This is a genomic window from Planococcus koreensis, assembly GCF_004761975.1.
Classification (GTDB): domain Bacteria; phylum Bacillota; class Bacilli; order Bacillales_A; family Planococcaceae; genus Planococcus; species Planococcus koreensis.
This window is the reverse complement of record NZ_RQII01000037.1, coordinates 1-54,887: the sequence shown is the minus strand read 5'-3', so window position 1 is coordinate 54,887 and position 54,887 is coordinate 1. Positions and strand designations below refer to the sequence as shown.

At 46.4% G+C, this 54,887-nt stretch carries 55 protein-coding genes and 1 pseudogene; 10 read left to right on the top strand and 46 right to left on the bottom strand.

Features of this window, described 5'->3' with window-relative positions; translation table 11 throughout:
* The 13 genes from mtlA to EGV91_RS08925 form a co-directional block, all read right to left on the bottom strand.
* On the bottom strand, nt 1–956 hold a 956-nt coding region (gene mtlA, locus EGV91_RS08980), incomplete at its 3' end, for a mannitol-specific PTS transporter subunit IIC (protein ID WP_158290596.1).
* A 264-nt stretch (nt 957–1,220) separates the two neighbouring features.
* Nucleotides 1,221–1,886, bottom strand: coding sequence for a haloacid dehalogenase type II (locus EGV91_RS08975; protein WP_135502805.1), 666 nt, complete (start codon nt 1,884–1,886; stop codon nt 1,221–1,223).
* A gap of 252 nt (nt 1,887–2,138) precedes the next feature.
* Entirely contained in the window at nt 2,139–2,657 is a 519-nt protein-coding gene (locus tag EGV91_RS08970) for a YcxB family protein (protein ID WP_135502803.1), read from the bottom strand.
* 13 nt (nt 2,658–2,670) lie between these two features.
* Nucleotides 2,671–2,796 carry a hypothetical protein gene (locus EGV91_RS17480; RefSeq protein WP_277751542.1) on the bottom strand — a complete coding sequence of 42 codons (126 nt, stop codon included), beginning with the start codon at nt 2,794–2,796 and terminating at the stop codon, nt 2,671–2,673.
* Between the two features lie 12 nt (nt 2,797–2,808).
* Nucleotides 2,809–3,072 carry a hypothetical protein gene (locus EGV91_RS08965; RefSeq protein ID WP_135502801.1) on the bottom strand — a complete coding sequence of 88 codons (264 nt, stop codon included), beginning with the start codon at nt 3,070–3,072 and terminating at the stop codon, nt 2,809–2,811.
* A gap of 48 nt (nt 3,073–3,120) precedes the next feature.
* Nucleotides 3,121–3,636 carry a hypothetical protein gene (locus EGV91_RS08960; protein WP_135502799.1) on the bottom strand — a complete coding sequence of 172 codons (516 nt, stop codon included), beginning with the start codon at nt 3,634–3,636 and terminating at the stop codon, nt 3,121–3,123.
* 36 nt (nt 3,637–3,672) lie between these two features.
* The gene (locus EGV91_RS08955) at nt 3,673–4,341 is read right to left on the bottom strand and encodes a vWA domain-containing protein (RefSeq protein ID WP_135502797.1); all 669 of its coding nucleotides are present in this window, start codon (nt 4,339–4,341) and stop codon (nt 3,673–3,675) included.
* Between the two features lie 276 nt (nt 4,342–4,617).
* Complete coding sequence (locus EGV91_RS08950; RefSeq protein ID WP_241666153.1) at nt 4,618–8,814, bottom strand: tetratricopeptide repeat protein; 4,197 nt, start codon at nt 8,812–8,814, stop codon at nt 4,618–4,620.
* Nucleotides 8,815–9,037: 223 nt separating this feature from the next.
* Complete coding sequence (locus EGV91_RS08945; protein ID WP_135502795.1) at nt 9,038–9,418, bottom strand: hypothetical protein; 381 nt, start codon at nt 9,416–9,418, stop codon at nt 9,038–9,040.
* 127 nt (nt 9,419–9,545) lie between these two features.
* A complete protein-coding gene (locus EGV91_RS08940) occupies nt 9,546–9,899 on the bottom strand; it encodes a helix-turn-helix domain-containing protein (protein ID WP_135502793.1) in 354 nt (117 codons plus the stop codon).
* A gap of 211 nt (nt 9,900–10,110) precedes the next feature.
* Complete coding sequence (locus EGV91_RS08935) at nt 10,111–10,863, bottom strand: hypothetical protein (protein WP_135502791.1); 753 nt, start codon at nt 10,861–10,863, stop codon at nt 10,111–10,113.
* A 4-nt stretch (nt 10,864–10,867) separates the two neighbouring features.
* A complete protein-coding gene (locus tag EGV91_RS08930; RefSeq protein WP_135502789.1) occupies nt 10,868–14,641 on the bottom strand; it encodes an AAA domain-containing protein in 3,774 nt (1,257 codons plus the stop codon).
* Between the two features lie 267 nt (nt 14,642–14,908).
* Complete coding sequence (locus EGV91_RS08925) at nt 14,909–16,894, bottom strand: acyltransferase family protein (protein ID WP_135502787.1); 1,986 nt, start codon at nt 16,892–16,894, stop codon at nt 14,909–14,911.
* Nucleotides 16,895–17,201: 307 nt separating this feature from the next.
* Here EGV91_RS08925 and EGV91_RS08920 point away from each other — a divergent pair, with 307 nt between their 5' ends.
* Nucleotides 17,202–17,543: a hypothetical protein gene (locus EGV91_RS08920; RefSeq protein ID WP_135502785.1), complete on the top strand. Its 342-nt coding sequence runs from the start codon at nt 17,202–17,204 to the stop codon at nt 17,541–17,543.
* A 194-nt stretch (nt 17,544–17,737) separates the two neighbouring features.
* Nucleotides 17,738–18,079 (top strand): hypothetical protein, encoded by a 342-nt coding sequence (locus tag EGV91_RS08915; RefSeq protein WP_135502783.1) that lies wholly within the window; start codon nt 17,738–17,740, stop codon nt 18,077–18,079.
* 71 nt (nt 18,080–18,150) lie between these two features.
* Here EGV91_RS08915 and EGV91_RS08910 read toward each other — a convergent pair whose 3' ends face one another.
* The 18 genes from EGV91_RS08910 to EGV91_RS08825 all read right to left on the bottom strand — a co-directional run bounded on the left by EGV91_RS08910 (nt 18,151) and on the right by EGV91_RS08825 (nt 34,614).
* Entirely contained in the window at nt 18,151–19,050 is a 900-nt protein-coding gene (locus tag EGV91_RS08910) for a hypothetical protein (RefSeq protein ID WP_135502781.1), read from the bottom strand.
* 277 nt (nt 19,051–19,327) lie between these two features.
* Nucleotides 19,328–20,110: an aquaporin gene (locus EGV91_RS08905; RefSeq protein ID WP_338325031.1), complete on the bottom strand. Its 783-nt coding sequence runs from the start codon at nt 20,108–20,110 to the stop codon at nt 19,328–19,330.
* A gap of 226 nt (nt 20,111–20,336) precedes the next feature.
* Nucleotides 20,337–20,693, bottom strand: a complete 357-nt coding sequence (locus EGV91_RS08900) for a hypothetical protein (protein ID WP_135502777.1) — start codon at nt 20,691–20,693, stop codon at nt 20,337–20,339.
* Between the two features lie 40 nt (nt 20,694–20,733).
* Entirely contained in the window at nt 20,734–21,003 is a 270-nt protein-coding gene (gene rpsN / locus EGV91_RS08895) for a 30S ribosomal protein S14 (protein ID WP_135502775.1), read from the bottom strand.
* A 53-nt stretch (nt 21,004–21,056) separates the two neighbouring features.
* Nucleotides 21,057–21,206: a 50S ribosomal protein L33 gene (rpmG, locus tag EGV91_RS08890; protein WP_135502773.1), complete on the bottom strand. Its 150-nt coding sequence runs from the start codon at nt 21,204–21,206 to the stop codon at nt 21,057–21,059.
* Entirely contained in the window at nt 21,196–22,347 is a 1,152-nt protein-coding gene (locus EGV91_RS08885; RefSeq protein ID WP_135502771.1) for a GTP-binding protein, read from the bottom strand. Before EGV91_RS08885 ends, rpmG begins: the two co-directional genes overlap by 11 nt.
* A 302-nt stretch (nt 22,348–22,649) precedes the next feature.
* Nucleotides 22,650–23,588, bottom strand: a complete 939-nt coding sequence (locus EGV91_RS08880) for a sugar-binding transcriptional regulator (RefSeq protein ID WP_135502769.1) — start codon at nt 23,586–23,588, stop codon at nt 22,650–22,652.
* Between the two features lie 167 nt (nt 23,589–23,755).
* Nucleotides 23,756–25,144, bottom strand: a complete 1,389-nt coding sequence (gene lpdA, locus EGV91_RS08875) for a dihydrolipoyl dehydrogenase (protein ID WP_135502767.1) — start codon at nt 25,142–25,144, stop codon at nt 23,756–23,758.
* Between the two features lie 7 nt (nt 25,145–25,151).
* On the bottom strand, nt 25,152–26,528 hold the full coding sequence (locus tag EGV91_RS08870; RefSeq protein WP_135502765.1) for a dihydrolipoamide acetyltransferase family protein: 1,377 nt from the start codon (nt 26,526–26,528) through the stop codon (nt 25,152–25,154).
* 17 nt (nt 26,529–26,545) lie between these two features.
* Entirely contained in the window at nt 26,546–27,529 is a 984-nt protein-coding gene (locus tag EGV91_RS08865; RefSeq protein ID WP_135502763.1) for an alpha-ketoacid dehydrogenase subunit beta, read from the bottom strand.
* 24 nt (nt 27,530–27,553) lie between these two features.
* Nucleotides 27,554–28,537, bottom strand: coding sequence for a thiamine pyrophosphate-dependent dehydrogenase E1 component subunit alpha (locus EGV91_RS08860; protein WP_135502761.1), 984 nt, complete (start codon nt 28,535–28,537; stop codon nt 27,554–27,556).
* 141 nt (nt 28,538–28,678) lie between these two features.
* Nucleotides 28,679–29,023, bottom strand: a complete 345-nt coding sequence (locus tag EGV91_RS08855) for a bh protein (RefSeq protein WP_135502759.1) — start codon at nt 29,021–29,023, stop codon at nt 28,679–28,681.
* An 89-nt stretch (nt 29,024–29,112) separates the two neighbouring features.
* Nucleotides 29,113–30,438 carry an NAD(P)H-dependent oxidoreductase gene (locus EGV91_RS08850; RefSeq protein WP_135502757.1) on the bottom strand — a complete coding sequence of 442 codons (1,326 nt, stop codon included), beginning with the start codon at nt 30,436–30,438 and terminating at the stop codon, nt 29,113–29,115.
* A gap of 18 nt (nt 30,439–30,456) precedes the next feature.
* Nucleotides 30,457–30,825, bottom strand: coding sequence for a PTS glucitol/sorbitol transporter subunit IIA (locus EGV91_RS08845; RefSeq protein WP_135502755.1), 369 nt, complete (start codon nt 30,823–30,825; stop codon nt 30,457–30,459).
* Nucleotides 30,826–30,852: 27 nt separating this feature from the next.
* The gene (gene srlE, locus EGV91_RS08840; protein ID WP_135502753.1) at nt 30,853–31,902 is read right to left on the bottom strand and encodes a PTS glucitol/sorbitol transporter subunit IIB; all 1,050 of its coding nucleotides are present in this window, start codon (nt 31,900–31,902) and stop codon (nt 30,853–30,855) included.
* A gap of 40 nt (nt 31,903–31,942) precedes the next feature.
* Complete coding sequence (gene srlA, locus EGV91_RS08835; protein ID WP_135502751.1) at nt 31,943–32,470, bottom strand: PTS glucitol/sorbitol transporter subunit IIC; 528 nt, start codon at nt 32,468–32,470, stop codon at nt 31,943–31,945.
* Between the two features lie 12 nt (nt 32,471–32,482).
* A complete protein-coding gene (locus EGV91_RS08830; RefSeq protein ID WP_135502749.1) occupies nt 32,483–32,869 on the bottom strand; it encodes a transcriptional regulator GutM in 387 nt (128 codons plus the stop codon).
* Nucleotides 32,870–33,105: 236 nt separating this feature from the next.
* Nucleotides 33,106–34,614 (bottom strand): phytoene desaturase family protein, encoded by a 1,509-nt coding sequence (locus EGV91_RS08825; RefSeq protein WP_135502747.1) that lies wholly within the window; start codon nt 34,612–34,614, stop codon nt 33,106–33,108.
* Between the two features lie 310 nt (nt 34,615–34,924).
* On the opposite strand from EGV91_RS08825, the gene EGV91_RS08820 reads away from it, so the two are divergent.
* Nucleotides 34,925–35,401 carry an SRPBCC domain-containing protein gene (locus EGV91_RS08820; RefSeq protein ID WP_135502745.1) on the top strand — a complete coding sequence of 159 codons (477 nt, stop codon included), beginning with the start codon at nt 34,925–34,927 and terminating at the stop codon, nt 35,399–35,401.
* Nucleotides 35,402–35,419: 18 nt separating this feature from the next.
* On the opposite strand, the gene EGV91_RS17215 is transcribed toward EGV91_RS08820, so the two are convergent.
* The 7 genes from EGV91_RS17215 to EGV91_RS08795 all read right to left on the bottom strand — a co-directional run bounded on the left by EGV91_RS17215 (nt 35,420) and on the right by EGV91_RS08795 (nt 40,398).
* Nucleotides 35,420–35,569, bottom strand: coding sequence for a hypothetical protein (locus tag EGV91_RS17215; RefSeq protein ID WP_175580289.1), 150 nt, complete (start codon nt 35,567–35,569; stop codon nt 35,420–35,422).
* 50 nt (nt 35,570–35,619) lie between these two features.
* The gene (locus tag EGV91_RS08815; RefSeq protein WP_158290594.1) at nt 35,620–37,269 is read right to left on the bottom strand and encodes an SWIM zinc finger family protein; all 1,650 of its coding nucleotides are present in this window, start codon (nt 37,267–37,269) and stop codon (nt 35,620–35,622) included.
* 88 nt (nt 37,270–37,357) lie between these two features.
* A complete protein-coding gene (locus EGV91_RS17210; protein WP_175580288.1) occupies nt 37,358–37,531 on the bottom strand; it encodes a hypothetical protein in 174 nt (57 codons plus the stop codon).
* A gap of 136 nt (nt 37,532–37,667) precedes the next feature.
* Nucleotides 37,668–37,925 (bottom strand): Txe/YoeB family addiction module toxin, encoded by a 258-nt coding sequence (locus EGV91_RS08810; protein ID WP_135502741.1) that lies wholly within the window; start codon nt 37,923–37,925, stop codon nt 37,668–37,670.
* Nucleotides 37,925–38,182 carry a type II toxin-antitoxin system Phd/YefM family antitoxin gene (locus EGV91_RS08805; protein WP_135502738.1) on the bottom strand — a complete coding sequence of 86 codons (258 nt, stop codon included), beginning with the start codon at nt 38,180–38,182 and terminating at the stop codon, nt 37,925–37,927. The genes EGV91_RS08810 and EGV91_RS08805 overlap by 1 nt, the downstream gene beginning before the upstream one ends.
* A 229-nt stretch (nt 38,183–38,411) precedes the next feature.
* Nucleotides 38,412–38,819, bottom strand: a complete 408-nt coding sequence (locus EGV91_RS08800; RefSeq protein WP_135502736.1) for a UPF0158 family protein — start codon at nt 38,817–38,819, stop codon at nt 38,412–38,414.
* Nucleotides 38,820–38,841: 22 nt separating this feature from the next.
* Nucleotides 38,842–40,398, bottom strand: coding sequence for a plasmid pRiA4b ORF-3 family protein (locus EGV91_RS08795; RefSeq protein WP_158290593.1), 1,557 nt, complete (start codon nt 40,396–40,398; stop codon nt 38,842–38,844).
* 215 nt (nt 40,399–40,613) lie between these two features.
* Between EGV91_RS08795 and hxlA the strand changes: the two genes are divergently transcribed.
* The 4 genes from hxlA (at nt 40,614) to EGV91_RS08775 (ending at nt 43,140) form a co-directional block, all read left to right on the top strand.
* Nucleotides 40,614–41,255 (top strand): 3-hexulose-6-phosphate synthase, encoded by a 642-nt coding sequence (gene hxlA / locus EGV91_RS08790; protein ID WP_135502732.1) that lies wholly within the window; start codon nt 40,614–40,616, stop codon nt 41,253–41,255.
* Nucleotide 41,256: 1 nt separating this feature from the next.
* The gene (gene hxlB / locus EGV91_RS08785; RefSeq protein WP_135502730.1) at nt 41,257–41,811 is read left to right on the top strand and encodes a 6-phospho-3-hexuloisomerase; all 555 of its coding nucleotides are present in this window, start codon (nt 41,257–41,259) and stop codon (nt 41,809–41,811) included.
* A 152-nt stretch (nt 41,812–41,963) separates the two neighbouring features.
* Nucleotides 41,964–42,806, top strand: coding sequence for a Cof-type HAD-IIB family hydrolase (locus tag EGV91_RS08780; protein ID WP_135502728.1), 843 nt, complete (start codon nt 41,964–41,966; stop codon nt 42,804–42,806).
* Nucleotides 42,778–43,140, top strand: a complete 363-nt coding sequence (locus tag EGV91_RS08775; protein ID WP_135502726.1) for a winged helix-turn-helix transcriptional regulator — start codon at nt 42,778–42,780, stop codon at nt 43,138–43,140. Before EGV91_RS08780 ends, EGV91_RS08775 begins: the two co-directional genes overlap by 29 nt.
* Before the next feature lie 214 nt (nt 43,141–43,354).
* On the opposite strand, the gene EGV91_RS08770 is transcribed toward EGV91_RS08775, so the two are convergent.
* Complete coding sequence (locus tag EGV91_RS08770) at nt 43,355–44,551, bottom strand: M14 family zinc carboxypeptidase (RefSeq protein ID WP_241666152.1); 1,197 nt, start codon at nt 44,549–44,551, stop codon at nt 43,355–43,357.
* A 269-nt stretch (nt 44,552–44,820) separates the two neighbouring features.
* Here EGV91_RS08770 and EGV91_RS08765 point away from each other — a divergent pair, with 269 nt between their 5' ends.
* On the top strand, nt 44,821–46,122 hold the full coding sequence (locus EGV91_RS08765; protein ID WP_135502724.1) for an acetamidase/formamidase family protein: 1,302 nt from the start codon (nt 44,821–44,823) through the stop codon (nt 46,120–46,122).
* A 51-nt stretch (nt 46,123–46,173) separates the two neighbouring features.
* On the opposite strand, the gene nadX is transcribed toward EGV91_RS08765, so the two are convergent.
* The 3 genes from nadX to EGV91_RS08750 all read right to left on the bottom strand — a co-directional run bounded on the left by nadX (nt 46,174) and on the right by EGV91_RS08750 (nt 48,293).
* Nucleotides 46,174–46,953 (bottom strand): aspartate dehydrogenase, encoded by a 780-nt coding sequence (gene nadX, locus EGV91_RS08760; RefSeq protein WP_135502722.1) that lies wholly within the window; start codon nt 46,951–46,953, stop codon nt 46,174–46,176.
* A 40-nt stretch (nt 46,954–46,993) separates the two neighbouring features.
* Nucleotides 46,994–47,632 (bottom strand): hypothetical protein, encoded by a 639-nt coding sequence (locus EGV91_RS08755; RefSeq protein WP_135502720.1) that lies wholly within the window; start codon nt 47,630–47,632, stop codon nt 46,994–46,996.
* A gap of 481 nt (nt 47,633–48,113) precedes the next feature.
* Nucleotides 48,114–48,293, bottom strand: coding sequence for a hypothetical protein (locus EGV91_RS08750; RefSeq protein WP_135502718.1), 180 nt, complete (start codon nt 48,291–48,293; stop codon nt 48,114–48,116).
* Between the two features lie 459 nt (nt 48,294–48,752).
* Here EGV91_RS08750 and EGV91_RS08745 point away from each other — a divergent pair, with 459 nt between their 5' ends.
* Both EGV91_RS08745 and EGV91_RS08740 read left to right on the top strand, forming a co-directional pair.
* The gene (locus EGV91_RS08745) at nt 48,753–49,499 is read left to right on the top strand and encodes an SDR family NAD(P)-dependent oxidoreductase (RefSeq protein ID WP_135502716.1); all 747 of its coding nucleotides are present in this window, start codon (nt 48,753–48,755) and stop codon (nt 49,497–49,499) included.
* Nucleotides 49,500–49,624: 125 nt separating this feature from the next.
* Nucleotides 49,625–50,212, top strand: coding sequence for a DUF998 domain-containing protein (locus EGV91_RS08740; protein WP_135502714.1), 588 nt, complete (start codon nt 49,625–49,627; stop codon nt 50,210–50,212).
* A 227-nt stretch (nt 50,213–50,439) separates the two neighbouring features.
* Here EGV91_RS08740 and EGV91_RS08735 read toward each other — a convergent pair whose 3' ends face one another.
* The 4 genes and pseudogenes from EGV91_RS08735 to EGV91_RS17255 form a co-directional block, all read right to left on the bottom strand.
* Nucleotides 50,440–52,395 (bottom strand): phospholipase D-like domain-containing protein, encoded by a 1,956-nt coding sequence (locus EGV91_RS08735; RefSeq protein ID WP_135502712.1) that lies wholly within the window; start codon nt 52,393–52,395, stop codon nt 50,440–50,442.
* A 282-nt stretch (nt 52,396–52,677) separates the two neighbouring features.
* Nucleotides 52,678–53,412: a plasmid pRiA4b ORF-3 family protein gene (locus EGV91_RS08730; protein ID WP_135502710.1), complete on the bottom strand. Its 735-nt coding sequence runs from the start codon at nt 53,410–53,412 to the stop codon at nt 52,678–52,680.
* 149 nt (nt 53,413–53,561) lie between these two features.
* Nucleotides 53,562–54,548 (bottom strand): aldo/keto reductase, encoded by a 987-nt coding sequence (locus tag EGV91_RS08725; protein ID WP_135502708.1) that lies wholly within the window; start codon nt 54,546–54,548, stop codon nt 53,562–53,564.
* A 66-nt stretch (nt 54,549–54,614) separates the two neighbouring features.
* Nucleotides 54,615–54,887 (bottom strand): annotated as a pseudogene (locus EGV91_RS17255) (hypothetical protein); the annotation flags it as partial.

Genomic DNA, 54,887 nt, shown 5'->3' with positions numbered 1-54,887 from the left:
TTGGCAACATAGGCCATGCCTTCAGGCGGTGTTACAGCCGCAATCGCTAAGATGCTTCCGGGTGATGCTGGCGCAACCAAGCCGCCGCCCATCAATACAAGAGTAAAGACGCCGCTCATTCCGCCGAAAATAACTGCCAGCAGCAAGAGTGGTTTCATTAAGACATACGGGAAGTAAATTTCGTGGATCCCTCCAAGGAAGTGGATGATCGCGGCTCCCGGAGCCGATTGTTTGGCAATCCCTTTGCCGAATATCATGAACGCAAGCAGGACACCAAGACCTGGTCCTGGGTTTGCTTCCAATAGGAATAAAAGTGATTTCCCGGTTTGCTGGACTTGCTCCAAGCCAATCGGCGACAAGATGCCGTGGTTGATGGCATTATTCAAGAACAGGATTTTCGCCGGTTCAATCAAAATGCTCGTCAGCGGCAATAAGCCCGCTTCAAGCAGCCAGTCAACGCCGGATACAAGAACATCTGTTAACGCCTTGACTGCTGGCCCGATTCCGTAGAATGCCAGGATGGCAACCGCTCCGCCCAAAATACCGGCAGAAAAGTTATTGACCAGCATTTCAAAACCAGTCTTGATCTTGCCTTCGATCAATTGGTCGAATTTCTTGATGACGAATGCGCCAAGCGGACCTACGATCATCGCGCCTAAAAACATCGGTGTATCTGGTGCGCCAACGATAACCCCCATCGTCGCAATCGCTGCAACAACGCCGCCTCGCTGTTCATAAATCAACCGGCCGCCTGTATAGCCGATCAATAGTGGCAGCAAGTAGGTGATCATCGGACCGACCATTGTGCCAAGCCGTTCATTCGGGAAAAAGCCCGTCGGTATGAATAATGCCGTGATTAATCCCCAAGCAATAAATGCGCCGATGTTTGGAAGCACCATCGAGCTTAAAAAGTTACCGAATTTTTGAACGCGGACCTTCATTGAAGCTTGATTCATCTCATTCATCCTTTCTGTTATCAGAGCTGCTGCTCTTTTTCTTCTTAGTCGAAGTATAGAGGATAAATGGAAGCGCATTCAATAAGAAAGAAAGTCATCTTTGTCGCCGCCTTTCGGACAACGCTGATGTTTCTATTTTCTAATAGAAGGAAAGCAACTAAAGATGGCGTTCAAGAGGCCATAAAAAGCCTATTCTATGAAAGCCGCTGAGTTCGAAGCAATACTTCCAACGCAATGCCGATTGCCGCTCATTTCTGCTGTGTTTCATTGCCATTTCAACAGGCCGTTCAAGTCTTTGAAAATATAATCCGGCGGCAAATCCAGTTCTTCTACCGGCAAGTTTTTGCGGTTGATCCAAGCCGTTTGGAACCCGAAATTTTTGGCTCCTGACACATCCCAGCCGTTTGATGACATGAATAGCACTTCATGGCTTTCAATCCCCAGCTTTTCCAAAGCGTATTCATAAGAAGTTGGTGCCGGCTTAAACTGTTTGACGTCATCAATGCTAAGTACTTCCGCAAACAGCGTTTGCAGCTCTGCATGCTCGATCAAGGGGTCCAGCATGTCGTGTGATCCGTTTGAAAACACCACTAGCTTTTTATCCTTCAACTGGCTGAGTACATCTGCCACTTCTGGATAAAGCGGCAACCGGAGATAGGCTTCAAGCAATTGCTGCTCGTTTTTCTCATCCGGCTCAAGCCCTTGTTCTTTTAAGACGTATTTCAACGCCTGACGGGTAATGGACTGAAGCGTTGCATAATTCCCCATAAGCTGGCGCAGCAGGAAGTATTCAACTTGCTTAGCTCTCCAAGATTGGCTGATTTTCTCGCCGTATCCCGGATAAAGCTCCTCGCATTCTTTTTTAATTGCTGTCACATCAAATAATGTTCCATAGACATCGAAAACAAAAGCTTTAATTTGGCTGCCCATTGAGAATCCTCCTTCAACGATTTCGTATTCCAGACTTTCACAAACCCTGCTGAAACCCTGAATCTTGACTCGCTTTTTTATATCCTTTACCCTAAATCAGCCAGCACAGTCGGAATTTGCGATAATTGTACCCGTGTATAGAAAACCAAACAACCGTACAGTTAAATGATTAAGTACAAAAAAACCGCCGCTCCCCGGAAAGTTGCCTGGGGAGAGCAGCGGTTTTATGCGCATGTAATTTTACGTTTTAAATTAGCGATGTGTGCTGATTTTGTCTTGCAGCAGGCTCCTGATGCTGTCCACATTCATCAAATCTTTTTTCGGGACAATAAAGCCTGTAATCCCAGTATGGTATAGATAAAAGTTTGACTCGTCTTCTTTCAGATCTTGAATCCAAACCCACGCAACTTTCGTTTCCCCTGTGGCATTGGTTTCCTTCAAGCCTTCATCTGTAAAAACCATTGAATGCTTGCCTAAAACTCCCTCGTTCTTTCCTTCTCGAATCATTTTCCTCGCCGTCCGCTTGATTTGGCGATTGAAATGCACGGGGAAGAACAGCATCCATAAAAACCCGAAGATCAGAAAGGGGATTCCCATAATCGATAAGTGCATGTCCAAGATATAAGATACGATAACGGCTCCCACCAAATACAGGAGAGGTGTTAAAAACCGTTGAGTCATCATTGATTTTCTGATCGCTTTGGAATTTTTAGCCTGGAACAGATAAAATTCCATATAAGTCTCTTCCGTTATATTGTAATTTATTTCCATATTTCGACTCCTTTTAATCTTCCGATTTTACTCCTGCATGGAAATGATAGGAATTTGTGAACTGCTTGTACATCATCACTACGTACTCAAGTCCGCGTTCTTCCGCTTGTCCCACCAACAAACTAATGTCGTCAGACAAATCATCCTACTCTTATCTTAAACTAATTGGAAAATAAATGAAGGCAGCACAAGCAAATACTTTCCAGCAAATCGGGTAGAATCCTGAAATTTTTCTTCTTTGCAAAAAATAATCCCCCTGCCAAGTGGCAGGAGGATTCATGGAAGGAATGATAAACTTGAAGTGGCCTTCAGCCGCCATTTGCTTTTGGTTGGTTATCGGTAACAGGTAAAATGATAATGGGTAATGGGTCATTGGTTTGCCATTCGCCATCAGAGCAATTGCACCGTGGTGCAAAGGAGGTTTCCTTCCATGCCTTGAAGCGGAGTCTCACCGCTCCAAGGATCAGAAATATTTCTCGCTGTCGAATTCCAGAAAGATTGAATAGTTTTTCGTGTTGATGGCATTCGATAGCCGGTTGGCCTGCCGTTCCAGCTCAACCGCTTTGACGCGGTATTCCTCCGGGTCGAACATCGCCCGTTTGATGAGCGGCAGCCCTTCCCCATAGCCGAATTGATGCTCTTCTTTTGCAGCAGCACCGAACTCCTTGAACTTCCGTGCTTTCGCACGCAGCTGAGTTGCCAGTTCAATCGCTTCCACGATTACCAGCTCTTCCCCGTTGAAATTCACTACGTTTTCAAAATTGGCGCGGTACATCAATTTGTCCAATAGCCGGAAATCTTTGCGGATCTCATCGATCTCCACTTCGACCTTTGACAGCGAGCGGACCTGTTTCGGCACTTTGCTGCCTTTTTCAACTTCCACAAATGCCACGCGGTCCATCTCTTCTTCCAATTCGTGAATTCGTTTGGCTAATACACTTTTCAGTTTCACCGCTTCCGCGAGCGATAGGTTCGACATTTCCCGCTCTCCTTCAATTCATTTTGGACTTACCAGTCAGCGCAAAATCCGTTTCTCTTTCGCTTCTTTCAGCCATTGTGGAAACTCGTCCAGCATCTGATCGTACAGCTCTTCGTCCGACACTTTGCTGACGTCCTCCAAATGAAAGAAATTGGCGTTATCGATAAGTCGCCCTTCCATCGTATCCAGTTTTCTCAGCACATCAAAATTGGAATCGCCGATGCCGATAAACTGCCAAAAAATCGGCTGGAAAGATGATTCAACGATGAATTTCTTGATTCCCGGCTTGCAGCCGCCGTCGTTGATGAAGACCAAAAAGACCGGATCGTCGCTGGGCTCTTCTTTCGTATACTTGCGGATCACGTCTTCCATCACTTTCGGCTCATCGTTCCTGCCGAATTTATGTACCTTGTCATTCGATAAAATATTCTTTTCGACATAGCCCATAAAAACGGCTTCCGTCGCAGCAGGCAATCGGGAAAATTCGTTGTCGTAAATCCAGACATCCAAAGCGCCGTCATCGTCAAATTGGCTTGCTACTGCCAGCACCCGCTCTACGACTTCCTGGACGACGCCTTCCCGGTACAAACTACGCATCGAGCCTGAAATATCCAACACGATGCCGACCTTTGCCACGACACCCGTCAACTTCTTCTTCTCCAATACAATCGTCGCGGCTTTCTTTTTCAATGAAATCGTCGTCATTTTTCAACCTCCTAATTTATTCCTTTCTTTAGTATAACAAGAGAATTTCATTTTGAAACCATTAATTTCTAATTATTTATAATGTTCTAAATACCATTTCGATTCATGTTTCGCCTGTCCATGTTTTCTATCGAAAACTGAGTTGCACGCAATTCGATTCCATTTATAAAAGTGAATAAACTAAAAAGCCCCTCCCCCAAGATGTTAATCCAAGGAGAGCGGCTTTGCAGATAATAGAAATCGTTGTTTTAATATATTGCGGTATAAAATTTCAGGTTACAGCAATTCCTCAATCAATTCATCAATTTCATCATGGATGCCCTTAAACAGCGGCTCTCCTGAAATGACCAGGACGTACATTTCCGAACCTTCTTTGCGGAACAATTTACGCAAGGTTTTAACCGCTGCCCCTTTATTGCCAAGCTTCATTTCGCAGCGCGCCAGCTCGTAAATGGCCGGCTGAAACTCTTTTTCCCGCTGCGTCAGCGGTACCAAAATGGCATGAGCGGCCGATGCATTGCCTAAGGCCAACTGGCTTTGTGCGCAGGCAAGCTCGATCCATTCCGGAATTTCCACTTCTTCCGGAATGCCCGCGATAAACGCTTCCACTTCCCCGGGCTTTTGTTCAGCTAATGTCTGCATGACAAGTGTATACGTTTCAGGGTTGAACGGTTCTAAGAGTAATGCCTGTTCGTACTTCTCCAATTCCTCTTTGTCCCTTTCCAGGTTCCCCAACAGTTCGGCCCATACCGTCAACACCGCCGCATCGGCAGGCTGCCGTGCGTGAAGCTCTTGAGCCAGGCTGAGGGCTTCTTGGATAATCTTGAGTGAATCCTCTTCGATTGCTAATTGCGCCATGGCTTGCAGCTGCATGACAGCGGCTTCGTAATGGCCAGTGCGTTTGACGAAAGGCTTTAATTCGTCGACCGCTTCTTTCGCCATTCCACGGCTTAAGCAAAACGCGCCATGCCGCATGACCGGCAACTCGTTTTCCGGAATCTGCCTGGCGGCTTCATCGTATAACGCAAAAACGTGCGAAATCATTCGCAGCCGCTGTGCTTTGTGGAAGAACCTGCCGACGATGCCTTTTCTCGGCTGCACTTCCGCCTCTTCCATTTCTTCGGTTTCGGTGAACCACTGGGCCAGTTCATCGGCGCAAAACGTTTGGGCCAAGCCCAATTGTTCACCGCGAAGCCGTTTTTTCAGACGCTTATTGATTTCATGCGTTTTGCCCAGATGTGCAAGAATCCGGATATATTCCCCGTACAGCCTTTCGTCTTCCGGCCGTTCGGCGATCAACACTTCCAATAAAGCCACAGCACGTTTGAACTCGCCTCTTCGTGCACAGAATTGCACATGCTGGTAGCGGGAAGGGAATGCCCCATTGACCGCTTTCGCCTGTCCAAACAGCGTTTCCGCTTCCGCGAAATTGCCTTCTTTTTCCGCACACAACGCTTTACCGGCAAAGAGCCATTCCTCAGGCACCTGCCCGGCCACCCTTTCAAGCGTTTTCGAAATCGCGTGCACCGATTGTTCTGTCACCGCCAGTTCAAACAAGTCATCGAATTCAAGCTCCAGCGGATCATTTTGCAGAATGAACAGCGCCACCGCAAACGCACGCGGGATGTCGTCAATCTCGATATAAGCATGCATCAATGCTTCCCGCACCGCGGTATTGCCTGGGTCCAGCTCTGTGCTGGAAAGAAGCTCACGGATGCCTGTTTTGTGCCGGCCCGCTTCCATTGCCATTAAGCCCAGCTGGAAATGCGCTTGCGCACTCGGTGCTTTTTCAAGCGCCTGCCCATAAAGCTTGCGGGCAAACGCGCTGTTCCCAGCCTGCTCATGCAATTGCCCTTCCAAACATAGCAGCTTCTCATCCCTTTCAACGTGCCGCATTTCTTTAAATTGTTTGAGCACCCGGTTGCGGAACAATGGATGCTCCCCGAATTCCATGTATTGCTGCGCGATGTCCGCAAACCCTTCCAATTCTTTCTTTTTGAGCCCTTTTTCCAATAACGCAATCGCTTGCTGCTGGCCGGCATATTCCGGCCATTCTTCCCACAGCATCGTCGACGACCGGATGAAAAATCCGGTGTCCCCTTGTTCCGCGTAGCTTGCCAAAAAGGCCACCGCTTCATCAAAACGCTGCTGTTTCACCAAGCTATGCGTAATATACGTCACCGCAAATAAATCATCCGGGTCGAGTTCGAGCGCTTTCCGGTAATCCGCTTCTGCCGCTGCGAATTGTTCTTGTTCCATTGCGACATGGCCGCGGTAAACGTGAAGCACGTCTTTCTCTTCGGCCCCTTCGATGCCTTTATTGACAATGGCCATCGCCTGCTCCCAATTTTCAGCTTCCATATGGATTTCAGCGATTCGCAGATACGCATAAGGCCGCTCGGGAGCCATTTTGATATAACGTTCAAAATGTTCGATCGCTTCCGCTTCTTCACCGAGCGCAAGCAGGCAGCGCCCGATTTCGTAGACGAAATAGCCGTCCTCCGGCATTTCCGCACTCAGTTTTCGGAAACGCTCCAAGGCTTTTCCGTAAGCGCCCGACTCATACTGGATCAGGCTATGCGTAATCTGCGCGTAAATATCCGATGGCAATTGGGCAAGCGCGATTGCCGACCATTTATGCGCTTGGAATAGTTTTCCGACTTCCATATAGCAGCGCGCCAAATGGCTGTAAGCGGCCGGCTGGTAATGATCCAGCTCAATCGATTGCTTTAAATAAGGGATGGCGCGTTCCTGGCTGTCCTGGCTCATCAAAATGACACCTCTTAAAAACAGCGCATACGGGCTGTTTTTTTCATTCACCGCTGCAAGACTCGCGAGCGCCTTCGGCATTTCGTCTTTCTGGTAATGCAGATGCGCCGTCAGCAAAGCCAATTCCGCGTCGTCTACCCCAAGTTCCTGGCGCAGCTGCCCAATCCATGTATCGTGCAGCGCTTTCGCGCGATCTGAAAACAAAATCGAAATCCCGACCACAGCCGCGTAGCGTTCTCCCTTGTGTTCTTGCAGAAAATCGATGAATGCCTCGCTCTCGCCTTCGCCTTCTTCATCGAGAAATTCATACAAGCGCTTGAAGAAATGGTGCTCCCTTTCATCCAGCTGCGCCAATAAATGCGCTTGTGCTTCGTTCACAAACACCATGCTGAGCGAATCGGTCAGCTTATACGCGTCTTTCATCTCAGCATAAGGCACTAGAAACGGCGCCTGGTCATTCGGGTCCTGTATCAGGAGCGCCTGCAGCCGGTCATCATAGCCGACGACGACTTGGACATGCGCATTGTTCTCGACCATCATGCTCAGCAGCACCGGAACGCCGGCATCAATCATCTTTTTATAGATGTCCACAGTGCCTTTGAAATATTGTGAACGCAAACCGAGTGATTCCATATACTCCATCGTCGTGCGCAGTTTGGAACCCGTCACGTCGAAGACGTGCTCAGCGATTTCGTCCTGGCCGATGTCCATGCCGAATGCTTCCAGCATGATTGACAACGAAGCCGGCACACAATAATCCAGCTTCTGGACTTTCGGCGTCAGCTCCAGCTGCTTGCGGATCGCGCCGCGCTGAATCTCTTTCTTGCCGTAAATCGTTTTTTCCAGCACTGCCTTGTGGTCCCGGATCCACTCATCAAGCGTGTCCCATTGCTCTAATTTATAGAGGCATTCTGCTGTCAAATAGGCATAATACTCCTTATTGATGTGATACGGATTTTGCGCATTGACTGCTTCTGTAAGCTGAATCGTTTCCTCGTAGCGGCCGAGCAAAAACAGCCGCCTCACCTGCTCCATCCAAAATGACCAATTGCCCGGATACAAGGCCTGCCCTTTTCGCAGCATCTCCAAAGATTCCGCTTGTCGGCCCGCCATTGATAGATGGTCCGCCAGTAGCAGGCGCACATACTCATCACGCTCTTTTGATTGCCCCGCCAACGCGTCCGTTAAAATGCCCTCCGCTTTGTCCCATTCACCGCCGTGCAAAAAATAGAACGCTTCCAAATCCGGCCACAGCACCCCTTGTACTTCGCTGATTTTGTCCAACTGCTCTTTCGCTTCCGGCAAACGGTTCAGCTGGCAAAATACCCGAAACAGCAGGGTGTATGCCGAAACCCATTCTTCCACCGTATAGGCGGAATCCGCAAGCCCTTGAAGGCGAGCGTTCATGCGCTCTTCCGCTTCCAGGCTTTTGCCGTTCTCCAATAGCCGTGTGCAATGCCAGGCAAATGGCCGCAGCGTCCCAAAACGCTTATACGCATGCGTCGCCAAAAAATTGCTGTATTTGTATAAATCCATTTGATCCGCCAGGCGGATCAAGCGGTAATAATCATCTTCCGTTTCCAATTCTTCCAGCCATTCACGCAGGCGGCTTATTGAACGTGCATCCCATAAACCACGAATCGCCTCGACCAGCTGGCTTGCAGTCTTTATGTCATTTGCCCTCATTTTCTCCCCAACTCTCATTTCTTGCTTATCCCCTTTTTGTTCGGATGATTTATTATATTCTGGAAAATTCTAGGGCGCAATGGTTTTCGGCCGAGCTTTTGTTATTCCCAAAGAAATGTGGCATCCATTTTGTTAAATAAAAACCGCCGCTCCTGGGAATGCTATTTTCCTAGGAGCGGCGGTTTTTGGCATGAATTGCCTTAAACAATCAGTGTAGAAGCAAGCCATGATTGACACGCGTTCAAATTTTAAATTTATGCTCTACCGGGCCTCCCCACTTGAGCTGAACGCTTTCAGGGTCAAGTTTGTACAATCGGGTTAAGATTTCATCCATATTGCCGGAACGGATATGATGGTAGAATTCCTTTTTCATTTTTTCGATGTACTCTTTTTTCGTCAGGCTGTCTTTTTCATCATGCGGTGCAAGATCCTTCTCGTACTTGCTCATTTCCTCTAAATCATCTTTGTCGAAATGATACGGGCTGCCGTCCGGAGCTTTCTTGATGACAAATGGATCAGCTTTGATTACACCCAAATCGTCTTTAAATGAAAAATGATTGTGCTTGATCGAAGAAATATCATTTACGAAAATCGTTTTCTTCACCGCATTCACCCTTCCCATTTTTTTATCCTTCACCTTTAATAATAAAATCTAAAGAAGAAATGTCAATTCCGATTTTTCTGAATTCTTTATCCAGTATATTTATATTTTCAAAAACATGGTGCGGTATTGGGTTCTTATTTAATAATCAATTCAAATTAAACTTCTGCTTCAGCCTCTTCACAATATCCGCTTCTTTGCTTTGGATAAATTCATTGCCGATTTGCTTGACTAAGCTATTGATTTCCTTCGTCATTTCTTTCTTCATCAGCAATTGATCAATCACTTTTCCGTTAGGCGTAAACTGCCTTCCAGCTAACTCATCAAGGGACACGTTGTACAAATCTGCTGTCTTCATCATCAGCTTCAACGATGGTTCGGTCGTGCCAATTTCGAATTTACTGTATACCGCTTTAGTAATCTTCAAATGTCCAGCGACGATCTGCTGGGTTAACTTGTTCTGCAATCTTAACGTTTTTAAATTCTCAGCTAGTTTTGTCATTGAGAAGCTCCTTAAGGTTTTTTGGCAAAGCGGTGGAGACAAGTTATTAGCTCACTGGTCATTAAGACCTAACACATAATCAAATAGTAACATATTACCAATTGAGGAATAAATACAATTTTACTGATTTTGTAAATAAAATAAAGAAGACGCAGCCGAATCCAATGATTCGGCTGCGTCTTCTTATGGTTTACTCATAATCTTAAGCGTCTCAATTTGCCTGCTTCTCCATCGCTCTCCGCCATCCCATAACTTCCCGCGCTTCAATCGCTTTTTCCAGCTTTTCATCCCAGCTGGCAGATGCGGTGTTCCAGACGCGGGCGTAAAAAATGTCCTGTTTCCGGTCGTATAATTGGAATTCAATGCACGGGACATGGGCCACCGAATGTTCGATGCAGCTTGTAATGTCAGTGGTGATGATTTGGAAGCCTTGTTCATCGGATTCCGGCGGCCGGTCAGAGAGCAGCTTCTGGATGCGCTCTTTTTTCACAGCACCTTTCACCGCGTAGCGATACGGCTCGAGTGACTCTTCTGCTTCTGGCGTTTCGCTGTCCTTCGGCAAATCGTAGTCATCGTGGACCGCACTGTAGACAATCTGTGCCGCTTCCGGTTCCATCTCTTCTTCGAAAATGCCTTTTTCCAAGTAGTCATGCCCTTTCGCGGTCAGCGCGTAGCCTTTCTTATCGAGCCCGATCAAACGCGTGCGTTCCATCTTGTCGATCGAGTCGCTGATGAAAAGCTCTTCCACAAACAGCATGTCGGCCAGTGTAGCAGCGCGGCGGATGTCCCGTTCCTGGAACGCGAACAGCAGCATTTTCATCAAGATATCCATTTTCAAGCGCTTGACCCGGCTGATTTTCACATCATACAACACGACCGGCAGCTTCCATACTTGTTCTTTTAAAACGGTGACATCCGGATTTTCCGCGGCAGTCAACCGCAATTTCACGATCAGCTCTTCCACGCCTTCACCTCCTGCTGCTTTCTAATGCCTTCAAGCCGTCTTTCTCTTTGACGACATTGAGCACGTGCTGATACATCGCTCTCGTATCGGCCTGCTTGGCGCGCTTCGTGAACATGTCCGAACTGCCGACCAGCACCAGCAACTCCTTTGCGCGCGACAACGCCACGTTAAGGCGGCGGTAATCTTTCGCGAAGCCGATATCGCCATGCTTGTTGTCGTTATTGCGCACCATGCTTAAGACGATGATGTCCCGTTCGCTGCCCTGGAACCGATCCACCGTTCCAGTCCGCACCGCTAAATGCGGCAAGCGCAGTTCCTGGTCCAGCATGCGCTGCAGCCGTTTGACTTGTTCGCCGTAAAAACTGATGACACCGATGCTTTTCAGCTCTTGCGCCGCCATCCGCCCTGCCCGTTTCGCTTCTGCGGCGGCACCGTTCATTTCCACCAGCAGCCCTCGGATTTCCTGCAGTTCGGCTGCATTGTACAGGCTTTTGCCGCCGCTCATGCGTTCTTCAAACGACGCCGGTTCGTTCGGCACATCGATCCACATGAGGTGATTGTTTCTTGAAACCGTTTTGGATTCCAATAAATGATCGCGCTCTGCATCGGAATCCGCAATGCCGCATTGCAATTGGTCGTTTTCCAATTTGTAGAACGGCGAAATGGTTTCCATGATGTCTTCGTGCATGCGGTATTGGATCGCGAGCATCGTCTTGTTGCTGTCCGGCAAGTTCTTGTAGAGCCGCTCGAACAGCGATTCTGCGAGCAGTTTCTCGAGCTCCCGCTTTTCTTCGAATCCGCTATTGTCGTTGATCATTTCTTCCAGCGTTTCCTCCAAAGTATCGTTGCCGAGCAAAGGCGGCAATTGATGATGGTCGCCGACGAGGATGATTTTCTTGCCTTTCAGCATCGGCAGCAATAATTCCGGCGGCGTCGCTTTCGACACTTCATCGATGATGACCACATCGAATTCCGGGTAATTGTCGATGAAATCCTTGCGCGCGGATGCGACACACGTCGTACCGATGACGTTTGCGTGCTTGATGTACATTTTCCGGATTTCATCCAAATCGTGTTCGTTCGCCCCTTCCAATAAATCCAGCCATTTTTTCTGGATCGACTGCAGCATCGGCAAATCTTTCATTTCCTGTTTCAGCGACTCCCGCGCAAATGACAAACTGGCAAGCTGTTTCGCCGCCCGTTCGTACTCTTCCTCCGGAGTGGAGGAAAGGATGTCTTGCAACGATGCAGCGCCTTGTTCATGCCCCGCGATCGCCTCATCCACCCGTTTGATCTCGGCATCCAGTTCAGCAATCCGGACCTTATTTTTCTCCAGCGCTTCGGACTGCTCCAAGTGTTCATTTTGATGTTTTTTCAAGCGCTGGCCCGCTTCCGCGTATGCAACCTGTTCTTTTTCAAGGTTTTCAAGCTCAGCATTAAGTTGGCGGATGGCGGCTCCAATGTCTTCTGGAATCTCACCCGCCGGTTTCAATTGCTGGCAGCGCTGTTCGAGCGGTGCCATCGCTTCGCGGGCTTGTTCCAGCCGCTCCAGCCATTTTTGCTCGACCGCTTCGTATTGCTGCAGCTGCTTTTCAAACTGTTCGCTGAGCGCCTTTTTCAAGCCCTGGAACGCACGCTTCGAATCTTCCACATACGCTTCCGCCGTTTTCAGCTTCGCGCCTCTGCGCCAAATATTGTTTTGGCGTTTGTATAAACTGTCCAGCGCCTTTTTCAAGACGGCTGGATCGTTGCGCTGCGCCGTTTTCAATACCGTCCGCAGCTTCTCCATAAAGCCATCGATTTCTGCCGAAGTGAACGCTTCCGGTTGAGACAGTGCCCCTTCTTTGACGTCATCAACTGCAACCCCAAGTGGTGCCGCAGATTTTTCGACGTATGCAATCGCAGCCGTAATCGTCTCGTTGTATTGATTGAGCTTTGCCCATTCGTTCATCTTTTCGCGGTTTGTTTCTAGCTTGTTAAGCCCATAGGTAATAGAAGGAACTTCCTCAATCTTTTGCTCCGCCATCAGCTGCAGCAAGCCGTCCACTTTCTTGACGGTTTCCAGCACGCCCTGCGCCATTTGTTTTTTGCCGACAGCCGCTGCTGCTTGCTCTTGCTGCGCCGCAAGTTCCTCCGCGCCACGTTCTTTATCCTTCAATTGCTCAGCGAGTCCATTGAATTCAAGTGCATTTTGCAGCTCGCCGACTCTAGCCGAAATCCGCTGCTTCTCTCCTTCGAACCACTCATCATTCTTCGCACTGCCCGCCACTTCCAAATCGTTGCGAATCAATTCTTCCAGCCTTTGGAGCGTTTGCGCCAGTTCATCGCTGTGTTGAACCGCTTTGTCCTTTTGAACTGCGAAAGCTGCCCGCTTATTTTGTGCCGCTGCAAGAGCGGCCTGCAGTTCGCGGTGCTGCGCTTGCGCTTTCTTTTTGTCTTCGATGGCCGCCGCCAAACTCTCGACTACTGGCTCAAGCTCGGCATACGATGTTTCATTCGTTGCCAATTCGCTCACCAGCTGCGGTTCGCGCTGTTGGCGTTTTTCATACTGGGCCGTGATTTCCTTCAAAGTATGGTCTTTCCAATACTGGCCGACGTTTTCTTCGATGAATTTCTTTCCTTCTTCTTCGATGCTCTCGGTGCGGCCAACACGGAGAATCCGGATATCCTTGTTCGCGAGCAGGCGGCCGAGCGCATTGTCCACCGCCAAATTCGATTGCGATGCGACAAGCGTCCGCAAGCCTTTCCGGGCATTTTGCAGGCAGATCTCGGAAATAACTGTCGTCTTGCCAGTCCCCGGAGGACCTTGGATGACGTACAAATCTTCCGCCCGCATTGCGCCAGACACCGCTTTTTGCTGGAATTCATTGAGTCGGTTGTGGAACGCCAGCTTTTCCGGCGCCTGGAGCGGCTTCACGGGCGGCTTTTCCTCGAACAGGATGCGGTCGAGGTTCGGATTCACCGCGAGCCCTTTCTCCAAATTCCCGAAGCCTTGGCGCAGCCGCCTGATCTGGCTGAGCGCCGCGAAATTGCTGAACACCACTTCTTTTTTATCGAGCGCAAGCGCGCGTTCCCGTACTTGCTTGACCATATGGTTTTGGAGTTCGACTTCGATTGTGCGGTTTGCCGCTTTGATGACGGTCCCGACGTCGCCGGTAATTCCGGTCAACCGGACAGTCAGGTTTTTCAGCGTTTTCCATTCCGCATCTTTCAGCTGGCACCCCGTCAACGTGATGCGGCTGAAGTCGTGGCTGAACACCAGTTTGGAATAGCCCGTTTTGATGTCCGGAATGTCCATGCCGCGCTCCTGGATCTTCAAATAACCTTCCCAGCTGCCGATGCGTTTTTTCACGTAATCCGAACTTTCCTTCGCCGGCTTCATGCGGTTGATCAAATTGAGCAAAGCGGCCGATGCCGGTTCGCGGGATTGATCAAAGGCGATCGTCTCCTCGCGCTGCCAGTTCGTACCAAGCGCTTGGTACGCTTTCCGCAGCGTCAAGTTCGTCACCAGCAATTGCTGGTTCGTAAAAATGCCGTGGACGACAAGCGCACCGTCGAGCCCTTTCCCTGCCAGCCGCAGTGTTTCAGCGCCGCCGAAGATCAACGCGACCGAAAGCGAACCGTCTCCATTTGACGGATAGCGTTCGATGAACACCTGAAACGGTTTTTCGCCAACAAAAAATGAGCGTTCGCTGATGCCGAACCCTCTCATCTTTTCTTTCGCGGTATTGGTCAACCGCAATGCTGTTCTGTATGTTGCTGTATGTGTCCGTACCATTTAATCACCTGTTCTATAAAACTGAAAAATGTATGCCTGAAAAGTTTCTACCTCATCATATCATCTATTATCGGAGAGGATTGCCCTTAACAATGAACAAATTGAAAAAGAATCATTTGGCATAAGGATGAAATTAAGTTGGTCAAATAAAAAAATCGCCCCTTCCTGGGTGGGGTGTGAGATCCCGGGAAGCGGCGATTCATATGGAATAATTTATGGCGAAAAATCCCTGCCATTTAAATTAGTCTCGATAACAAGATACAAATTTCAGAGATCTTTCAGTATCTCCTGTATTTTTTCTTCGAATACAGGTCCGAAACTTTCAGAATAAGTATTGGTTAAATGTCTGTTATCACGGTAAATCACAACGTTCCCGATGACTGGATTGAATTTGCCGTCCACCTTAAAGTATTCGCTGAAATCAATCTTATGCAATGATTTATTCTCTTGCTCAAACTGCTTCCAAAAGCTTTCATCTTTCTGGTTATCTATTGAATTCATCTTTTTGGCGGTTGCTTCGAGCCCCTCTGTCTCTAACGATTCCAAAACATTAAAGTCATACCTCGGAACATCGCGAATGGCCAGTACTTCAATGCCGTATTCAGCATTAACAAACTGCAGCTGATCAACTAAATGTGATTGCGTTTTATCATTCGAAGTATTAGAAGCTGTGGCTTGGGCCAGAATGAGATCTATGTCTTCATCTTTTAGATACTCCAAAACATTATTGACCCATTTGCCTTTCAAATCATCGTCCGTGTAACCTGTTGAAAATCGTGTGCCTGAACGCGTTATATTCAGTACCCGGTAATTATTATTCTTTGCAGCCTCTAAAACTGCACCCAGCCAATGTTCGGAATGGGAACTGCCAATCAACGCAATCGTCGCATCATAATTTTCAGTTTCTCCATATTCCCCTATTTTCAGGTCACTATTCTTCATGCCTTGGTTGCTGCCATCCAAATGTGCCTGCGGCAAATCACTAAAGACTTCAGCAAATGCTGGAATCGGTTCTTGAACCGGCAAATCATTCGGGCTTGCAGCAGCTAATGCGCCAGGATAGTTTTGCTCCGTTATTTTGCTATCCAGCTCATTTTGCTTTATGTAGGAGCCAGCCACAAGAGACCCGATTAAAAGCAAATTCACGCTGCCTAATATCCCCAGTCTTTTAAATGAAAAGCGATTATTAGTTGAGTTTCTAATCGGCTCTTCTATATATTTTGTCATAAAGAAAGAAATGACAATCGAGACAATAATTATAACTGTTCCATCAATGAGGCTTGGAGTTTGTTGGACATTGTAGCGATAAAACTGCAACAATACCCAGTGCCATAAATAAATGCCAAAAGAAATCCCCCCCAGCTTCACCAATACCGGAGAGCCAAGTAAACGTTTAACGCTAAATGCCGTATCTTGTGTACCCGATAACACGATAAACAACGCGCAGACCATCGGCCACATAGCAACATAGCCCGGAAATAGCTCTGAGACCTCGAAAATTATTCCTGTTAAGATCAACCCGATTAACCCAAGCCAGCCGATTAACGCTGCAATGTATTTATTTATTCTCATAGAAGACAAATTGACACAAAGCAAACTGCCTAAAGCAAATTCCCATACACGAGTCATCGTAATAAAATAAGCCCATGGCTGATTGACAGCCGTCATGTAGATAGAATAAGCGAAAGAAGAGACAAATAATATCCCTAATACTGTATTGATCAAAGTTTTAGGGTTGGCTATTTTATACTTTTTCAGCATAAACAATACGACAGTGAATACCAAGAACCAGATGAGGTAAAATTGGCCTTGTATGGACAAAGCCCAAAAATGTTCCACTGGGCTTTTCATTTGGCTGGAATCTAAATAATCCGTGCTCGAAAATGCCAACTGCCAGTTTTGGAAAAAGAACATAGAAGCAAAAACTTCTCGAATCGTTTTATTTAAAATGGATGCCGGCAACAAAAACCAGCTTAATACCAATACAATCCCCAGTATGAAAAATACAGATGGCAGAAGTCTTTTCAGCAGCTTTGTTACATAGGGCCGAAAATGAAATTCTCCAGTTCGGTTGATTGTTGAAATAATTGAAGTCGTAATCAGGAACCCTGAAATGACAAAAAATACATCAACCCCGCCAGACACACGATTAAGCCATATATGATAAATCGCTACCAGCAATGCAGCTACAAAGCGCAGGCCTTCGATTTCCGGCCTAAAATTTCTTTCAATATTGATTAAGGGTTGGTTCATTTTTTAATAGCTCCTATACTTTATTTATCATGCATACAATTCATAATCATAACATTATAAAGTTGTTAATTGTATATATTTTGAAATACATTCTCTGTTAATAGCTTTCTCTAGTACTAAAAAAGAATGATTAAGTTTTTTGAGCTTCAAATCCGGGATTAAATCTTTAAAGAACAAGGCTGAACAAAGTGAAAAAGCTGTGGAATTCGGAAATAAGTTAAAACACAAAGCCTAGATTCATCCTTATAAAATGGGGTATAGAACCCCATACACAATCACCAAAATTCAACTTCAGAGGAGGAATACAATGCATTATCAACTCAATCTGCATGTGTCCCGTGAGAAAAAGGATTATTTTTGGCTGTTCAGGAGCGAAGAAGATACAATCGGCGTTTTCAATGAAGTCATACAAACCTTCAAGCAATACGAGCCTCCCAATGCGGAAGCTTTCATGGAGGAAAAGCAGCAAGAAATCGATGAGACCGGGAAAAGCAATACCGTTCAGATCGAAGTCGTTAAAGCGGATAAAGAAGCTCTTATCCGTTCCGCTTCTTATAATGGAATGTGGTATGATGACAAGCATTTCCAGGATATTTACTCCACATTGACTGACAAGCTTGGAAATCCGGAAGAAGAATCGGAAGTGTAAATGCGGTGGAATTTCACATGGTATAAATAATCCCCTCCGGGCAGATTTTACTGTTCGGAGGGGATTATTTGTATTGAACAGAATATTAAATGTGGAATGAAAAATATAATTCTTTCGCACTCTTCAAAAAGGATTAAACGGGGTATAGAACTTTATACTTAAGCTGCAGATTCGATTTCCCTAGGAGGAACACCATGCATTATCAACTTAATTTGCAATTATCGCGTATGAATAAGGATTATTATTGGTTGTTTAGAAGCGAAGAAAACACCATCACCGTTTTCAACGAAGTGCTTGAGACGTTTAAGCAATACGAACCGCAAAATGCATTTGCATTTATGCAGGAAGCACAACGCGAAATTGAAGAGACCGGCACAAGCAACACGGTCCACATTGAGGTCGTCAAGGTGGATAGAAAAGTCATCATCCGCTCCGCTTCCTATAATGGAATGAGTTACGACGACCGCTATTTCCAGGAAATCTACAACATTCTGACCGAACGCCTTGGCGTACCGGAAGAAGAAACGGCTGTGTGAAATTGAGTTGACAATAAAATCCCCGCCAGACAAAAAATTTCTGTCTGGCGGGGATTTTTTATTTAATCTTTTTAGTTCTTATATTCGTTATTAATAACCCCTAAAATCGTCCCCAGCACTTTCCCCTTGAACGCATCCGGCACCGACTGGCCATTCGGGTCCTTGTAATACAGAACCTGTGACTCTTCAATATACGTAAAGCCCATCCCCGTCAACTTTTCCACAAGAGATTTTGGCAATTCGCTGCTGCCTGTCAGTTGTTCAAAATACGGAGTTACATAAACCGAAACGTCCACATCGTCCAAGCTCGATTCCAGAATGAACAAATCCGTATCACTTTTCACAATCCATTGGCCTTTTGAACTGATCGCTAATTGCGCACGTTCCAAACCGGAAATCCCGTTCAAGTTCACACCGAAAATCTGGTTGATCAAATTGCGGTTCTCCGCTCCGCTCAACGTGTAATCGTATTCCTTGATATAACGGTCCATCACTGCGTTTTTCGTCAGCCCCATGATGCGTGCATCCTGCTCAGTAGAAGACGGATCTGCATTAAACGAAGCACGCAGACTCACCATCACAGGCTCCGAATAAATAGCCAGTTTCGAACCGTAATCATTTTTTGACACGATATCGAGATCAATGCCAAAGATTTCTTTCACTGCTAACCGGACTTCATTGCCTTTAACTTTTGTGCCGAAGGAAGCCAAATAGCGGTCCATTACGTCCACTTTCGGCATTTGCTCGATGGAGATTGCAGAAGGTGTGATCGCCAAGCTTTCTTCCAGCGCTGCCATTACTTTCTTCGAATACTTGGCTTCCTGTTGAGCCTCATAAGCCTGCGGATTAGAATAGGCCGATGCATCTGCTGCAAACGCATTGCCGGCTCCTCCCGTCAAAACTGCGCTTGTAATCATGCTGAATAAAACCACTTTTTTCGTCATTGTGTTGAATGGGATTTTCACTTTCATTCCTCTTTCTGATAGCTGGATTTGGCAGTAGATAGATTATTCGCCTCAGAGTAATCATTACTATTTATTACTTTTCCTTTATATTACAATAATTAAATCTTATAGTCTATAAACCATTTCTAGTTAAATAGGTCCCCTTCAGCTCCCAACTTCTTCTTTATCCCGCACTTTTCACAAAAAAATTCCTTCCTTAAACAATAAGAAACCGCCACTCCCTAGACATTAATATGTCGGGAGCGGCGGTTTCTGCGGTATAAATTATCGTCACTAGCAAGAATCATTTGTTTCTAGAAACAGGACGGGCATCTTCATTTGCGCCGCTCTCCTCAATATTTGGCTCACCAGCTATCTCAATCCCAGTCTCTTCTTTTACAACGAAGAATGATTTAAATACAACGGCGGCAAGTGCTGCTCCGATAAGAGGAGCAGCAAGGAATACCCATACTTGTGCCAATGCATCGCTGCCGGCAAAAAAGGCAGGAGCCAAGCTTCGCGCGGGATTGACAGACGTGCCAGTCAACGGAATTCCGATAAGATGGACAAGCGTCAGCGTGAATCCGATCACGAGCCCGCCCATATGAGAAGTTGCCTTACTTGATGTCACGCCGAGAATGGCCAATACAAAGATGAAAGTAAGAACCACTTCGACGGCAAGTGCACCAGCCAGATTCAGGCCGACCGCACTCAAATCCCCGTAGCCGTTGGCACCATACCCCTCCAGGCTTGTAGAACTGGCGACAAGAAAGCCAAGGAAAGAGCTGCCGGCAAATGCCCCTATTATTTGGGCAATGACGTAGCCCCCAAACTCTTTAGCGCTGAGGTTCCCTGACATCCAAACCGCCAGCGAAACTGCAGGATTCACATGGCATCCCGAAACATGGCCAATGGCATAAGCGCCTGCCACAATTGAAAGCCCGAAAGCCAATGCAATGGCCAGAACCCCCAGGAATCCTGTGTCCGTTCCTCCTGTATATCCACCCAAAACTACAGCTGTACCCGTTCCCAAAAATACTAAAATAAAAGTGCCGATAAACTCTGCCAAATACTTTTTCATTTTCATCTTCTCCTTTATGGAATAGTTTTCAATCGAAAATAATAAAAGATGAATTAGTTATTTAAATATTCAAAATACTTTATCATATAAAATTGTTAATTGATACCCATATTTTATTAATTTATTCAAACTGCTATGGACAACATCAAGCAATTTTAAAGCGGATTAAAAAACCGCCGCTCCCTTCGACGTGAATACGTCGGGAGCGGCGGTGTACGAGCTATAAATTTCGTCATTCGTTGATAAATAAAAACAGATGATTCTTTCTCTCGCCATCCATATTCTGATTGGACTTATCACTAAAATCAATCCACTTCACTTTTTCGGAACGCTGTTTGATTTTCACATGAAGTTCATCTTCAATGTCCGTGAGCAGTGAGACAACTTGATCGTAAGGTAATTTAAAATGTTTCATGGCCAAGTTGATGGGAGATTCCGTCAGCACCAGGCTAAAGAACTCATCTGCTGTTGTAGCCTTTTCAGCCAGGGCATCTTCAGCCTCTGTGATGAATTCATATAGTTTTCTTTTTTCTTCTGGAAGTCTGCTCACTTCGCTTCTCCGTAAAAAGTCCAGCAACCGTTCATTCATTTCTACCCCACCCTTGCACGTTTGTTCTTATTCTATCATTTTACCAGCTTGCTTTTTTAATGCCAGGCAATTGGCCTTTATGGGCCAGTTCCCGGAAAGCAATCCGCGACATCTTGAATTTGCGCATGAAGCCCCGCGGACGGCCGGTCACTTCGCAGCGGTTTTTCAAGCGCGTCGGGGAGGAATTGCGCGGTAGTTTGTTCAGTGCTTCGTAATCGCCTTTGTCTTTCAGTTCTTTGCGGAGATCCGCATAATGTGCCACCATTTCCCGCTGCTTTTGGTCTTTAGCCACTTTTGATTTTTTCGCCATATTATCTCTCCTTTAAAAGTAATCATTACGCTTTAAAAATTCGTAAAAAATTTTTATTTCGTTTCTCGGTGCAAAGTAACCTTTTTAAGGGGTGGGCAGTATTTTTTCAATTCGATGCGTTCCGGGTTATTTCGTTTATTTTTCGTCGTCGAATAATTGCGGTCGCCTGTTTCTGTGCAGGCCAATGTGATGTTAACGCGCATGTTCCAAGTCTCCTCCTTCCATTTTAAGTTCTTCGTAAAACGCTGGCAAAGGATCGTGAAACTCCTGCCAGTCCATCGCCATTTCTTCTTCGGTCAGCAGGCAGTTTGTTAAATCTTCCGTTATGGCTTGCTGGTCCATGCCGATGCCGATCAACACGAGCTCCGTCATCTTCACGCCGTAATCCAGATCCCATGCACCTGCCCGTTCAATGCCCAACGACGGGCCTGCCTGGGAAAGTAGCACCGCAACATCGTCCCGTGTGGCGATCCATAAAAAGCCTTTTGCGCGGACCACTTCCACCGGCCACTCCAAAATCCAGTCCATCAATCGCTCGGGATGGAATGGCTTGCTGCTGCGGAAGACAAATGAGCTGATACCGTATTCTTCCGTTTCCGGTGTATGTTCCTCGTTCAATTCTTTGATCCATCCGGCGCTTTGGCTGGACCGTTCATAGTCAAAGCGTTCTGTATTCAGTACTTCCTCTAATGCGATTTCCGAATACTGCGTGCCGATGATTTTGGCATCCGGGTTCAAGCGCTTCAACACTCCCTTTAATTCCTCGGCTTTTTCTTTAGAGATCAAATCCAGTTTATTGATGACCAGGACATTCGCAAACTCGATCTGGTCAATCAATAAATCCGCGATTTCCCTTACATCATCTTCCGCCACCGCTTCTTTTCGCTCAAGCAGCGTATCGCCGGAAGCAAAATCCGCCCAGAATCTCGCAGCATCGACCACAGTTACCATCGTATCCAGTCGGCAAAGCTGCGACAAATCGATTGCCAGGTTTTCATCCAAATACGAAAACGTCTGCGCCACCGGAACCGGCTCACTGATGCCTGACGATTCGATGACAATATAATCGATCGATCCAAGCTTCACGAGCTTTTCCACTTCAACGATCAGATCTTCCCGCAGCGTGCAGCAAATGCAGCCGTTTTGCATTTCCACCAACTTTTCTTCAGTCCGTGAAAATCCGCCTTGTTCCACTAAAGATGCATCGATGTTCACTTCGCTCATGTCATTGACGATGACCGCCACTTTCAGCCCGTCGCGATTATGTAAAATATTGTTCAGCAGCGTCGTCTTGCCAGCACCTAAATAGCCGCTCAAGACCGTTACTGGAATTCGTTGATCCATCCATTTCGCTCCTTCCAGGTAAATAATAAACTCTTAAATAGTAATGATTACGTTTTAAAGCATATAAGATTTAATAAAAAACTGCAAGTGTTTCTGTAAATTCTTACTGGATTTCTTTACAAGGGCAGGATGAATCAGGCAAAACGACAAACAATTTATAATTGAAAACAAAAGAAATTACCACTTCTAAAAACATAGTTGGATCGCGAGACAGCGGGTTTCAAAGCTAAATTCCGTATTCATTCACGAAAAGAAAAACCGCCTGGGCAGAGGAATTCTCCTTCTGTCCAGGCGGTTTTAAATTAAATGATTAAGTTCGCCGTGCTGTCGTCAATAACCAAAACATCCAAAAAGCCGCCTCTCAACGCTGCTTTCAAGCTTTGGACTTTATGGGTGCCTTCCACGATGCCTACCACTTCCGGAATCTGTTTATACTCGTTGATATCCAAGCCGATGACCAGATCATTCAACGGATGCTTGATCTGTTTCCCGGATTGATCGTAAAACCGCGAACCGATGTCGCCTACAGCCCCAGCTTGCTTCAAGGACTGCAAATCTTCCTTTTTCAGATATTCCATGGTCGTCATAGTCGAATCTTCATAAGGATTACCGATTCCGACGACCGCCATATCGACATTACGCCCCTCTTCAAGCACCATGGCAATATCAGCTGATTGAACCAGACGATTTTTCAACTCAGCGTTCTCGACCATAGCCGGTGCATACAGATAGGAACAAGTTGTGTTCATCTTCTGTGCCAGCTGATAGGCGAGCAGATTGGAGTGGATTTCCACCAGTTTACTTCCCATTCCGCCGACCAAAGGAATAATTTTCAGCTGCTGATGTTGTTCAAACGGATATTCCTGCACGAATTTAGCCAATGTGCTGCCCCAGGAAATTCCGAGTGATTTTTTTCCATTGATATTTTTGGAGATGTAGAAAGACGCGGCTTTTCCCAAAGATTGCTTGACCATCTCCGGATTTCTGCCAGCTGCCGGAACCACTATTACTTCTTTCAGCCCGTACTTTTTCTCAAGTTGGTGCTCCAGTTCCACTGTATGCGCATTTTCATCTTTAATGTAAATCTCAACAATGCCACTTTCACGGGCTTTGTTCAATAATTTGGAGATGACCGGACGGGATACGCCGATTTTCTTCGCGATTTCTGCCTGAGTCAATCCTTCAAAATAATAAAGCCTTGATACTTTTACGATTTGCCTGCGCTCTTCCCAATTCATCATGAATGCACCTTCTCATTTTATTCAAACTTGAAAAGCGAATGGATGCACCGAATGAAACGCTTTCATTTCTGAACAACGTTCCAATCATAATTCCAGTCCAATCGCTGCCTTTACTAACCACAAGTTTCTCTTCTTCTATCTTAAGGTAGAAAGACTGCATCTGGCAATTAATGGTGAACGCCTTTTCCAATCCAAGAAGCTGCTGCTTCATACAAACTTTCTGTTATGGTCGGATGGGCATGGATCATGGAAGCAAGTTCATCCACTGTTCCTTCCAGGTGAATAAAAGCAGAGGGCTCGGCAATCATTTCCGTCACATGGGGGCCGACCATCAGGACACCGAGAATCTCTCCATATTTGGTGCCGGCAATTAATTTAGTGAAGCCTTCTTTTTCATCTTGCGCCAGCGCCCTGCCGTTTCCTGCATGATCCACTTTCACCACTTTAAAATCGATTCCCCGCTGCGTCGCTTCTTCTTCTGTCATGCCGACACTGGCAATTTCAGGGCTCGTGTACACACAACGCGGTACAATATTATAGTTAATTACTTCTTTTCCGCCTGCTGCATTTGCAGCAGCAACCAATCCTTCCGCACTGGCTGCATGGGCCAACTGCCAACCGCCAATCACATCGCCCACTGCATAAATAGAAGGAATGCTGGTGGCCATCCGTTCATCCACTTTGACAAAAGGGTCGTTCATTTCCAATTTCAATTCGGCAAAAGCGGAAGTGTTCGGCGCCCTGCCGACAGCCATCAAAATCACATCTGTTTCCAGCGCTTCTTTTTCGCCATTTTCGGATTCGACATGGACAAGCTGGCTGCCATTTCGCTGTTCGATTCCCATCACTTTCGTACTTGTCAGAATTGAAATCCCTTTCTTTTTCAAGGCCTTAGCAAGAGCTTTAGATGCCTCTGGTTCTTCACTCGGCACAATTCTGCCACCCATTTCAACGATGCTGACAGGCACATTGAGGCTCGCGAAAATACAGGCAAGCTCTGTACCAATGATGCCACCGCCTACAATGACCATCGACTCCGGAATCTTCCCGATGTCGAAAATCGTATCGCTTGTGAAACATACTGCTTCTTCAACACCGGGAATCGGCGGAACAACCGGCCGAGATCCTGTCGCAATAATAATGTTTTCACCACAAATGATTTCTGTTTTCTCCTTTAGCTGAATGGAAATGGACTGATCGGCCAGCACTTCACCCAAGCCATTGTAGACATCGATCTTGCCTTGTTTTAATAAATAAGAAATACCGTTTCTCAGTTGCTGGATCACTGCATCTTTCCGAGCCAGCATTTTCGTAAGGGAAAAAGTCATCGTACCTGTTTCGATGCCCCAACTTTTGGCCTTTTCGATGCTTTCAATCACTTCCGCATGCCTCAGCAAAGTCTTGGATGGAATGCAGCCGCGGTTTAGACAAGTACCGCCGAGGTCCCGGGCTTCAATCAGAGCCACCTTTTTTCCGAGCTTCGCTGCACGAATCGCGGCAACATAACCGCCAGGACCTCCTCCAAGCACCACTACTTCATAATTATTCACTGACATCTACTCCTTAGGCCAATAATTTGAATGGCTGTTCAAGCGCTTCTTTCAACTCCGTCAAAAAGGCTGCAGCCGGAGCACCATCAATTACCCGGTGATCAAACGACAAACTCAAAACCATCATCGGCCGAAGCTCGATAGCCCCATTAACGCCAACCGGCTTTTCATTGATGCGCCCCACGCCAAGAATAGCTGATTCGGGCTGGTTGATGACGGGTGTAAAGGCATCGATGGCATACATTCCCAGATTGCTGACGGTGAAAGTGCCGCCTGACATTTCTTCCGGTTTCACCTTGTTCTCGCGTGCCGCTTTACCGAGGCGTTTGCATTCTGCAGTCAACGCCGCAAGGCCTTTTTGATCCGCATTTTTAACCACGGGGACCAGCAGGCCGTTATCTGCGGCAACGGCCAATCCAAGGTTGATTTCTTCATGGTAGATGATGTGATTGCCTTCCAATGCAACGTTGATATGTGGATGCATCTTCAACGAATAAGCTGCAGCTTTTAAAATGATTTCCGTGTAAGAAACCCGGAATCCGGTTTGCTGTTCAATCGGTCCGAGCAATTGCTTACGCAAATTGATCGCTTCAGTCATGTCCACTTCGGTCGTCAATGTCACATGTGGAGCAGTCGTTTTGCTTTGAAGCGTGCGCTGGGCCACTACTTTACGAATGCCTTCCAGTTTAACGCGCTTGCCGCCGGCTTCAACAGGAGATGATGCAATCTGTTTCACGCCTTCGACATCGGCACGGTAAATTTTCCCTTGAGATCCTGTTCCACTAACTTCTTTTAAATCAACGCCTTCTGCTTCGGCAACCTTTTTCGCCAATGGCGTCGCTTTAAGTGCAGTATGTGAAGACGTAAAAGCCATGACATCGCCTTGATGAATACGCCCTTTCGGTCCAGATCCCGGCACTTCAGCAAGCCTCACATTTTCTTCTCTCGCGGCTCTTCTGGCAGCAGGAGTCGCCCGAAGTTTTTCAGCAGTTGCTTCGGTCTCAGCCGGTTCGTTTGCGGTTCTTTCAGAAGTGGTATCGGTAATGCCCTGCTGCACCAAATCTTCTAGTTGCGGCTGCCTTGAGTCGCTTACATCTTCTTCTTCTTTTGCAGCCCCTGATTCACCAGGCGGCGAGTCAGGTACTTGCTCTCCGGCCTCACCGATATATCCAACGACGTGGTTGATCGGCACTTCATCATCTTCCTCGAAATACTTTTTCAGCAAGATGCCTTCTTCGTAGGATTCCACTTCAATATTGATCTTGTCCGTCATAATTTCAAACAAGGGCTCGCCTACTGCAACCGCATCGCCTTCATTCTTGAACCATTGCAGCAAAGTTCCCACTTCCATCGTGCTGCTTAGTTTCGGCATGAATATTTCTTTGACCATCGATTCATTCCTCCTCCCTACAGGCGGTTTAACGTTTCTTTTACTGCTGCAACAATATCATCGACAGTTGGAATCGCCGCTTTTTCCAGTTCAGGGTTATACGGTATCGGTACCGCTTTTCCTCCTAAGCGCTTGATTGGCGCATCCAGGTAATCGAAGGCTTCGCTTTCAGCAATCGTGCTGGCGATTTCCCCGCCAAACCCTCCACGCTTGACCGCTTCATGGACAACTATCAGCCGGCTCGTTTTCTTCACAGATTGGATAATCGTTTCTGTATCCAGAGGAACCAGTGTACGCGGGTCAATTACTTCTACATGGATGCCCTCTTTTTCGAGTTCCGCCGCCGCTTCAAGTGATTTATGGACCATAATTGCTGTCGCAACAATCGTCACATCGGTTCCTTGCCGCTTAACGTCCGCTTTTCCCAGCGGAATGGAATACTGCTCTTCCGGCACGTCCGACTTCGTCTTGTAGCATAGCTTATGTTCATAAAAAATGACCGGGTTGTCGTCGTCAATCGCTGCTTTCAGCAGCCCTTTGGCGTCGTAAGCTGTCGAAGGTTGAACGACTTTCAATCCTGGTACGTGGGCCATCCATGCCTCCAAGCTTTGGGAATGCTGTGCCGCTGCACCTGTGCCGGATCCCGATGGCGTTCGCAGCACCATTGGCACTTTCCCTTTGCCGCCATACATATAGCGGATTTTTGCAGCTTGGTTTACCATATTGTCCATTGCAATCGTGATGAAGTCCGAAAACTGAAGTTCCAATATCGGACGCATGCCGGTCAATGCTGCACCGACTGCTGTTCCGGAAATCGCAGCTTCTGAAATGGGTGTATTGCGAATCCGTTCTGGGCCGAACTCTTCGATCATGCCTCTTGTTACACCAAAAGCCCCACCATAGACGCCGATGTCTTCGCCCAATATGAATACATCTTCGTTCTGGCGCATTTCCTGGCTCATTGCTTCTTTAACTGCTTCTAAATAGGTCAGCTCCCTCATGGCCATACTCTCCTTTGCTCTGCTTTAAGCATAAATGTCTTCCATTAAGTCATCGATGGTCGGCATCGGACTATCTTTTGCAAATTCAACGGAATCCTCAATTTCCTTTTTCGCTTCGGCTTTGATCTCATCGGCTGCTTCTTCTGTCAGCAATCCTTTTTCAATCAATACATCGCGCAGACGTGCAATCGGGTCTTTCGCTCGCCATTCCTGTTCTTCTTCGCGGGTTCTGTACTTTTTGGCATCACTCTTCGAGTGGCCTTTCCACCGGTACGTTTTCGCTTCCACAATCGAAGGACCTTCTCCGTTCCGTGCACGGTCCACCGCTTCACCAACACCATTCATGACGTCAAAAACATCATTGCCGTCCACTACTTTTCCAGAGATGCCGTACGCTTCTGCACGCTGTGCGACATCTTCGACATTCATCATCTCTTTTGCTGGGCCAGACATGCCGTATTGGTTGTTTTCACAAATAAAGACGACAGGAAGCTTCCATATAGACGCCAAGTTCACTGCTTCATGAAAACTCCCTTCATTTGATGCGCCATCCCCGAAAAAGCAAAGAACGACGTAGCCTTGCTTTTTCATTTGGGAAGTCAAAGCTGCTCCGGTGGCAATTGAGAAACCACCGCCGACGATTCCATTCGCTCCAAGGTTTCCTTTTTCGACATCCGCAATGTGCATCGAACCGCCTTTTCCTTTGCAATAACCAGTTGTACGCCCAAACAATTCAGCCATCATCCGATTCACTTCCGCGCCTTTAGCGATGCAATGGCCATGCCCCCGGTGCGTACTTGTAATCTTGTCCCGGTCTTCCAGTACAGCGATCGAGCCCACTGCTGATGCTTCTTGGCCTACCGCTAAATGCGTCGTTCCGTGAATCATGCCTTTGGCAAAAAACTCGTCAACTTTTTCTTCAAAGTACCGGATCAACCACATTTGCTTCAGCAGCCCTGTCAGGTCTGTTTCTTTTACGCGTGGCGGCAAATTCACTAATTGAGTCATCGAAAATCCTCCTTCGTTTTTACATTTGTTCATATGAGTAACATATGTAAATATCATAAGACTTTTCAGTTAATTCGTCAAGAATAAAAAGAGTCTGGCTCCTCTCCTTTGTTGAGAAGCCAGACCCTTTAGCAGGAGAGATTATTTTATTTTTTTCTTCGATTTATAAGTTTGCATCACTTTCCGGGAAGAATTAACATCTTTTAAAAGCTCGTACGGTTTCCTGATTGCCCGAACCGGCAGCGATAGCAGCAAATGGCTCAGGTCTTCTTTGTATTCTTTTGTTATCCGTGTCGGCTTTGTTGATATGCGTTCATATATTTCTTTATAGAATTCTTTTTTGAGATCCAATTTCAATTCCTTCGTCCGGCCGCATTGCAAACAACTGATGCTTTTTATGTCATCATTGATATACGTTACTTCGTGATTGACTTCTTCTTTGCAGCCGAGGCAGTACAGTCCTGCTTCCATTTTTTTCACTTTCATCACAGAACACCTTCTCGCTTAGTTATTTAACAGTTGGAATTTGTGATCAGAATGTTCTTTCCCGGTATTTGCGGCTTATTTGCTGGAAGCTAAACTTTAACCGGAATTGCTTTTTCTTCTTTTACTGCAAAGGTATCATCCTGCATTCGGCGCAGACGCCAGATTGTCGACTCTTTCGTTTGGACAACGTCGTCATATGAAATAATCTGACCTTTTTTAATGGACCGTTTCAGCTGGACGTTGCGGTCGACTAAGCCCATTGGCAGAGCGTTTTCCTCCTTCGCTTCAGTTGCAGAAAGTATGCTGCCATAAACGGTGAATCCGCCGATGCTGTCGAGGAACTGCCCTTCCTCAAGATCAGTCTTGGCCACAGCCACTGTTTCAGCCTGAAGCCCTTTCCAGGGAGCGATTGTCGCTTCATTATAGATAAACGCTCTGGCAATGGAAATCGGCGTCTCAAGGCTGGTTAAATGATACGGCCGGTACAGCACATAGTTCGGTCCCTCGCCCATGCTCAAATATTGCATTTCATGATTGACTTCTTCTTTTTCTGACGCCACAATCGCGAAAACACCTGGCGCAACGCCATTGATGTATTCAACAATCTTCTTATTGCTGACTTGGCCGCCATCTTCTTTCAATTTAAAAATTTCCGGCAGCCCTTTGACATCGCTGACAAAGCCGTTCATCCCCGGTTTATCCGGAAGAAATCCTGTGGCATTGGCCACTGCCGTCATTTCTACCATTGTTTTTGTGCCGTCCTGGAAAGAAGCCAACATTTTTGCGCTCGCCCCTTTTCTAGCGGCTTCTTCCGCTGCAGAATCGGGATTTGCCGCCAAGTTTAAGGGATTATTTTTCCCTTTACCCAGCGCTACCACCTCAAACCCCAGCGCATCCGCAAAATCGTATAATTCCATAATTGCCCCCGGCTCGTCTCCTGCCGTTCCGGTATAGACGACGCCGCTCGCATCTGCCATTTTCTTCAGCAGCGGACCAATTGTGACATCTGCTTCTACATTCAGCATGACAATGTGCTTTTTGTTTAAAATAGCATCCCACGCAATTTTCGCTCCAATGTCTGGCACTCCGGTCGCATCAACCACCACATCGACATCGGCCAAAGACGTTACAAGCTGCGCGTCTGTGGTTGCTACGACTTTACCACCCTGAATGGCTTCTGCCGCTTCATTGGCCTGATTTGTTTGGACAATGTCTGCATCTGCCACACCGGCCTTCAGGTATGCATTCGTGACATTGTCTATTTGAATATCCGCAGTGATGACCACACGCATCCCCGCCATGCTTTCGATCTGGGAAACCATACCTCGTCCCATTTGCCCTGCACCTACAAGTCCAACCTTGATTATGATTCCGTTTCTTTGCATTTCTTCGAGTTTTCTATTTATACCTAGCATTTCTCAGTCTCCTCTTTGTCAGGCTTTGTAAATGCGGATTGCAGCTCCAAGCGCCAATTCAGGCATCACTTTCTTTTCTACACACATCGTTCCTGGCAGCAGGTCCGCCGATACTTCTCCGCTAAAACTAATGGTGCAATGTCCAATATCCCTAAGCGTTTCATTAACTTTGTTGCCAACAAATAAAATCTCGTAGCTTTCATCGTTGATTTCCAGAATATCTCCAACTTCCACTTGGTGTTGAAGATCTGCTTTTTCGTGGATTACGGCAAATGATCGAAGTTCTGCTGGGACCGTATCGTTGAAAATGACCATCATGTTTTCCTCAGCAAAAATTCCGACTTCTTCCCCAATCTCTTTTATATTAGCTTCATATTTTTTAATCATAATATTCTCCACCTAACTGCCTCCTTTTTAGTACAACCCAAAACTGAATAGATATGCAATGACCACTGCCAATGGCCCTGTAATCAATCGGGACATCAATACAGCAGGCACACCGACTTCGATCGTCTCGGGTTCAGCTTCTCCGAGCGTCAATCCAACTGGCACAAAGTCAGCCCCTACTTGGGGATTAATCGCAAACAAAGCCGGCAGTGCCAGAGCTGGCGGAATATTTCCGCGTCCGATTTCTACACCGATCAATACCCCTACGACTTGTGCGATAACTGCTCCTGGCCCAAGAAGCGGCGACAGAATCGGCAATGCACAAATGACGGAAAGAATTAGCAATCCGACAAAGTTTCCAGCAAGCGGTGTAACGAAGTTTGCAATAATGTCACCGATTCCTGTGAAGGTGATAATTCCGATTAACATACTGACAAATGCCATAAATGGCAAGATATTTTTAAGAACTTGATCAATCGTTTCACGGCCAGCCTGATAAAGAACCCCTACCACTTTTCCTGCTCCACGGCCGACTCGTTCTACAATATTCATTTTTTTCGGCTGTTGATAATTTTCTGCCGCTTTCCGTTTTGCTTCTTCTTTCAATTCTTGAGGTGTCATGCGTGCTGCTGGTGCTTCCACTTTGTCGACAGCAGCCTGGACTTCATCCTGATCCTCATAAAATGCAGCTGCAGGACTGATGTCTGAAACTGTAACACCTGAAACAAAATTTTCTTCATTAATAAATTTCATCAATGGTCCTGATGGAGATGTAGGGTTTACATTGATTGTTAAAATATTCATCTTTGGATAAACTCCACAGCGCGCCGTTCCCCCACAGTCGATAACGACACAAGCCATTGTTTCTTTATCATATGAAGATTTAAATCCATCAACGGCTTCTGCGCCTGTCAGGCGTGCAATTTCTTCAGCAACTGGATGAATCCCGCCTCCTGTAACAGATACAATATATCTTCTATTTTCGTTTGGCCGAATCGTGAGCGGGCCGCCCCAGCCTCCGCGTCCTTTGGTAACGGAAATCGCTTTAAAGTTTGATGGTGCCTGAGTTTCTGTCATTCTCCCTGCCTCCTTTTCAAATGGGCATATCTATAGACTGTTAGACTTCCATTCCTTTTGCTTTCATCATGCGGACTGTAATGATTTCAGTTACGATGCCGCGGATTAATATGACAATCACACCTACTAAAAAGAAGCGAATTGCTAATGGCCCGAGTGATAACCCTAATTCTGTAATTCCGGCAGCAATTCCCAGGTACACGAATAATTCAGCCGGATTGGCATGCGGGAATAATCCTGTGATCGGATGGACGAATGATACAGCTGAATCATAAAAAGCAGGTTTTTGCTTTTCAGGAAGAAACTTCCCGAAAGTATACGCCATTGGATTCGTTAAAAAGAATACTGCCAATACCGGGAAAATCGTATAGCGCAGAATAATATTTTTTGTACTTTTCCGTGCAAGATTGTTAATCCGTTCTTCCCCGATTAACCGGATTAAAGCATTAATGGCTGTGATTAAGACAATCAACAGCGGAATGATTCCTGTAACTAGACCTGTAAATGTATCAGCACCTGCTTGGAACATTCCGATAAAGCCTTCTGCGAGCCTAACTAAAAAATCCATCTTTTTTCCTCCTTATACCGCCAGATTTGTTTGCTTGTTCATTTGTGTTTCAATTTTTGCAATGGCCATTCTAAAAGCCTGGCCAACAAGATCCTGATTAAGGGTTTCTTTCAATTGCTCTATATTCAGCCCGTCGTACTCCGTGAACGGTTCAAACCGGCTAAACACTGTCACGCCTTTCATTAATCGGCTTTCGACTACGTTCCCCTCCTTATCGGTTACCATAATTGAAATAACCCCTATTCCAAACTTTTGCTTCTGTATGCCTACGCCTAAATATCCTGAAGGCCTGGCACTCATTTTTTTAAGGGTTCCCTGGTAATTTTTCAATTGAACTTTCGTCATGGCGATTTGAAGCAACCATATACCGGCAAACGCAGCGATAAACCACCCCCACAAGTAAATCCCCTCCACTCTTCTTTACATATGTTCGATATCATTACAAATGTTATTAGCTACATTATAAAAGCGCTTTCAACAGAAATCAATAGACATTGAAAGAATATTTTAATTATTTATTTAATTGAATCCAAGTTCAGTGGAATGCAAAGGGTGATTATTAATTAGGAACACAAAAAGACGCACTCGCCAACAGCGGAGTGCGTCTTTTCATTCTTACTTAGTATTTAATTTTTTTACCGCTTTCGTTCAAGATCGCGCTTCACGATTTTGTCGCTTACTTGCTGGCCGCTGAGCGTCACCATCGGCATGCCGCCGCCTGGATTGACGGTGCCGCCAACGAAATACAGATTGTCGTATAGTTCACTTTGCTTTTTGTGCTTGAAGCCGCCATTCCTTTTTTTATCAGAAACGGTTCCATAAATCGCACCGCGGTCGGATCCGTAAGTGCGTTCGATGTCATGCGGCGTCCAGACATCGCGTGTCACAATGTTCTCGCGCAAGCCTTCCAAGCCCATGCGCTCGAGTTTATCGAGGACGCGTTCTTCAAACTCCCGGTATTGCTCCGGCGTAAACGGCTTGTCTTGGATATACGGGATATGCGGCAGGATTTTGATGTTTTCATGCCCGGCCGGTGCTTGCGATGGATCGGTTTTGTTGACATTGACGAGGTAAATCGTCGGATCGTCCGGCAGTTCGTGTTTCTCGAAAACCTTATCCATCTGTTCATGCAAATTCTCCGAAAAGAAGAAATTGTGGTGATTCAGGAATGGATAGGTTTTTTTGACCCCCAAGTGCAGCACGAGGCCGGAACTCGACGGTTCGTATTTTTTCACTAGCTTGGTGACAAACTTCTCGTCCGCATCGACCATTTTTTTATAAAACGGAATGACTTCCATGTTCGAGACATAATAATCGGCCTTCTTGACGGTACCGTCTTCCAGTTCAATCGCCTCGAGCTGCTGCGTTTTTTCATTGACGTGTGCACGTTTCACGCCCATTCCCGTATGGATTTGAACGCCCGCCTCTTTTGCCAGGCGCGTCAAGCCTTCCGCCAATTTATGCGTGCCGCCTTCCACGTACCAGCAACCTTGTGCATGCTGCATGTAAATCATCATATTGAGAACCGCAGGCGCGCTGTAAGGCGACGACCCGACGTATTTGACGTAATAGGCAAGCATATCGCGCAAATGCGGGTTGCTGATGCGTTTAGAGATGGCGCTGTACATCGTCGACGTCAAATCGAAGCCGGTCAATGTTGCAAGGATGCCGTTTTGCGCAACCGCTTCTTGCGGCGACTCGAAGCCTTCTTTCAAATAGCTATGCTCCGTCGTTTTGTAAATCCGCTGCGCATATTTGAGCAGCGCGTAATACTCTTTCATGTCCTTTTTGGAAAGTGCCGGATTCGCCCGCTCCATCAAGCGCAGGTCATGGTACAAATCCAGAACTGTGCCATCCGGGAAGAATGAACGCCATTCCCGCTCAAGGCGCTTGATGGGCACGTAATCCTCCATCCGCTTGCCGCTTCCTTGGAACAATTTATCGAAAATATGCGGCATCGTTAAAATGGACGGTCCGAGATCGAAGCCGAAACCATCCTGTTCCAGGCGGTTCACTTTCCCGCCGACATGATCATTTTTTTCATATAACGAAACGGCGTAGCCTTTTTGTGCGAGTGAAATTGCGGCAGATATGCCGCCAAGGCCGCCGCCGATTACGATTACGGATTTTTTCGGATTCATCATAGCGGTATCATCCTTCTTTCATTTTTATCTAATCTGACCCATTTCAGGAGACGCAAACCAGCTCTGTTGCATGCATCATGTTTCTTTCCATTCCCCTTACACAGAGCGACCGAAACTTTACTCGTATAGCATTTGTACAGTAATTATATACTATTGGTAGAAGATAGAGAATTGATAACGACAGAGGATGCGAATAAAATAAGAATAAAAGTGCAAAAAGAATTTTTGTTGAAGATCGCTTCGGCCGCTCAGGGCATGGGGTATAGATTATTAAAAACATCAAATCAATTTATATAGGAGGTTTTCATTCATGAAAGGTCCTTCAAGTTATCGCATCGATTCAGCGTCACGAGTAATTGCAGCTCCACGGCAAGCCATCTATGAGGCTTTTGTAAATCCGGAATCTTTGGTTTTGTGGCTGCCGCCCCAAGGCATGTCAGCCCACATCGATTTCTTTGATGCGCGCGCAGGCGGTTCATATCAATTAACTCTGACATATGAAGTCGACCACTCAAATCCAGGAAAAACTTCGGACAACACCGACGTCTCAAAAGGCCGGTTTCTGGAACTGGTTCCTGACACCAAGATTGTCCTGGTCGGTGAATTCGATTCGGAAGATCCTGCGTTTTCCGGTGAGATGGTGCAGACCTGGTTTTTGGAAGCTGTTGCGGCGGGCACCAAGGTGACGATTGTGAATGAACGGGTGCCAGAAGGAATCCGGAAAGAAGATCATGATGACGGGCTGAATTCCACGCTGGCGAATCTTGCCCGGTTTGTTGAAAAGTAGGCAGGTGAACCGCGTTGTCTATTGCTGTCTTCTGAGTAAGTTGATAATTTCTTCATTTTGTTCGACTTGTTTAGTTGAGTTGATTTTAATTACCCGGATCCACCGAATGGCAAGTAACACCGCAACAAATAATAACATTCCGATAAAACCAGTTAGTCCGACATCCATAACTTCCCCGCCTTTAAATCTAGTTTGTTTTTCAGAAAACAATGAGACTATTATAGTTTCGCCAACTCATCCAGCAATGCCTTCCGTTTCGGGTACATGAATTTCACTTCGTCGATCAGTACATCCGCCGCTTCTTTGCCTGCTGCTTTTTGGAAAATCCGGATTTTGGTGCAGGCGGTGTAATAGCTTTTTCGGTTAGATGCGGATGCAATCAATTTGTAGATATACGAAGTGAAGATTTCATTCACTTCGTGCGGATACTCTTTCAGCAAATGTGGATACAGTTTTTCGATTTCGGAAAGATTGGCGCGGCAATAGTCCAGCAAGTCTTCGTCCCTTTTTTCGTCAATCAGAATCTTGAGGTAAAGGGATTTGTCCCAGCCGTTGTTCTTAAGCTTTTCAAGCAACTCCTCCAGCATCGCTGGCCATTGTTCAGCGCTCACCAGGTTTTTCAGCTTGGTGTAATACGCTTCGTCTCCCCCGGCTGCGAACTCATAAGCGAGTTCGATCATGCCGGGTTTATTCCGCATGCCTTCGTAAGCCTCGAAGCGCAGCTTTTTCCAGTCCCTCACCAAGCCGCGAAGCTCGGAATCGATTTGTTCCGACACCTTGCACAAGTGAACTACTTTTTCGAATTCTCCTGCAACCAGAGCTTGGACGATTTGGGATCTGCGGATATTTGAGTAGCTGTGATGCTTGGCATAGAACGCTTCAACCGCATCGCGGTCTCCTTGCTGCTGCAAAATCGCCAGCTGATACGTCCGGAATTGTTCTTCTGTGTAGTCGGATTTCCGATTTTGCATTTCTTCGCTGGCAATGACCTTATCAATAAACCCGTAGATTTTATTAGCGTAATCGCCCTGGTCGGCCCATTGCAGGAGCGATCCGGCAAGTTCTGTTGCAGCGTCTGTCATGTCTTGGCCAATCGCAAAAAGAATATGCGGATACAATAGCCCGAGCGTCCAATCGACCTTTGCCGCATCGAGGCCATCTTGCCATTTATCCATGATGTCATGGATCTCCACTAAACTTTCGTTGATGACGGATCCGATTATCCCCGATGAATCATCGGCAATTTCGAGCATCTCGGTGCATTCAGCAATGACAATCAAATGAAGGGTAAGCATCGTTTCGCCGTCTTTCATCGGGATTAGCGTGCTCAAGTATTCTTGGACTTCCAGCGCTCCTTCGATTGCGTCATGGGTGCGGTCCCATTCGATAAAGCCGCTGCGTTCTGTACGGTTGACTGATTTTTGGATGATGTGGCGAGCGGCAATTTCATCCATTACGATTGGAGCTGAGAACTTGTCCGCTAAATATTGGTTCACCGCCGGCTGCCGCTGCAGCAGCTCTTCAAAAATTTCCAGCAGCTCCGCTTTTTTCAGCGCTTTTAGACGGGTCAGCACATCCGGCTTATTTCCAGGATGTTCTTTCTTATAAGCTTCAATCGCCAGGCACACCGCCACTTCATGCTTGCACAGCGAATCCGATTCGAACGGGCATGTGCAGTAAGTCGATGACAGATTCCCGTCTTTTTTCAGGTTCACGGCCACGTCGTAGTCCGTCGTTCCCGCTACAAGCGCATGCCAGCGGTTCGGTGCATCTTCCGTCAAATCTTTGACATGCCCTTGTTTAAAATAATCCACGCCGCGCGTGTACAGCTTAGCTGGCACGTACGCCTTCAAATTGTTCAGCTTCATGTCCATCCCCCTTACTTCACTCTCAATTTTAAGCTATTTGAAGGCAAAAAACCACACCTGGCTTGCCGGTGTGGCTGTGATGAAAATTTTATTTTTTGTTTCTATCTTTGATTTTATTCGCGACGTCATCTTTCATGACCATGGCTTTGTCTTTGTACGTCGATGCTTTTTCTTTGTAGTCGTCTTTGTTTTCTTCCCAATGCGCCTTGCCTTTTTCAATCGATTTGTCTTTCAATGCGTTCAGCTTGTCCAGAAATGCCATATGAATCATCCTTCCGTTTTCCTGCCGCTAAAGCGGACAGTTCCACTGGCCTAAGCATAACCTTATTTAAGGGGTTTGTCGCAAAAAGGAGTTTTTTTGTGCTTAATTGAATATCATTTCCCTGACAAGTAACACCTTATTTGTAATGATACTTGCATTGAAGAATATAAACGTTTTGTTCATCAATCCGATAAACCAGCCGATCCGTTTCATTAATCCGTCTAGACCAATAACCATTTAAATCGTAGCGCAAGGGCTCCGGCTTGCCGATGCCCTCATATCCGTTTCGCTGGATGTCTTGAATCAACGAATTAATTCTTTTCAGCGTTTTTTTATCTTCTGTTTGCCAATCCGTATATTCTTCCCATGCTTTTTCCGTAAAAACAATGCTCATCAATCAGTTTCCAAAAGCGTGCGTGAAGCTGCTAAGCCTTTTTCTAATTGTTTTTTTGATTCCATCAAATGTTTCCGATTCGCTTCATTGCCAAGCAAATGCATATTTTCCATCAAATTATTGTATTCCTCAGCAGAAATCATCACAACGTTTTTTTCGTTTTTCCGTGTAACGATAATCGTTTCAAAATCATCCGTGACTTTATCCATATACCCCTTTAGATTGTTGCGCAACGTAGAATAATTGATTGCTTCCATAACATCACTCCCTCCCATTCATTGTACAATATTCCGTACAATAAATGAACTATACGAGTTCAGTCTTCACTTTTCTTTTATTCTATTAGAGCTATGCAATTCCTACATAATTTATAAGCATGAATAAAACAAAATGCCCCTTCCAAAAACGCAGATTTCGTTGGAGTGGCATTGTATGAAGGGGCGTATGCTCAGCATTTCCCCGAATTTTTTCGTTATCACAAAACAGTTAGAGCAAGTCCAGCTCTATTTCATTTTTCTTCAGCCATTCCGAGATTCTCTCTTTCGCATATGCTTGTTCAAACTTATACCAGCTTTGTTCAATATTTAACGCCTGGACAGTGTCTTTAAAATGCCTGAACGGTTTTCGCTCACCTAAAATTTCTATTAAAAGAGTCTGGTTCGCCGGTTTTTGTGCTTTGGCAAACAATAGCATCATATCAAAAGCTTCAGGCGATGTGAGTTGCGGAATCAGAAGAAGATGTTCAGCCGATTCCACGTCCCAATCGATTTCCGGTTCTCCCGTAAAATCCTCTTCCCCGTCGAATAGGATTTCTCCCGTGATCCGGTTCAAAACCCCTTGCATATCGTCACTGTGATACAAAAACAGATCTGCCAATTCATCGATCACTGCCATCGAGCTCACCCCACATTCAGTTTCAGGAATTCATTTGGGAAAGATATGCTTTCAAATTCTCCATCTCCGGCAATTTTACAGCTTCTTTGGCGTTAATCGCCAAAGCTGGAAGGATTGGCTCCAGCAAACGGTGGACTTCTTTCTTTACCAACAGTGTGTGCGGTCTCTTTCCAAACTTTTCGATAAAGTCTAATAAACCTTGCTGCACCGCTTCATCGGCACCCCAATTCTCGAAGATGTCCTGATAAAGCGCTATTCCTGATCTGCTGTCGATCGCTGCAGCCATCAAAGGGAAATAAGGGCGTTCCCCTGCTGCCGGCTGCACCGGCATATTGATGTAAAACAAATCGAATTCAATCTCACCGGCGAAAACCGGCTTCTTGCCGGCACGGTGCAGGTCAATATCTGTAACCATCTGTTCAGCTGGCTGATCCTGTTCTTCACCCGGGTATAAAGCTTTAACCTGAACGAGTGAATTTTCCCACGTGATCCCGCTATCATTTATTCGGTGAATCCGTGCAAACATGTCTTCTTCTTCCATAAACACCGGCAGCTCTTGCCCTTGCTGAACCAGTTGAAAAACCTTTTCAGTCTGTTCGATTGCCAATGCCAACATCCGGGCTTCTTCTCCATCAATCGCCCATGGATAGCTGCCCGGCACCATACTGCGGAATTCCGGCCATTGCTTCTTGCCTCTGAATGACAAACCGTGCGCCTTCAAAAAAGCGTAATCGTCCTGTTCCAATTCATCCCTGTCCACAAAAGACAATAGCAGGCTCCTTTGGATAAAAACCACTTCCATCAAAGGCTTCACCTGTTCCACAACAAGCTGCAAGCTTCTCAGCCCGGCTTCCCCGATGTAAACCGCTAAGCCGAATTCCCGGCCGGCACCACCAAGCACGCTGACAAACAACCGCTCTTGGCTTACCGGGTCAAGCACCATGAAAATTTCATCATCGTCCATAACTTCCCACGGCTTTAATGCATTCAGTTCTTTGGATTTGTTCAATAAATGCTTCCAGACATTGTTTTCTCCATTATCGGCTTCAACGGACTGCACCCATGGCTTTAACGCATTATTCACTTCCGTTGCGACGATTTTTGGCGAAACGGCTTCTGTTGCCATTTCCATCCCGATACCGTCTTCTTCCGGCGCCCATCCGGCAGCCTCCACACAACGCGGATAGGCAAGGTCCGCAGACGGAGCAAGAATTTGCAGCAGCACAATGTCATGTTCCCAATCTGCTCCAAAATCATATGTGTAAAGGCCGTGATCTTTCTCAACAACAAACCAATCGCTCAATAATTCGTCTTCTTCATCCCGCGCATTTTCATTGGAAAACCCGAATTCCGAGTAATCCGGACTAATTTCAACCCACTGTGATTTCCTGCCATTCGTTTTCAAAATGTTGAACACATGCAAATGGCTGTCTTCCCACTCGAAAGCAGCTTGGAGAACTTGATGAAATTCAAAAAACGTCATTCCGCTATCCACTTGCAGTGTTCGCCATACTGGCGGCTGCGTGTTTTTTAACTGCACCTTGAATTCGTAAATCATCACTTCACTCCATCCAGTCATTTTCTCTTTATTGTAAATGATTGATTTGAGCTTTTCAAAAAACATTAAGCTAATAAAATGAAAAGCGCCTTTCGTCTATTCGAAATTCAAATCGCATGAACACTGATAGTATACTTTTTATCAGTATGTGATTTTAAAGTGCGTACTTCACAAAAGGGATGCTTGGGCTTACACTGAGCGTGAGCCAAAATAAGAATACGAGGAGATACACATATATGAAATTACAATTAGCTTTAGACTTAGTAGACATTCCACAAGCCATCGAATTGGTGAAAGAAGTAGAGGCATTTATTGATATCGTTGAAATCGGCACGCCGGTCATCAACAAAGAAGGATTGAAAGCTGTTACGGCGATCAAAGAAGCTTTCCCGAACCTGGAAGTTTTGGCAGACGTGAAAATCATGGATGCTGCCGCTTATGAAGTATCGAATGCTTCAGCTGCAGGCGCGGACATCATTACGATCCTTGCACAAGCAGAAGATTCGTCGATCAAAGGCGCAGTCGAAGAAGCGAAAAAACAAGGCAAGAAAATCCTGGTCGACATGATTGCGGTCAAAGACATCAAGACGCGTGCTGCAGAACTTGACCAGCTTGGCGCTGATTACATCTGCGTCCACACAGGCTACGATTTGCAGGCAGAAGGCAAAGACTCATTCGAAGACTTGCGTACTATTAAAAGCGTCGTGAAAAACGCACGCGTCGCGATTGCGGGCGGCATCAAATTGGAAACATTGCCAGAAGTCATCAAAGCACAGCCTGACTTGATCATCGTCGGCGGCGGCATCACGAGCAAAGATGACAAAGGCGCAGAAGCGAAGAAAATTCAAGAGATGATGAAAGAAAGCGTAACTGTCTAACATGAACACCACAGCTTTCACAGAAGAAATACTGGCTGAACTCCAACGGACGCTCTCGCTCATCGATGACCGGGAAGCCGAAAAGCTGGCGGCTGACATGCTGCAGGCAAAGAAAATCTTTGTCGCAGGCGGCGGCCGCTCGGGCTTCATGGCCAAATCTTTCGTCATGCGCATGATGCACATGGGGCTTGATGCGTATGTGGTGGGCGAAACGGTGACGCCGAATTTGGAAGCGGACGATCTGTTCATTGTCGGCTCCGGTTCCGGCGAAACCCAAAGCCTGGCCGCAATGACGCAGAAAGCGAAGTCGATCGGTGCGACGGTCGCGGCCATTACCACCAATCCGGAATCGACGATTGGCGGGCTCGCTGACATCGCCATCACCATCCCTGCACAAGCGAAAGCGGACGGCAAAAGCGGCAAGTCCATCCAGCCGATGGGCTCGCTGTTCGAGCAATCGCTGCTCGTTTTCTACGATGCGTTGATTCTTCGCTTTATGGAGAACAAAGGGCTGGAGTCCGACAAGATGTACGGCAGGCACGCCAATTTAGAATAAAAGCGAATAAGCCGGAGTCTGCTTTGATAGAGGCCCCGGCTTATTTTATTTTGCGGGGATTTCAGTCCGCTTCACTGGACAGCCGGATGCCTGACGTGCAAAAGTGAGTGTATTGCTAAGATCCATAAAAAGAAATTCAAGGAGCGAACCCTATGTATAAAATGATTGCGATCGACCTCGACGGCACGCTGCTGACAGACGAGCTGACAATTTCCCCGAATACGATAACCGCTATCCAGCAAGCGATTGAAATGGGCACGGTCGTGACGATTGCGACCGGACGGATGTTTTCTTCCGCCAAGCTCATCGCCCAGCAAGTGGGGATCGATGCCCCGCTCATCACTTACCAAGGAGCGATGATCAAATCCGTTGGTGCAGCGGACGTCTTATATGAACGCGCTGTATCCTCTTCCATCTCGCAAAAGCTGGTCGAGCTTGCCTTCGAACGAGACATCCACCTGCAAGTCTACCAGGACGACATTTTGTACGGCGCTGCGGAAACGGACAAGCTCGTTGCTTACGCCGAAGCCGTCCAAGTACCTTATGCCGTAGAACCGGACTTGATCGGGCTCGCGCAAAATGGCTTTACGAAACTGCTGTTTATCGACGAACCGCATGTGCTCGATCCCCTGCAGCAGGAATTGGAGGCATTGTTCGGCGAATCCGCTTATATTGCGAAATCCAAAAAGAACTACCTCGAAGTGACCCATCCCGAGGCAAATAAAGGCAGCGCGTTGTTATTTTTGGCGAATGCGCTCGGCATCGACCGCTCGGAAATCATCGGCATCGGCGATAACCACAACGACTCCGAATTGCTGAAACAGGCCGGTTTCGGCATCGCCATGGGCAACGCCGTTCAGGCAGTGAAAGACATAGCGGATTACACCTCACTGTCCAATAACGACGAAGGTGTGCGCCACGCGATTGATAAATTCATTCTCGAACCGCAGGAAGGAAGCGAAGAACATGCCCAATCTGGGAGAAAAAAGCTTTAATTGTGAAAAAGAACTGACGCTTTCGATCATCGGCGGCAAGTGGAAAATGCTGATTTTGTGGCATTTGGGCAAAGAAGGCACCAAACGCTTCGGCGAATTGAAAAACCTCATGCCGGGCATCACCCAGCGCATGCTCGTGACGCAATTGCGCGAACTCGAAGAGCATTTGATCGTGCACCGCGAAGTCTATCCGGTCGTCCCGCCGAAAGTGGAATACTCGCTGACCGACCAAGGCCGTAGCCTGATCCCGATTCTGGACTCGATGTACGAATGGGGCAAGGATTACATGAAGCAAAACTTGGACACGGAAATCGACAGCAAGAAAAATGCATAAAACAGCACAAAGCGGATTGCAGGGGGATGCAATCCGCTTTGTGCTGTTTTTCTTCTATATATTTCGCAACGCTTGCCTCTTGAAAGAAGGTTCACTTGCGTCATATCGAATTTACTTGCAGCATTCTGTGGTCACTTGCGGCAACTAAACAGTTACTTGCGCCATCACATAAGCGTCGATAGATTTCGCCCGAAGCGGTTCTACCAACACTTCATCAAAACGCCGGGCGGTAAGCTGTAAGCGGGATGTCCTCGTACGCTTCCGGATTTAATTCTTCGACCGAACCGTCAGAGACGCCTTCGATGATTCCGGAAAGTCCGCGTTCAACCGATTTGACCAATTGCCCTTTTTCTTTTTGCCCGAGGCTCTGCGTCTGCCCTCTTACTTCAAACAGGACCGTGCCGCTGCCGTTCAACGCGTAGCTGCCAAGTGCTGTCCCAGGAAGGTCGAGCCCTTGCGAATACAGCGAGATGTTGGTGAATTTCGATTCGCCGTACGACTGAAGTTCATTGTATGCCAATAAATTCAACTGGCGCGAGAAATCGTAGTTATAGTTATCTGCGTACTCCGCGTAATCCGCTCCTTCAGGCGTGCTTGGGTCCGGAACGAATTGCGCTGACAATGACAAGGTCACCGGATCGTTCGTGCCATCGACATAGTACAAGCCTTGGTGATGCAAGTCGACGAAGACATCGACAGTGCCGAACTCATCCTGCAAGGATTTATAGACGTCGCGGGAAGTTTGCGCTTCCGGTGTGATGAACCAGCCTGGCTCATCGGATGCTCCCGGGAAGTCCTGCGCTTCCGGCACATAATCCAGATCCGGATTGAAGTCGCGGTTTACGTCAAATCCAGGATTCGCGCCGTAATCGTAGCTTTGGCTGATGCCGCGGTCCAGGTAGTTCCAAGAAGGCGTGGCGCCCGATAATTGCGGGTAGCTTTCCACCACTTCGCTCCACGTCAGGCTGTTGCGGCGCTTGTCCGCTTCCGACGCATCCGGGTTCATCATCGGCATGAAGACGACCGTCACTTCTTCGCGGATCTGCTGCGACGCTTTCGAGTTATTGGATAAAGTCTTCAATAAATTCAAAATCGCGACGGTTCCTGTTTTTTCATTGCCATGGATTTCACTTTGCACCAGCAGGACCTTGTCCCCGGTGCCCACTCTCGCGGTGTAGATATCCAAGCCTTCATGCGATTGCCCGGCTACATCCACTTGCACAACGCCTTTGCTGTTGGCTTCGATTTGCTTCAAGCTTTTCTGCAGCTCCTGGTAATCGATAAATCCGGAAATGGCATTGTCATGATGATGCTCCGCCGTTTTCGTATTGTTTTCGACTGCATAAACCGGCATTGCCAACGCGGTGCACAAACCCAAAACTCCGACTGTACTCGCCCATCTTCTCTTCAAAATATCCACTCCTCGATAAGATTTTTATATACCCAAAAACAGCTTAGCAATAAAAGAAATAATAGTAAATATTTTTAGAATATTCAGTTCTTAAGTAATAATTTGGATTATTTTTACTGATTTTTCTTATATCAATAGATACAGAGCCAACTAAATATTTCGACCTACTAAATACTTTGATGCCACGCGTAGAGCCAGACAATTGTGAATGGCTTCTGCAAGCGATATAATTTGATTAGTCTGACAAATAAAAATTTAGGAGGAATAACGTGAACAAAACGGCAGTTGAAACCTTATTCGTCAATCATTTCGTCGATGGCATTTTGGACCCGAACAAAGAAATGCTGGGGCCGGTGAAAGACGGCGGCTCGATTATCGCCAACACCGCACCGGGCTGTTGGGGGCCGATGATTACGCCGAGCATCAAAGGCGGCCATGAAGTGACCAAGCCGGTTTACGTCGAAGGCGCAGAACCGGGCGATGCTATCGCGATCCGTATCCAGTCAATCACAGTCACTTCCCAAGCGACAGCTTCCGGCAATGACCAAATGCTCACAGATCGATGCGATGGCGATGGCTTTGTCGCAGCGAAATGTCCGCAATGCGGCACGAAGAATCCGGAAACCGTCATCAAAGGCATCGGCCCTGAAGCGATCCGCTGCAAAAACTGCGGAGCGGACGCCACCCCATTTATCTTCACCAATGGATACACGATGTTTTTCGGCGAAAAAGGAGATGTCGGCCTGACTTTGCCGCAAGGAGCAGCCGAAACGATTGCAGAAGCCGGGCGCTTTTACATGAACACGCCGGAAGCATCTGTCCAAAATCCGGTCGTGACGTTTGCGCCGCATGATTTGGTCGGCACCATGGCCCGCATGCGCCCGTTCCTCGGCCAGCTTGGCACGACGCCATCGCGGCCAACGCCGGATTCCCATAACGCCGGCGATTTCGGTTCATTCCTTGTCGGCGCACCGCATGATTACACAAGCACACAGGAAGAATTGGAAACACACCGCACGGACGGCCATTTGGACGTCAACCGCGTGCGCACCGGCGCCATCTTAATCTGTCCGGTGAAAGTTCCGGGCGGCGGCATTTACCTTGGCGACATGCACGCCATGCAAGGCGACGGCGAAATCGCCGGCCACACGACCGACGTTTCCGGCATTGCTCACCTTCAGGTCCAGGTCTTGAAGGGCTTGAACATCCAAGGGCCGATCTTGTTGCCGAATGTCGAAGACCTGCCCTACACAGCGAAGCCATTCACCGCAGAAGAACGCCAATCGGCGCAGCAAATCGCCGATAACTGGAACGTTGCCAAGATCGAAGAATCGTATCCGGTATCCTTTATCGGCTCCGGTCCGAACTTGAACGACGCCACAGAAAACGGCCTGCAGCGCGCCGCTGACTTTTTCGGCGCATCGGTGCCGGAAATCATGAACCGCGCCACCATCACCGGTGCCATCGAAATCGGCCGCCATCCGGGCGTCGTCACCGTGACGTTCCTTGCGCCAGAGCCGTATTTGAATAAAACCGGACTGCTCGAGTTAGTCAAAAACCAATACCGGTAATGAAAAAACCGCCCTTCCGAAAAACGGAAAGGCGGTTATTTTTGTAGTTATTCAATTGCCGATCCGCAGCGCGCGGTCTTTGTTCTGCAGCACAGCGAGGATGCTCAAGGCAGCGAGCAGGCTCGTCTTTGGGTTATTCGGCATCGGCTTGTTTTCGACTTGCAGCTGCATCCTGCCGAAATCCCCTTCCGCTTCGATGGTGTGAGTATTCCGCTCGATCGCTGGATCGACGATGACGCGCACCTTTGTTTTCTCGACTCCAATCCCCGCAATCGCGAGCACCAAAGCCACATTGACGTTCTTCGGGAAATTTTCGACGGCTTCAAATGCTGAGCCTTCGAAGATCACCTTTTCCTCGTCCGCCTCAATCCCGAGCGATTGAGGCGATTTCCGTGTCGTGATCTGCACACGCTCTAAGCCGCCCGCCGCTTTCGCCGACTGCAAGACGTCGAGTCCGCCAATCGCACCGGAAGGCAAGAAAATGTGCGTGCGGTTGGATCCCGCCAAAGCTTTGACTTCATCCAAAAAAACGACATCTTTGAAAACTCCTATGCTGCTGACGACGAGATCTTTCTGATGTGTGACCACATCTTTCACGTAGAGGCCAGCCGCTTCCACTGTCGCTGCCTCTACGACGATATCGAGCGGCGTTTCCAAGAATGCTTGGATGTCCGTGTGGAAATCGACTTGGAACTGTTCACTCAAACGCTGGCCCACTTCTTGGTTGCGCCCGAAAACGGCTGTGATTTTTCCCTTGGCTAAGTGATTCACGTTTATCTGTTCCAGCAAATATGTGGCGATGTTGCCTGTTCCGATGATTCCTATGTTCATGAGTGGCCTCCTTGCGTAAATGTATAAAATTCTTAAAGCACTATATTAAATTTACATTCGCCGCTTTTATTGCTGCTTCTTTGAATACTTTCTTCTGATCTTCAGTTATCTCCAACAAGTCATAGGTAAAATTTTTAGTTGTTATTGAGTAAAGTTCATTGAAGGTATAGAGAAAAATATATTCAAATTTGTATTTAGTTACCTTTGTCTCTTTAACAAAATTGATTAACTCTTGAACTTCTTTTTCTTCTTCGAATTCTGCAAAAAGAAACAGATTATTTTCTTCAAAAATACTAAATTTACCACTATTGAGCTTTATCAATTTATTTTTATAGGCTTCCTTTATATCATTTCCTGATCCCCAAACAGCTGCGGGTATAATAAATTTGATATACCCTTGTTCATTAGCCTTTACTTTAACTTTATGTTTATCAAGTTGGCGTTTCTTTTTCGTAGTAATACTAGAAATAGGTTTTCCATATAAACTTGAAAATTGTGCCAAACCATATCTTAATCTTTGTTTCATTGTACCTGTAACTTCAACACCAATACTTTCTATTTTATTTTGGATATCAGGTCTATCTACTATCGAAGCCGCTAAATATTTTTCAGGATATACACTTAGTAAAACTTGCCTAGCATATTCTTCACGAAGTTTGGTCTCATTAATATTTATCATCCTTAACACCTCCACTATTTATAAAAATTTGAGAGTGAACTTACTACTACTTTTAAGAAAAAATAAGGTAGAAACATGAAAAGAGCGATATAGCACTTAAAACTATAAATCTCTTAGTGTTTCAATATTAAGGGGTAGTAGTTAAATTGTTCGGTCAAAATCCAAATTCCAAATAATAAATATTTTACAGAGTGATTTCGGGATTTATTTATCTCAATCTTTTGAAAAATATTTTAGGATCTGCCATTAAAAAAGCCCAAGCTTGTTGTATTTGTTTAAAACTAATATTTAAAATCTCACCTTGCTTCTTATAATCTCGGTATAAATCTGGGCGCTGTTCGAATAAGCAGTAAACACGTAATGTCGATTCATACGGAGTATGTTGAAAATCATTATGCAATAATCGATATTTCCAGGAGCCATTTTTTCAAGCGCTCCATGCTCGACAAGTTGACCAATTCTAAAAGATATATTAGTTTGACTATTTTTTTAAAGTTGCTAACTCTTTTTGAGATATTGATGCAACTTCGTCTTCATTTTTTTTCGAATCAATAACATTTAGAATTTCTTTGTATTTTAAAAACTTCATTTGTAATTTAAATTCAAATGGCATCTCGTCATATTCCTTTTGGAGTTGTATCATTTCTCTTTCAATTTCCATTGTTTAAATCACCTCAAATTCCGATTCACTACAATCCAAATTATACCATTTTAAAAATATATTATTACTATTTAAGAATCAAAGTCTCATTTAATAAGTTCAATCATTATACTATCGAAACATTATGAATTCAGTAATATTATATAACAAAATTGTAGCGTTTATTCGAAAATGAAAATTCCTGTCTATTGATATTTTGTATTTTCTTCTCAATTCAAATACAACTTATAGTATTAAAAATACTCCTTATAATCAATGAAGTATTATGCAAAATATTTTTATGATATAAAGCTTTTTTTAAAAACCAACTATTTATATTCAACCTATCTTTCCACCTGTATTAATAATTTTGATAGTCAGAGCAATTACTATCTTCCTGATTAACCCCATCCATTTACGGGAAACGACTAAAGAAAGCATCTTTATCTCGAAGCACCTAAATCAGAGGAGGAAAATCATATGAGTAAAACAGCAATCATTACAGGCGGCGGAAGCGGGTTGGGGCAATCAGCAGCGCTGCTCCTGGCAGATGAAGGCATCAACATCGCGGTTGTCGATGTCAGCGAAAAAGGCGGCAATGAAACCGTTGAGCAGTTGAAAGCAAAAGGCGTCGATGCTATCTTCATCAAAGCCGATGTCTCGAAGGCGGAAGAAGTGAAAAACTACGTCGATAAAACGCTTGAACATTTCGGTGCGGTCGACTATTTCTTTAACAACGCCGGCATTTCCGGCAGCGGCAAGAATTTCCTGGAAACGGATATCAAGGAAATCGACCTGATTGTCGGCATCAACTTGCTTGGCGCGCTCTATGGCTTGCGCTATGTGGCAGAAGCAATGCTGAAAAATGGCGGCGGTTCAATCGTCAATACCGCTTCGAGCGCCGGGGTCATCGGCCAGGCTTCGGTCGTCACATACGGCGCCACCAAACACGGCATCGTCGGCATGACGAAGAGCCTGGTTGCGGAATACGCCAAGGATGGCCTTCGCGTCAATGCCATTGCACCGGGACCGACAGAAACTCCGATGGTCAAAACCTTCTTCGAAGACAATCCGGATATGAAAGCAAGCGCTGAAGCGGGAATTCCGCAGAAACGCCTCGGTAAGCCGGAGGAAGTCGCAGAACTGGTAGCGTTCTTGCTGACTAAAGCCGATTACATCAATGGTGAAACAGTCCGCATTGACGGCGGATTCACGAATACGAAATAAACTAAAACCGCGGCCGGAAAATTTCTGGCCGCGGTTTTTGAATTTATGAGCTTCTTTTCTTTCGTTCGGGTGTGATTTTCATCAGACAGCCATGAATACAATCATCTATCAGGGAGTGTTTAATAATGGATCGAAACACCAGAATCTCTTTGTCCATCTTTGTTCTGTTTATAGTGGTATCAACTGGTTTGGCATTTTTCAGTTTTGAAGGCTACTCTATTTTGCGCAATACCACGAGCCATTTGGGGGCACAAGGGTCTCCACATTCATGGATGATGAATATGGTTTTTATCGCCCTTGGAACGATGTCGATTTGGATCACCTATTACAGCAAGATCAGGTATCATCAGATTGTTGGGGCCTTTTTCGGAATCAGCCTCCTATTAACGGGCTTGTTTCAACATGCACCTTTAGTTGAATCTGTTCAGGCAGACCCATTGCAGGATTTGATGCATTCGATCTTTGCCGACACGACTGGTTTCAGTTTCACGATGCTGGCGATTGGCCATGGAATCATGAGCCATGGATTTCAGAGAAGTGCTGCGATTATAATGGCATTTGCTTCAATCATTATATCCATTGCTATGATGGCCTTCCCGGAAATCATGGGGCTTTTGCAAAGAATCATGTTTGTCAGTGCTTTCGGATGGCTGTTCTTCTATATGAAACCACCCAAGGACAGGCAAGCCAGCAGCCGTGATTATAGCCATTAAAAAGGATACCTGGGCCACGTTTTAGAACAATAGACCACTTAAGACATGAGAGAACCCTTTCTATGAGTTCTGCTCTTTGGGAGCAACTCAAACAATTGATAAACATGAATTAAAAAATGCCACCCAAAGGAAAGTTGATTCCCTTTGGACGGCAATGCAGTTCGGATAAAATGTATGGCATGCTTCTAATTCTGTGGAATTTTTTTAGAGATGCGGTACTCGGCCTTCTAGTTTACTGTTCCGCCAGCCTGCGTATATCTGACATTGAATTCTTGCAAGAATTGATTGGTGATGGCTGCGTCATGGATAAACAGCAGGTTTTCGTCATTGATGTTGTTGCCGTTATTGCTCCAGTTCGTGGATCCTACAATGACCGTCGGATCACTGTTTGTGTCAGCATCGATCAACATCGTTTTGCTGTGGAGTTTGCGGGACTCATTGGCCTGGTAAACAGGTGCCGGGTTCGCCCAGCGGGTATTCGGGTTGTCGACGCTGACCTGTGAAGCGGTGCGGCCTGTCATGTCCACACTTGCAGACCACCATTGATTCCAGAAGCTTTGATCGAATACGCCTTTGATGTCAAAGCCCGTCAACGTGCCTTCGAGGTCATTGTATGACCCTTCCCATAAATTTTTCAACTCATCAACGAGTCCTTGATCGCTCCAGGCAAAAATGGTGAAGTATGCATTGACGTCAGCTGACGTTTTTACAAGCTCTCTCATTTTTCCGACGGCATCGTCACCTGCCGAAAAGTAAATTTCAATGATTTTTCCGTTCACGTCGACTTGATGTGTCGTATTATCAATTTTCCGGGTGTTGAAGTTCGCAGCGGCTATGTCTGGCGCCAATGCAGCGCTGCCCCACATTTCATTGAATTCAACTTCGAAGACGTCAGCCATTGCCGGCCAATTGACTTCGACGACATGCTGCTGGTTGCCGTCTAAAATGCCTTGTTCCATATTGCTTTCCGTGCCGTACAAGCCGGTTACGGTAAAGTTCCAGCTTCCTGTAAATACCCAGCGGTCATCAATGATGGCAAATTTATTGTGCATTTGTGTACCGGGGCTGTAATAGGCATCTGCGCTTTTTTCTTCAGCTTCCACAAACAAATGGCCGGATACGTCACCACTTCCCACTGCTACGGTTTGGAGCGGGAAATCTTCCGGTGTGGCAGGCAAGCCGAAGTCCGCTCTTGCGGCACTGTCTTCTACCGCAAACATCGGAGAATCAGAGAATACATAAATATCATCCGCTGTCCCAACTTTGCCGTCCTGTCCCCTTACCATTTTTTCCACTTGCAGCCGCATCGTTTTGAAGCGCTCCACATAATTCGGATCGGTTGCATCTTTGGCATCCGCGATGACACGCACATCAATGCCTTCAGCCGCTTTTGCGATCAACGCATCCACAATGCCCGGCAGATTGATTTCGTACGTTGCAAAATCGATGCTTGTCGTCGCCTGATTCAAGCGGTTGATGAGCCGCGTTTCCAGATTCACGTTATAGTTTGCTGCGTTTCCTGAACTTGCGTATGTAGTATCGGCACATTTATTAAAGTACACATTAATTGCGCCTTCCGCTTCCGAAACGTTATTCAATTGTTCCGTTTTATCGGTACAGCCTTTCACTTTTGAGTTAACTGCACGCGGCGTGCCGTTTCCGCCATCGTAGGTTTTTGCAGAATCAACCCAGTTAGTAGCTTCCGTACCGGCCACAAGCGGATCGACCCGTTCCATTGATGTTTTTGCTGTGTTATCTCCTGCATACCAGGCGTCTGCGCTGTCAATCAAGGCACCTGAAGAATCTCTCAGTTCAAGAGCCTCATCACTATTTTCCAGAGAGCCTGTATAAATCAGGTCGGCAGCAATGCCCGGGACGGAGCTGTCACTGGTTCTTTCCAATAAATAATAACCGCCTGCCGCAATGGTGCCGGAGAGGCTGATTGCAGGGCTGTTGTCGACGGCGCTCAGCGTCCAGCCGCTCACATCCACCGCTGAATTCGTCGTATTATGTAATTCAATCCATTCGCTATTGTAGCTGTAGCTTGTACCCATCCAGGCGATTTCATTGATTGCTATCGTGCTCGTCGTTGCTGCATGTGCTGTTTGCCCTGTTTCAATCCCAGGTGCCATAAAAGAAATGATAAGTGCAAAAATCAATGAAAGCCGTACTGTGTTCCTCATCTTTCAACCCCTTTTCGATTTTCCCAAGGCTTTTCAAGCCCTCTATTATTGTATAACTGTTTTGTTAATTTGGTATTAATTTTTAACAATTATTTCATTTTTATTTTAAATTTTACCTTTTATTAACATTCATAATATAAGAAGCGCTGGGAGTTCTGCGCATGCAAAAAGCCGCTCAGAGGAAAAGGGATTTCCTTCGAGCGGCGTTTACGCAAATTAAGCTATTCAGGCGGTGGGGATCGCTTGGAATTCTTCTCCGCGACATTCTCAAGCCCGCAGCTATCAGCCTTTCCGGTATTTATCTTCAATTACCCGATAATTTTCATGATTGATTTTATTCCATTCGGTCTTTTTATACGGCCGATTTTTCAGCCGCCGGTTGATCCTTTCCGGATCATACTCTTTGAAGGACTGGCTGTCTCCCCAAACTTTCATTTCCTTGTGCTCGGGGTGCTTGGGATCGCGGTAGATTTTCAGGAATTCGTAAAAGCCCGGGATGCCGCCCACGTCTTCCGGCGGCGCAGTCTCGGCGCCGTCCAACAACGTCGGGTAGCCGAAATAATAATCTTCGACGATCGATTCAAGTTTGATGCGGAACTGCCAGCCGTCTCCGAAATCGTAGCGGTATAAGAGCTCGCCGTGCTTTTCCAGAAACTCATCAATCTTAATGCCAGACGGTTTCCGTACGGTTTGGGAAAGCCGAGCCTGATGGGCTAGTTCATACTTCTTGTATTTTAGCTCCATGTTCTTCAACCGCTCCGCGAATTCTTTCCGATTCTTTTTGAAATGCTGATGCTCCAGATAGGCTTCCTCGTCGTTCGTCACCCGAATATTGTCTTTCGCCAAATCGAATTCAAACAAATGATACGCGTCATACGGATAGCCGCTTTGAAAATTCGTCACTTGCTGGATGATGTCGTGCAGCATATTGAAAGTCGCCCCTGCCGGCATGATCACTTGCCGCCAAATGAGCGGATCGGAATGTTCCAGTTCAATTCGGATGATGTACGATTTCATTTGTTGTCCTCCTAGCCGCTTTTGATTTTCACAATAAAACCTGTTGTCCTCTGCTTTCATTATAACGAAACAGGCTGCTTTTTGGGGATGCAAAAAAGGTTCCGCTAATCAAAGCAGAACCTTTTCTCGTCTTTATTTCGTTTCACCTTTTATTTCCCCGGCAAAATGGCTTTGGGAGAAACAAGCCCCATCTCGATTAGTTCTTGCCAAAAAGCAGCCGGAATATTAGCGGTCATCGCCTGCAGATCTTCCTTGATGCGGTCAGGCCGTGTCGAACCCGTCACAACGGCTTTCACGGCAGGATGCGCGCTTGAAAACTGGAGCGCGGCATCTTTCAAGTTCACGCCGTGATTGCGCGCAACATGCGTAAACTGCTCGACTTTTCGTTTGATTTCTGGCGTGATTTCCTTGTAATCGAAAAAGTCTCCGCCCAACAAAGCGCCCGAGTTGAACGCCGAACCGATCACCAGCCCGCCGCCTTTTTCCTCAGCCAGCGGCATCATGCGTTCCAGCGCGCGTTCGTGCTGAAGCAGCGTGTATTGCGTCGCAGACAAGCTCAAATCCGGATGTGCGTGCTCGAGTTCAAGCGCGATTTCAATCGGCGTTGTCGTATTGACGCCAAGCCCCCACGCTTTGATCACGCCTTCATCCCGCAGGCGGTCCAATACTTTGAACGCCCCATTGCGCGCTTCATCGAATTTCGTAATCCATTCATCGCCCAAAAAGTCCGGCGATACATCATGGACATAGACCATATCCAAGCGGTCCGTTTTCAGGCGCTTCAGGCTGTCTTCAATTGATTTGAGCGTGCCAGCTTCGGTATAATCCGTCTGGATTTTGTTCTGGCGCCCGAATTCGAACAGCCCTTCTTTTTCTTCTTTTTCGTCCAGCACGATCCGGCCGACTTTCGAACTCAGCAAATAATCATCGCGCTTGTACGAAGACAAAATTTCACCGAGCCGGCTCTCAGCCAAGCCAGCGCCATAAAACGGCGCCGTATCAAAATACCGGATCCCTTCGTCCCACGCCGTCTGGATCGTTTCCATCGCTTCTTTTTCCGGAACGTCCCGGAACATATTGCCAAGCGGCGCCGTGCCCAGGCCCAATTTGTTCTTTACCGTCACATCGTGTTTCATAAATGAACACCTCTTTTGAGTTTTTTAATAAAATCGCATATCCCTATCTACCCGCTGTGAAATTGGCTAAACGATGGAAGCGGGATCAGGTATTTTACTGAACGCATAAAAGCCCGGACGTATTGCAATGATTTCATCATAAAGATTCACTGCGATCTTCCGGCTCATCGCAACGATCATCGCTTTTACCAGCCATGGATTGCGATTTTGTTTCATAATGCTCGACAATATCTTTCGCCAGCATTTTTTAAACGTTTGGTGAACCGACAACCGCTTCAAGACGCGACCATTGAGATTTGTACTTCTCACGTGCAGTTTCTTCATGCCTTCGTATGATAT

Excerpts from the sequence above, each read along its gene's own strand:
- EGV91_RS08945 (WP_135502795.1), bottom strand. The coding sequence starts at position 9,418 with ATGGGAAGGGTGAATGCGGTGAAGAAAACGATTTTCGTAAATGATATT.
- EGV91_RS08850 (WP_135502757.1), bottom strand. The coding sequence starts at position 30,438 with ATGCTAGGTATAAATAGAAAACTCGAAGAAATGCAAAGAAACGGAATC.
- EGV91_RS08815 (WP_158290594.1), bottom strand. The coding sequence starts at position 37,269 with ATGAAGCTGAACAATTTGAAGGCGTACGTGCCAGCTAAGCTGTACACG.
- EGV91_RS08925 (WP_135502787.1), bottom strand. The coding sequence starts at position 16,894 with ATGAACCAACCCTTAATCAATATTGAAAGAAATTTTAGGCCGGAAATC.
- EGV91_RS08780 (WP_135502728.1), top strand. The coding sequence starts at position 41,964 with ATGTATAAAATGATTGCGATCGACCTCGACGGCACGCTGCTGACAGAC.
- EGV91_RS08920 (WP_135502785.1), top strand. The coding sequence starts at position 17,202 with ATGCATTATCAACTCAATCTGCATGTGTCCCGTGAGAAAAAGGATTAT.
- EGV91_RS08975 (WP_135502805.1), bottom strand. The coding sequence starts at position 1,886 with ATGGGCAGCCAAATTAAAGCTTTTGTTTTCGATGTCTATGGAACATTA.
- EGV91_RS17210 (WP_175580288.1), bottom strand. The coding sequence starts at position 37,531 with ATGGCATTTCTGGACAAGCTGAACGCATTGAAAGACAAATCGATTGAA.
- EGV91_RS08740 (WP_135502714.1), top strand. The coding sequence starts at position 49,625 with ATGGATCGAAACACCAGAATCTCTTTGTCCATCTTTGTTCTGTTTATA.
- EGV91_RS08810 (WP_135502741.1), bottom strand. The coding sequence starts at position 37,925 with ATGAGCATTGTTTTTACGGAAAAAGCATGGGAAGAATATACGGATTGG.
- EGV91_RS08845 (WP_135502755.1), bottom strand. The coding sequence starts at position 30,825 with ATGATTAAAAAATATGAAGCTAATATAAAAGAGATTGGGGAAGAAGTC.
- EGV91_RS08865 (WP_135502763.1), bottom strand. The coding sequence starts at position 27,529 with ATGAGGGAGCTGACCTATTTAGAAGCAGTTAAAGAAGCAATGAGCCAG.
- EGV91_RS08855 (WP_135502759.1), bottom strand. The coding sequence starts at position 29,023 with ATGAAAGTGAAAAAAATGGAAGCAGGACTGTACTGCCTCGGCTGCAAA.
- EGV91_RS08950 (WP_241666153.1), bottom strand. The coding sequence starts at position 8,814 with ATGAGAGTTGGGGAGAAAATGAGGGCAAATGACATAAAGACTGCAAGC.
- EGV91_RS08870 (WP_135502765.1), bottom strand. The coding sequence starts at position 26,528 with ATGGTCAAAGAAATATTCATGCCGAAACTAAGCAGCACGATGGAAGTG.
- EGV91_RS08730 (WP_135502710.1), bottom strand. The coding sequence starts at position 53,412 with ATGAAATCGTACATCATCCGAATTGAACTGGAACATTCCGATCCGCTC.
- EGV91_RS08915 (WP_135502783.1), top strand. The coding sequence starts at position 17,738 with ATGCATTATCAACTTAATTTGCAATTATCGCGTATGAATAAGGATTAT.
- hxlA (WP_135502732.1), top strand. The coding sequence starts at position 40,614 with ATGAAATTACAATTAGCTTTAGACTTAGTAGACATTCCACAAGCCATC.
- EGV91_RS08795 (WP_158290593.1), bottom strand. The coding sequence starts at position 40,398 with ATGACTGGATGGAGTGAAGTGATGATTTACGAATTCAAGGTGCAGTTA.
- srlE (WP_135502753.1), bottom strand. The coding sequence starts at position 31,902 with ATGACAGAAACTCAGGCACCATCAAACTTTAAAGCGATTTCCGTTACC.
- EGV91_RS08900 (WP_135502777.1), bottom strand. The coding sequence starts at position 20,693 with ATGAATGAACGGTTGCTGGACTTTTTACGGAGAAGCGAAGTGAGCAGA.
- EGV91_RS08885 (WP_135502771.1), bottom strand. The coding sequence starts at position 22,347 with ATGGATCAACGAATTCCAGTAACGGTCTTGAGCGGCTATTTAGGTGCT.
- EGV91_RS17215 (WP_175580289.1), bottom strand. The coding sequence starts at position 35,569 with ATGGATGTCGGACTAACTGGTTTTATCGGAATGTTATTATTTGTTGCG.
- hxlB (WP_135502730.1), top strand. The coding sequence starts at position 41,257 with ATGAACACCACAGCTTTCACAGAAGAAATACTGGCTGAACTCCAACGG.
- lpdA (WP_135502767.1), bottom strand. The coding sequence starts at position 25,144 with ATGTCAGTGAATAATTATGAAGTAGTGGTGCTTGGAGGAGGTCCTGGC.
- rpsN (WP_135502775.1), bottom strand. The coding sequence starts at position 21,003 with ATGGCGAAAAAATCAAAAGTGGCTAAAGACCAAAAGCAGCGGGAAATG.
- EGV91_RS08955 (WP_135502797.1), bottom strand. The coding sequence starts at position 4,341 with ATGACGACGATTTCATTGAAAAAGAAAGCCGCGACGATTGTATTGGAG.
- EGV91_RS08880 (WP_135502769.1), bottom strand. The coding sequence starts at position 23,588 with ATGATGAATTGGGAAGAGCGCAGGCAAATCGTAAAAGTATCAAGGCTT.
- EGV91_RS08750 (WP_135502718.1), bottom strand. The coding sequence starts at position 48,293 with ATGGAAATTGAAAGAGAAATGATACAACTCCAAAAGGAATATGACGAG.
- EGV91_RS08805 (WP_135502738.1), bottom strand. The coding sequence starts at position 38,182 with ATGGAAGCAATCAATTATTCTACGTTGCGCAACAATCTAAAGGGGTAT.
- EGV91_RS08820 (WP_135502745.1), top strand. The coding sequence starts at position 34,925 with ATGAAAGGTCCTTCAAGTTATCGCATCGATTCAGCGTCACGAGTAATT.
- srlA (WP_135502751.1), bottom strand. The coding sequence starts at position 32,470 with ATGGATTTTTTAGTTAGGCTCGCAGAAGGCTTTATCGGAATGTTCCAA.
- rpmG (WP_135502773.1), bottom strand. The coding sequence starts at position 21,206 with ATGCGCGTTAACATCACATTGGCCTGCACAGAAACAGGCGACCGCAAT.
- EGV91_RS08775 (WP_135502726.1), top strand. The coding sequence starts at position 42,778 with ATGCCCAATCTGGGAGAAAAAAGCTTTAATTGTGAAAAAGAACTGACG.
- EGV91_RS08725 (WP_135502708.1), bottom strand. The coding sequence starts at position 54,548 with ATGAAACACGATGTGACGGTAAAGAACAAATTGGGCCTGGGCACGGCG.
- EGV91_RS08735 (WP_135502712.1), bottom strand. The coding sequence starts at position 52,395 with ATGAGGAACACAGTACGGCTTTCATTGATTTTTGCACTTATCATTTCT.
- EGV91_RS08825 (WP_135502747.1), bottom strand. The coding sequence starts at position 34,614 with ATGATGAATCCGAAAAAATCCGTAATCGTAATCGGCGGCGGCCTTGGC.
- EGV91_RS08910 (WP_135502781.1), bottom strand. The coding sequence starts at position 19,050 with ATGAAAGTGAAAATCCCATTCAACACAATGACGAAAAAAGTGGTTTTA.
- EGV91_RS08930 (WP_135502789.1), bottom strand. The coding sequence starts at position 14,641 with ATGGTACGGACACATACAGCAACATACAGAACAGCATTGCGGTTGACC.
- nadX (WP_135502722.1), bottom strand. The coding sequence starts at position 46,953 with ATGAACATAGGAATCATCGGAACAGGCAACATCGCCACATATTTGCTG.
- EGV91_RS08940 (WP_135502793.1), bottom strand. The coding sequence starts at position 9,899 with ATGACAAAACTAGCTGAGAATTTAAAAACGTTAAGATTGCAGAACAAG.
- EGV91_RS08800 (WP_135502736.1), bottom strand. The coding sequence starts at position 38,819 with ATGGCAGTGATCGATGAATTGGCAGATCTGTTTTTGTATCACAGTGAC.
- EGV91_RS08905 (WP_338325031.1), bottom strand. The coding sequence starts at position 20,110 with ATGAAAATGAAAAAGTATTTGGCAGAGTTTATCGGCACTTTTATTTTA.
- EGV91_RS08860 (WP_135502761.1), bottom strand. The coding sequence starts at position 28,537 with ATGACTCAATTAGTGAATTTGCCGCCACGCGTAAAAGAAACAGACCTG.
- EGV91_RS08755 (WP_135502720.1), bottom strand. The coding sequence starts at position 47,632 with ATGATAAATATTAATGAGACCAAACTTCGTGAAGAATATGCTAGGCAA.
- EGV91_RS08960 (WP_135502799.1), bottom strand. The coding sequence starts at position 3,636 with ATGTCGAACCTATCGCTCGCGGAAGCGGTGAAACTGAAAAGTGTATTA.
- EGV91_RS08745 (WP_135502716.1), top strand. The coding sequence starts at position 48,753 with ATGAGTAAAACAGCAATCATTACAGGCGGCGGAAGCGGGTTGGGGCAA.
- EGV91_RS08970 (WP_135502803.1), bottom strand. The coding sequence starts at position 2,657 with ATGGAAATAAATTACAATATAACGGAAGAGACTTATATGGAATTTTAT.